Origin of the sequence: Advenella kashmirensis WT001, assembly GCF_000219915.2 — a bacterium.
Taxonomy (GTDB): domain Bacteria; phylum Pseudomonadota; class Gammaproteobacteria; order Burkholderiales; family Burkholderiaceae_B; genus Advenella; species Advenella kashmirensis.
Genome location: NC_017964.1, coordinates 2,248,020 through 2,302,730, shown reverse-complemented (window position 1 = coordinate 2,302,730; position 54,711 = coordinate 2,248,020). Strand labels below are relative to the sequence as shown.

Below are 54,711 nucleotides of genomic sequence, written 5' to 3'. Positions count from 1 at the left end.
TTTTCTTGATCTGTTCCTGTACCCAGGCTTCCACCTCGGACAGTAACCAGCGTTTGGAACGATCACCGATTGAAATGGGGCGGGGGAATCCCTCGCTTGCCATTTTGTTATAGATCGTTTGGGTAGACCGGTAGCCGGTCTGCTTCTTCACATCACCGATGTTGAGTAATATAGTTTGATTCATAATAAATCCCGTTAATAAGCGTTAGTGGAACTACGGGATTGATTATGTATTTGTGTAGATAAATCAGATAGATAGCTGAACCGGTACGGTGCGCACTATGCCGGTAGAATGCTCACTGTACCGGTAGGGTGATGGTTTCTTTTTCCCACTCGCGGCACCAGTCCTCGACTTTCTTGGTGCTAGTCAATTTCTCGACTTTATCCATCATGTCTCTTGCAAATGCCGCCTTGCTTTTGTACTGTGATTTATCGGCCTGCCAATTTTTCCAGCATTCTTTTATGAACTGTTTTTCTTGCTGTTTTGGGTCTTTGGCCAATTTTTTTGCTATTGCGCTTTTGCCGATTTTTGATAAATTTCGCGCAACGTTATTTTCAATATCGTCTTGTGAAGTAACCGAGTTCAGGCACAAAAATAATTGGGTTTGCATGCTCAGAGGATTATCTCGAAGAAATTCCAATAGCTCTTGTCGGGCAGCCGAACCTATTTGTGGGTCATAATTTTTCCCCCACACTTGTTTAGATACCTCCCTGTATCGAGCATATGCGGCCTTGTATTCTCGTATCTGATCGAAAGCCGTGTTAATTCGCTTATACATCAGATCTATTTCTTCGCCGTAGAGCTGAAACATTTTCTCTGGATTGTTCCGATATTTAAAGGCTTCTAAAGCTAAATCTCTCTCTTCTTCAGATCTAAAAAAAACAAATGAGGACCACGCATCACTATTGGCATCATCGCCAATAAGGCTCACAATTTCCAAGGTTTCAGAATCAGATAATTTCCGGTCGGCCTTACGAGTTGAATTTTTTTTCTTTTCCATTTTTCAGTCCTCTACAAAGTCCGTTCAATAGGTGCCAGCGCCAGGCCGGTGGACTATACCGGTTTTTCCTCCCGTCGGAGTAGGCGCTGGGCTTAGGGGATCAAGTGCGGCGGTAGACTTCCACGTCGCGAACATCCAGTGTTTCTACAGCATCAGGTTCACACTTTTCTAACTCTACGAGTTTTGCTATCGCCTCCCCACTGGTGTCACCCAGCACATAAGTTATGCGACCATTTACCTTCAAAGAATATTCTGTCATTTCTGTACTCCTTACGCCGTTTGCTCGTTGACTGATTCTTTTAGCTTATCCAGATACTTAGCCGTTGAGCTAATCGCTGAATATCCAGAGTCACCCTCTACTAAAAGCGTGGACAAGAAATACTCTGTTGTTGTGTCTTGCCCGTTTTCGAGCCGATCTCTTAACGCGATCGACAGCGCAACACTTCTTTCCGCTTCATATTTCGCGGTTTCTAAGCTCTCGCGCAGCACGTTCAGTTCTTCTACATCTATACTAATGGTAGCCATGGTTCTACTCCTTATAAGTAGGGTTGTGGTTAGGTCTGGTCGGTAGGCTAATACCGGTCAGGCCGCATTAAAATGAATCACATCGGCGCCTTTCTGCTCCAGAACGTTGTACAGCTTGAGCAGGGCAGATCGCTTTTCTGGTAAATAATCATAAGCATCATAGTGCTTGGCCTGTACCCCGGTTATGCCATGCGATTGCAAACGCCCCCGGATTTCTTTACTTACCCCCAGGCTTGCCAATAGCGTCTCTACGCCGCTTCTGATCTGTTTGGGCTGGAAGGTTGGCAGCACATCAGCAACAGCAGCTTGCGCCCAGCCGGACAGGGTGGCGTTACTGATATGGGTTCTCCCGTTCTCAGTGCTCAGGGCATACAGCCCCATAGGGCCGGCTTCATCAAGTGCTTTTCGGGCTGCGGGGATCAACGGCACGATATGCTGTCTCACTTCGCCCCCGGGCCTGCCTTTGCCGTCATACAAGGTAATGTGTTCTTTTGTAATGTCGGCAGTGAGCAGGGCCACCAGTTGCTGGATCCGCTGGCCACCAGTGAGCAGATGCAAACGGATCACGGCACCACGCAGGCCAGGAACGTCCTTTATGGTCTGCCAGTAGGTAATCAGATCGGCCTTGTGCAATGGGCGCTTGTCTGCTTGGTTCGATTTCTTATCAGGCTTGGTGTCAGATGCGGGATTGAAGTTGATCTTGTAATTCTTGAAGGCCACCGGTATTGAAGCGTCCAGCCGCGCATCTTTGGCAACCTGGAAAGCAGCCCTGATATAGGATCGGACCTTATTGGCTGTGCGTCCTTTGCCTGCCTCATGTACTTTGCGAATAATATTCACCACGTCATCGGGTGTCAGGGAAGTGGCGGGTAGGGCGGCCAGATCCGGCCAGGCATCGATTACATGGCGGGTTAACACGTTCCGGGCTTCACGGTGGGATATGCGCCCCAGCTTTTCGAGATAATCGCTGTACGCCAGACACAATTTCTTGACTGTCCATTCTTTGGCCTCGACCTTCGCCTGATACTGGCCGCGCTCCCGTTCTTTCTTTTCGTCTAGCAGGGCAGGGTAGCCACCGGCATCTTTGTTTTCCAGATGCGCATGTGCTATTTCTTCGGCTTTGCGAATGGCGGCAGGAATGCTGTACCCCAAAACCGTGGGTTTCAGCGACTTGGGCGGCGCACGGTCATCGAATAGGCCAATCGGGACACGAACTTGTTTGCCGTTCAATTTGCTGCGCCAATAGAATTGGATGGCTCCGGTAGATAGCAGGCGCGCTTCCAGGCTGCCGGCCACTTGTATGGCGCACAGCTTGCGGAATTTTCCCGGTTCTAAATCCTTTATTGCCTTGTACATTGCGCATTATCCAATCGGGTGAACTGTTACCCCCAATCCCCTTGCCAAGCTGGTTACCCTTTGGTTACCCTTTGGCGTTGGATGGGTTTAAGTCGCTAATTTATCAGATTGGAAATTAAAGTCAATGTTTATGCGGGTTTTGAGACTTCCATTAAAATCCAATGAAGCTCAGTTTGCCTTAGTATTTCAAGGACTCATAATCCTTTGGTCGCTGGTTCGAGTCCAGCCGGGGGGACCAAGAAAGTACTTTAGAATCAAGTAATTAGCCGCTCCGTCAAGCGGCTTTTTTCTTGTCTGAGTCCTTGGTGTGGCGTAAGTGTGGCGTAAATTCCGTCGCATTGACGTAATTTGCCAAATGGCCAGCATCCAAATGGGCATACTTCTGCACCATCTCGATAGTTTCCCATCCCCCCAATTCTTTGAGCACCATCAGCGGCGTGCCCGATTGGACATGCCAACTTGCCCAGGTATGACGCAAGTCATGGAACTTGAGCGGTTTGATGCCCGACAAAATGGCCGCGCGATCTAGCGTGCGTTTATCTACTTGGGTCACACGTTTGCCGCTTTCGCGTGTGAAACAATATCGGCGACCAGATCGACGCTATTTACAAAGGCTTCATGCACTTAAAGAAGCGCGGAACGAAGTTCCCACCCGAAACGATGGCCTGGTTGGATCAGGTCACCAAAGTCAAAGAAACTTTCAATACCGGCACGCCGAATGGTATGGATGACCGATTAGCGCGTCTGGCGCGGGCAAAGGAGGTTCTATGCTGAACTGGCAGATCGGATGGAAAGGCTATGCGATTGGCGCTGGCCTAGCTCTGGCGGCCGCGTGGGGCTATGGCCAGTGGCAATACCATGCCGGCCATGCCGCAGCCGAGCAGGAACGTGCGGTGACCGACCTGAAACAGTACAAACAGGCCGCCAATGATCTATTGACCGCCACTCAGGCCGCGCAGCCGGTTCTGGACGGGATGCAATCCAAATTCACCACATTCCAAGAGGCGTATAAAAATGAAATGCGTATCAACCCTATTGATTGCGTCGGTACTGATGGCCGGCTGCGCTCAATCCTCGATCTCTACCCGGCCACCACTACCAGGCGGAATGACTGAATGCGTCGAGCCAAAGCCGCCGAAGGATGCGCTTTACGATTCGATCGCTCTGGCGCTGGGAGATGCAATTACACGATTCTACGAGTGCAAGGTCAAGCATGACTTTGTTGTAAAGCAGTGGTGAGCATCCAAGCGGAGCTATCTACTATATTGTTCCCTCTGTTCCGATCCATATGTTTTCGTTGATGCTGAGAAACTCAGGGGTCATTACCGAGTTTAAATATCTATATTGGCATTCAGGTTTTCCAAACTCCACCGGTTCGCATACCAATTGCGCGCGGTATCCAAAACACGTTGCATACCCAAGTTGTAAACCACCACTAATTTCGGGAAAATCTTCTGAATCTATAGCCGCTTTAATTGCTCGCCTTGGCGCTCTTTCTGTTGGAGAGCCTGCCCGTGATTTGCTGATTTCATTCAATAATAGCTCATGCATCTCAGACTTTTTGCTTCCTAAATAGATATATGTTCCAGCTTTCAGATCGTTTAATACCTCAGTGTGAAATTGCATGCCGTCTGTCTCGGTAGATATGGTGGAAAATAGCGCAACAGAGAATTTTTTTTCCACATGACAATACCCAAATATCGCGATTTCGAATCCTTTACCCTGCACATAGCCATATTCATTCCACGTTTTTTTAACAAATGTCCCTATGTATGTCGCTATTTCACTTAAGGATGGTACGGTCTTATTCAAGCTGATCAAATTTGTGATTAACGGCATGACTTCGAGGTATACATTTTGTGCAATGAGTGTGCTTCCAGCAAACGCCAATGCGACCGTATGTTCGTAGTATGGGAACGTAAAAAAGCCGTCAGGACCTGGTGCACGGCATATAACCGGAAGTGTTAGTATCTTAACCCCTGAACCCATACTTAATGTGTTCCCCGTGGATATGCCGGAGTCTCCCGCCGCTTGCAATCTCACTATTTCAGATCCTTCAAACTCCGGCCAAATATATATTGCAGTCATTACCATTCACCTCTTTTGTAATTTAATTGCTCGCTCGCGTCATTGCCTGATGTCTGCTATTTCTGCATCATTTGAAAAATTTCGATGTTCTGTTGAGCTGCAGTCGAGTTTCGGTTGGCTACTTGAATGGAAGTATGATGACAGGTTATGATTCGCACCGACACTCTGGTCGATAAAAACAAATGAAGTCGTCGTGCCTGAGCTCCCACCAATACAATGCATTTCAAGGCGGGCATTCTATCGATTACTTCCATAAGATAATCTTGCGCCTCGATAATCTCAGAAGGTTTGGGCGATCGAATTTTGCTAAAGTCAACTTCTCCGAGATACCATGGCACCGTGTTCCAAATCGCAATTTCACTCCGGTTGACGCCGGCAGTCGCCAACTGTGCACTCAGATTTCGGGCAGTAGCGTCGTTATTGTCAAACGATATGTACCCTGACTTGACAGAACCTTGGCCAGGAGCCTCCAAAAGGAATAGATATTGTGCATTCTCGTTCCCATTATTTGGATCAAACCCAGGAACGTTCTTCGTACCTTTAATCAATCGAATCTTTTCAACCGTCTCGGTAAACATCATATTTGAAAACTCCTCAGCGGCATTGGAGAATACTATCCCCGTTTCTATGAGTGCAAGGGGAAGAATGATTTCGTGGTGAAACAGTGGTAAAGTTTATTGGTCCAATTAGGATTTGTTCGGGAATTTTTCGAGCAATTTCAATAGTAAATCCCTGAACCCAAAATCGTTATCAGAGTGCCCTGGCAGCTGTGCGTGTCGAGTGAAAAGTTTGGGTGCCATTTCTAGTAATATCTTCTCAGCATCATTTTCATTTACCCTGGCAAGGTAAGGTGGTAAGGCAGAGATGTCCAGTGCAGTTTGTCTGAAATGGTATTGGTAATTTCTATGTCTTCCCGCCTCTTTTGCTAGATAAGCCGGTATGGCAGATAGAATAATAAGAGTTAGAGCTTTAATGATGGCTTGTCCAAGTGAAATATTTTGTTCGAGCGTTGTATACAGTAAATATACTGCAAATACACCAATCGCAATCATTATCGTAATTGCTGCGATTTGGAATAGATCAGCGGTTTGCCCCTCCTCCTCGGCGCGCTTATTGAAGTCACTGGTAAGTCCGCGATCGGTCACGACTCCCATAAACTCTTCTATCTTACTAAGATGGTTATCTAATTTCGTTTTTGCGTTGCCAAATAACTCATCTGCTTTTTCTAATTCATCACTGTACTGACCGTTTAGATGATCAATTCTTCTTTCAGCCTCAGAGAGTTTGCGGTCTAGTTCAATTGATTTAGTAGTGAAATCCCCCTCCAAATTTCCGATAAGTGCTTCAAACCTGTCACGCTCCTTTTTAACAAAATTATTGATTCGAAAAGGCAGCCCTTCGATAGTATTTGACGATAGTCGATCAATTTTTGCTATTTCTTTATGTATATATTTACGTAGCCCATCCGAGAAATTAGTGTCTTGAGTAAGTGCCTCGTTTGCATCGTTAAATATGCGCCAAGCCGCAATGAGTGCATGGGCAGATTTAATAGTTTCATCTATGCTAGAAGAGCGGCCTAACTCAGTCGCATATTTTCGAATTTGATGAAATATATGGCTGCGTATAGTCATGGATCGCAATTTTTCATTTTCTAAATCGCCTCCATTTGTATAATCCAGCAATGCACTATCTAAGTGAATCCCAAGGTTTTTAAGTTCTTCGAATCTAGTTATTTTTTCAAGTTCTAGATCGTCGTTGTTTTGATTATTAAGTTCCACTGCTAAACCTTCCAGGGCTATGAAAAAATAGTTAAAACTTCAGGACTTATTTTCGGGGTGTTGCTGAAACAGCCGTTGGGCAAACAATTGCCTTAAAACCGGCAGTATATTACAGATTGTATCAAAGCGGTTCGTTTGAGTCTTTCCGTTGATACGTAGAATTCCCCATTCTCTTCGTCACCTCATACCACTCAAACGCCGATTCCGGCCGGGCCACAGACAATAATTCCTTAGCCTGGTCGACCGTGGTAGCAGGATCCATCCATTCTCGGGCGTGCTCGGCGGTCAAGATGATGGGCCGGCGGTCGTGCACATCAACCATGCCCTTCGCGGCGGCGTCAGTCACAATCGCAAAGCCGGTCGTCATTTCGGACTCTTTCCAGTTGAGATCGGGACGCCAGCCAGACACGGCGGCCATCCATAGCGGTTTCTGGTCATGCGGCCTGATGTACCAGGGCTGCTTATTGGGCTTTTCCCCGGTCCACTCGTACCAGCCGTCAGCCGGAACAATCATACGTCCGTGCTTCATTGGCCCGGACCACCAGTTGCCGCCCGACAGGATCTTCTTGATGGTGGCGTTTGGGCTGACAAATCTTCGCTCTGCCCAGGGCGGAAGATATTGCCAACGCCAGCGCCCGATAACAGGCTCACCCGTCAATTGGTGAATAACCAGCGGCTTGCTTCCCGGGGGAACGTTATGAGTCGCAGTGGGCCGCTCAAGTGTGAACAGCTCGTGCATATTCGTAAAAATATTGGCAAAGTACTCGTCCGGCTCACGGCTCTGGCTGATTCTTCCGCACATCAAACCCATCCCTGCGTTTTTCTATACGTTATTCAGCCCGGTGCAGCTTATCCGCAGCTGAGTTGCTAAGTGGAACATTAATCTTTGAAAGGCCCTATACGGGAAAACCCCCATTTTTTTAATCAGAGTAACAACGTTACTATTCACGATAACAATGTTACACCAACGGTTTTTTGGCGCCATCCGATCCCTTGTGTGATCCGATTCGCCCAAATGAAGATAATCGTGTCGGTGCCTCGAATAGGGCGCGAATCGGACATTATTAAGGAATGAATATGGCATTACCTCTATCGGTAGCTGATGAAAAAACTGGCGAGATACCGTTTGAAGTTGCAACGCGGCTCGACAGCGTTGTGCTTGAAATTTTTTCGAGCACTGACTTTCACTGCGTTGATATGCGTTCGATAGCTCGACAAGCGTCGATGAGCTTCGCAACGATATACAGGTATTTTCAGAATAAGGAAAAACTTCTCTTTTGGTTTATTGCCCGCTGGCTTGAACCTTTGAATCAAGCGGCTCAGGATGTTCTAGAGACTGACAAACCGTTGAAACAAAAACTCTATGATCGTTTGGCAGTCCATCTGGATTTCTATGAAAAAACCCCAATGTCGGACGAGTGATCTTTTTGACGGTTCCGCTTGAAACATGGATGAGAGACGAGACTTTTGCATATCGGGATCCGTCAAAGGCTCTATTGAAAGCCATTGCGAATGGTCAAAAATGCGGGAAGCTGCGCAGCGATATTCCCGCAATCAATCTACTTGATGCATATACAGCCATGTTCAACAGAACATTCCTAATGTGGGAGTATCGGCAAAGGCAATATACGCTTACTTCTCAGCTGGATCATGTATTCACCATACTTTGGGATGGCATTAAGGCAAACAAATAATCAACTTTGTCTCACATTTGGATAATTTTTAGGAGTGGATATGTCATATCAAGCGGCAGTGGTTGGGATCGGTATTACCCAGTTCGGTAAGTTCTTACAGAAATCGGTACGTAGTTTGACGGAGGAGGCGGTTAGCGGGGCACTTCAGGATGCGAATATTGATGCGGATTTGATCGATCAAGTTTATTTCAGTAACGCGGCTTCAGGTTTAATAACGGGCCAGGAAATGATCCGAGGTCAGGCCGCATTGAGAGCCACCGGTCTGTTGGGAAAACCAATTATCAATGTTGAAAATGCATGTGCATCAAGCAGTACCGCATTCTTCTTAGCGTATCAGGCAGTGTCAGTCGGCCAGGCCGATTTCGCTCTTGTGGTTGGCGCCGAAAAACTTACCCATGAGAATAAGCAGATTTCACTGGAAGTATTTTCCCGGGCGGTGGATTTGGAAGAAGAACAGCCAGCTTCCATTGGATCAGGTAGTGGCTCGATTTTCATGGATATATATGCGGAGAAAACTCGTCATTACATGGCGCAGACCGGGGCAACCAACGAAGACTTTGCTCGCGTAGTCGTTAAAAGTCGCAAAGCTGGGACGCTGAACAAGCATGCCCAATTTCGTGAACCAACTTCGATCCAGGATGTTCTGTCTGCTCGAACAATAAGCGCTCCCCTTACGTTGCCGATGTGTTCGGCAATCGGAGATGGTGCCGCCGCCATTGTTCTATGTTCCGCTGCTGGTCTAAAGAAGTTGACAGCGGCTCGTCCAATATGGATAGCCGGTTCCACTCTGACTTCAGGGCTAGGATCAGAGGATTCAAGTAATTGTGCCACCAGAATTAGCAGATCAGTATACGAGCGGGTGGGTATCGGAGCGGAGGATTTGCACGTAGTTGAACTGCACGACGCTTCTGCCCTGCAGAGCTGATTCATTACGAAAACCTCGGTTTGTGCGGCAAAGGAGAGGCGCCGCACTTGCTGCGTAGTGGCGCGACCGATATAAATGGGCGCGTTTCTGTTAACCCAAGCGGGGGACTCCTAAGCCGTGGGCATCCGATCGGTGCGACTGGTGCGGCGCAGATCGTCGAGATTGTCACTCAATTACGTGGTGATGCTGGCGAACGTCAGAGACAAGGAGCCAAAGTGGGCATGGCAGAAAATAATGGCGGCCAGATTGGCGGCGATGCGGCAGCTGCGGTTGCAACTGTCTTGATCAAATAGTCCTAATATTTACAAATAACAAAGGAGACAAACATGTTCAACAAAGCTCAGCTTACGTTGATGTTACCAATTTTTTTATTGAGCGCGAACGTCGCTCATGGCCAAACTGCTAGTCCGAACTGGCCGGAAAAGCCAATTACCTTCATTGTTCCTTCTTCGCCAGGTGGGTCAACTGACACAATGGCGCGAATTTTGGCCGAAGGTGTGAGCGAATTTTTAAAAAAGCCAGTCGTCGTTGAAAACCGAAGCGGGGCATCTGGTGTCATCGGCTTGCAGGCAGCCTTGCGAGCCCCGGCAGATGGGTATACCTACGTTTTCGGCTACACGACTAATTTGATCCTGTCAAAGTTCAATGTCAAGAATCTGTCTTTCGATGCAAGACGAGATTTCGAACCAGTTGCTGGTGTTTCGATCAATGAAATGGTAATCAGTGTCAATACTTCGGTTCCAGCAAAAAATCCGCGAGAGCTTATCGAATGGGCGAAAACTCGATCCGGCAATCTCACCTATGGCTCTTATGGTCCCGGTTCATACTCGCATATGCTGGGAAGCCATTTGGCGTCAGAGAACGATATTAAAGCCTTACATGTTCCATATAAGGCAGAACAGGAAATGCTGATGGGCTTAGCCATGGGAGAAATCTCCTATGCGGTTTCTGTCTTACCCGCAGCCAAAAAAATGCAAGACGGTGGAAAAACTAGAATGGTCGGCCTTATTTCTCCCAAAAGATCAAAAATTTATCCTGATCTGTCTACTTTCAAGGAAATGGGTATCAACGATCCAGCCTTTCAGTTGCTAGGTTGGAACGGACTTTTTGCACGCAAAGGAGTTCCTGACCCCATCGTGAAGAAAATGCAGGGGGCCGTGTTACATGTGTTAAATACACGCGAAATCCAGGACAGAATGGCTGTGACTTCGGCACTTGTCTGGGGCGGGACAGCTAAAGAACTCGATGATACGTGGTCTAAGGACATGAAAATATACAAGACTTTGGTCGAAGCGGCATCAGCCATCAAAAATTGAGTTTTCATCTGAACTTAATGGTCAACGGAGACATGGCTATACGCCTCTCCGTACGACCGTGCAATTAGGGTAGAAGGTTATGGCAGCAAATTTAGAGACGTTTTGTTTAGCATCTCTGGTCGAGCAGCGTTCCAACGAAACTGACGGTTCCGATCGGCTGTTAACATTCGTTGATGTTGACGAGAGGGCCAAGCAAAAAATAGAATTCCGAAGTTATCGTCAGTTATGGCAGCGTGGACAAGCCTTGGCTTATGCGCTGAAAGCAGAAGGTCTCAAAGAAGGCGACCGTTTGGCCTTAATGATGCAGAATCATGCGGAGTTCGTTGACGCAATGGTGGCCAGTGCGATCCTTGGCATCGTTTTTGTACCAATAGACCCACGAACAACAGGTAAAAAGCTTCACTATATGCTTGCCACAACCGAATGTTCTGGCATCATCGTAGGAGACTATTGTCAAGAACAGCTAGCCGAGATCGCTAATCAGCTCGACACCTTGAAGTTTTGCTGGTTAGTGGGACAGTCCAAGCGTGCAGTGGTTATGGCTCAGCGGGTCAGCTTGATGTCTGATCTTCCAGTAGCTCCGGCTCAAGACTTGGCTATCGTAGGCAATCGTGCTGATATGACAATGTGCCTGTTGTTTACATCAGGTAGTACTGGCGATCCCAAAGCTATCGTAATTACATATGGGAGATATGCAAAGTCCAGTGCAAACCGTGCGCAACATTTCGGTATTCGTTCTTCTGATCGGATGTATACGGGACTATCATTGACTCACGCCAACGCTCTGAATATCTCGCTGGGAGTTAGCTTGTATTCTCGTATTCCACTAGTAATTAGCCAAAAATTCACCAAGAGCAAATTATGGTCTCTGATACGTCAGTACGAATGCACCACATTGAATTTGCTTGGGGGCATGTTTACCACCCTCCATGCGGAACCACGGAAGCCGGACGATGCTGACAATCCATTGCGCCTAATTATTGGTGCCGGAATGCCGAAACAACTCTGGCGTGATTTTGAGAAACGCTTTTCTGTCCAGGTACTTGAGTTTTATGGTGCTGCCGAAGGCGGGCTAATGTTCAATCCGCCCGGACAAGGCCTATAGGAAGCATAGGGAAGCCTGCTGGGCAGTATTACGCCATAATTGTCGACGAGAAAGGAAATAAATGTCCCCCTAATGTGCCTGGCGAAATCGTTTTTGGCAATATCGACGGTACTCCGATTCACATTGAGTATTTTCGAAACCGTGAAGCGTCCGCTAAGAAGGGCGAAGGTGGGTTGCTGCGCATGGGCGACGTCGGATATCAAGACGAAGCTGGTTGGTTCTATTTTCTGTATCGCAAAGGCAGCAGCCTGCGCAAAAATGGAGATTTTATATCTGCCGCCTTGATAGAAAAAGAGCTGGGAGAGCATCCTTGGGTTTCGGACGCATTTGTCTATGGCGTTCCTTCGTCAAATGGTGTAGCGGGAGAGTCTGACACAGTGGCGGCCATCGTATTAGTTGACGACTCTAGCTTTGACTTGAATGAGTTTTGGAGCTATTGCAGTAAGAGACTCGAACGCAGCCACATACCATCGTATCTGCAGCTTGTACAAAGCATACCCAAAACCTCTTCGGAAAAACCATTACTACATTCCATTTCGCAAAGCTTCGACACCTCCGCATCTAACGTATTCATGTTTGAAGGTGGTTAGCTGTTCCGCATGACTATCTTGTGGCAGCGTTGCCGGAAATTAAGCATACATCAATTATTTAATAATTCACACAAGGAGAATCGCCCGTGAACGTATCATTTTATGAGCCTGATGCTGCAAGCCAACTTATGCCTGCCTCACTGGGCCAAGCGCCTAGTAGGTCCAGGCTTCAAGGACGTCGAATTCTAGTCGTTGGAGCCGGTCAGCGAATAGTAAACGATGACTCTCCGCCCATTGGCAATGGGCGAGCTATTTCTGTCTTATTTGCACGCGAAGGTGCGAATATCGCATGTGTGGACGTATGCAGCGAAGCGGTTGAGCAAACGGTTCGCCAGATTCAAGAGGAGGGAGGTTCTGCAATTGCCGAAGTTGCCGATGTTAGCCAAAGCGATACTATAGAACCTTTAGTGCGTAGATGCGCCGAGCGCTTAGGCGGAATCGATGGTTTAGTGTTGAATGTCGGTATTTCAAAGGGCTTAAAATTGTCTGATCAAGACGCAGAAAGTTGGGACTACGAATATGCAGTTAATGTACGAAGCCACATGTTGTTCAGCAAAGTTGCGTTGACTCTTATGCCTCCTGGATCAACTATCGTGCTGATGTCATCACTTGCAAGCCTGCGTGTACTTGGAAAAAATCCTGCTTATGAGTCCTCGAAGGCGGCGCAAGTCTCTTTAGCACGTAGTATTGCTGCTAGCGGCGAACCTAACGGCATACGCTGCAATAGCGTCCTGCCAGGATTGATGGATACTCCGATGGGGCGAGATGCAACGCGGCGCCGTCCAGACCGAGCCAATTCTGTGCCATTCGGGCGTCAAGGTACAGGGTGGGAGGTAGCATATGCCTGTCTATTCCTTACATCAGATGAATCAAGCTATGTCAATGGACATGCACTGCTGGTAGACGGTGGGCTTAGTTGCGGCATTAGTCGGCAATGAATCGCGGCGTTGAAATTATCGGATTGGATCAGTTTTAGAACCATGTTGGTAATTTTGGTGCGGTTGGTTTGCAAACAGGCGAATTACATCATGAGAAGGGGGAATTTGGGTTCTCTTTCCCCTCGATAAAATGCCACAGATTCGGTAACTATGCTGCGGATTTTAGAGCAATCTTCATTGTGGCGTAATTGTGGCGTAAACCTTGGAAAAAGCAGCTAAATCATTAATAACCTACTGTATAATTAATCAGTGCGTTGAATCGTAGGTCTTTGATTAATAAAAGGTTTTAATTTACAGTCGTTTGTGACTTGTGGGACTCATAATCCTTTGGTCGCTGGTTCGAGTCCAGCCGGGGGGACCAAAACTCTAGTAAAATCAATGCCTTATAAACTTATGTTTGTAGGGCATTTTTTTATTTCTGTCGCTGGTTACCCTTTGGTTACCCTTTCGCAATGGATGGGGATGGAAAAGTAGGGCGTTGTTTTTAGGATAATTCAGGCATTTGTTTTTGCCATTATCCTTTTTATGGGGTAACTGGTTACGCTGGAGGATATTGAACCTGCGTATAAATCATTGACTTGATAAAGTCTCGGCATGCTGAATAAATGTCTTGATTGAAATCTGATTCTAAAGATACTAGCTGTCTGTTTCCTTCGCTATTCAGGAAGTACATCTTGTCAAATGCGTTGGTGAAGTAGACTCCGAGAGTAGGTTTCCACATATCTTCGTCTTTCTCGTTCTGAACAAGCCGTTCAAAGATTAACTTACCTTCTGGCTCATTTTGACTTAGGTCAAATTTGAAAGCTAAGCGACCGGCCCCAAAATTAGATTTGAACATCCAGGTATCATCCTTTGTACCTGTTTCTAATCTTGCACCGAGCGCCTTTGCTGATTCGTGCTTATTGCAGACCTCTTCGAACAATTCAATAAATTGACTCAATTGGCGGCGTATGGTTTCTTCCGCGAATTTTAACTTGTGCAATTTGCCAAGTTCGCTTTCAGGGATATAACTATTCAATGGCATGGTGCTATTCTAGGTTGGATTTGGGATGCCTATTATGATTTTAATATGTAAATAAGGTTACTGCTGTTAACCCTTATCTCTGCACTACAAGATAACGTTCGAGTAGTTGTTTGTCTAAATCGCCCCCTTCGCTCCTGACTTTCGGGAACGCTCACATCCATCAGTCGATAAGGATCGAGCAGTCTCAGGTACATCAGGTTATCGATCAAGCGGCTTTCTGTCTTGCCCGTTTTTCGCTATAGATCTTTCAACGCTAGCAGAATCGAGCTGCTATCAATTTACTATGACTTCACAACGGGAAAGGCCTTCAGTAGTAACCCTGATTTTAATTAGTTAAATTTTTATACAAAATATGACAAAATCATCTATTTAATACTAATAAAGGATATTGGAATGGTTGCCAATAAGATGGAGGAGGTTGGGGAGAAACTGGAAGAAATAATAGCAGCTATAGAGACTGCTATTAGCTATGACGAACCGATCTCTGTAAAGAATAATAATAATTGGCAGATCCTTGGTGTTGATCGCGAGGATTTAGTAAGAATTCCCAGATCAATGCTCAATTTGGTGAAATTGCGATCAATAGAATTTAAAGAAAATAGAAGTGGCGAATTAGATTCATTGATTTCTAAATTGAATCACTTATTGGTTCACACACTTCCACAGTTACAAGGAAATCCTGTTAATGTGATTCCTGTAGTGCTCTTGACGCTAGACGCGGTTAACGGTCAATTGCTCGATCTGCTGCCGTTACCCGACCAGGTAGAACTTGCAAATACAATCACTAGTCAAAAACGGCAAGCTCGTGCCAATGAATCTAGACTAAATGAGTTAGGTTCTAGAATTGAAACAGTTTCCGATAAGCTCGAACTCATAGATAAAGCGTACGAAGCAGCAAACAATTTGCCGGTGGATTTGGATGATTTAAACTCGGCAAAGAATGACATTAATAGTCATAGAGATACTGCTGACAAGGCGATGACTCGGCTTGAAGAAATTATGTCGCAGATGGAGCAGCAAGAAGAAAAGATCAATCAGCAAGCTAATACAGCAGCAGATGTGCTAGAGAAATGTGACAAAGCTTTAGCATCATCGACTAGCGTGGGACTCGCTCGCGCTTTTGAGGATCGGTCAAATTCGTTAAACCGGTCAGTATATGTTTGGTCCGGTGGCCTGCTTGCAGCTTTGATATTTGGTTATACCGTTGGTTCTTCTCATTTAAAAGATCTTTCGAATTTGTTGGGTACTCCAAACTCGTCCCCTTTCCTCGTTTTTCTAAACTTAATGCTATCGACAGTCTCGATCGGCGCACCGGTATGGTTTGCTTGGATAGCTACAAAACAAATTGGGCATAGATTTAAATTATCGGAAGATTATGCATTCAAGGCTTCGATTTCTAAAGCATATGAGGGGTACCGACGGGAGGCCTCAAGGATCGATGCTCTTGTCGAGGAGAATGAGGCTGAGGCGCGTTTGAACATGGAGGCGCAGCTGCTGCAATCGGCGCTTACAAGATTCGATGAATTGCCATTGAGGTTGGTAGACACAAGTAACCATGGCAGTCCATGGGCAGAATTGCTTGCAACAGAATCAGTACGGGAAGCATTCAAAACAGTCCCAGAATTTACGGCAGCAGTAAAGCAACTTGCTTCGGAAAAACTGCTGGACCTAAAACAGCCAAAATTGGCGCAAAATACGCACAAAGCTGAACAAGAAGAAAATACTTTAGTTTAATAAGTAACGTCGTTCATACGAAGTAAGGCTAACCAGCAGATATACACGACGATCAAATGCTAGCATGCGTTTAAAACTATTAGAATATTTCATGAAAAATCTGAATTAAATTACTTTTTTTCTTGACGTTTATGAAATGAAACCTTCGGGGGCGGTTACCGTCCCTTCCGACCTTTTCTTCAGGAGGCCCCCCGGAGCCTATTTCCCCTGCCAAGCTAGGGTGATTCTGGACATTCCCGGGGGTGCGGAGCTGGCTGTAGAATGAGCCTGTGCGCAGCATTGATCAATTTGGGGTGTGCTTTACCTCTTGTCCTAGAACGGATAGGAGGGTGCCGGATCGAATGCGAGCAATGCTTTCTTCCGGGATTTTCTCGATTACGTCATCCAGTTGCGCCAGAGCAGCAGGCGGTAGACCGTCAGCCTTTGCAAGCATCATGGCCCGGCTGGCTTCTTCTGCGTGCTGTTTAAGAAAGTGTTGTTCGCTCTCTTTAGTTAACTGCAATAGATCAATCATTCGAACCCCCATTATTTCCTCCAGTGGCTTCTATTGCGGCCACACGCCGCTCCAGGTCGGCCACAGCATCAAGTAGTGCATCCAGTTTGTCATCGTTTGTCTTTGCCTGCTCTCGCAGCTTGTCACCAATAAACTTGCCGATGGTGGGCATCAGATCTGAGCGTGCTGCGGCCCGTTGTTTATGCGCTTCGGCTGAGGTTTGCGGTGATGTCATCAGGAAGCCTCTTTGCTCTTAGACAGGACGCCAGGCAAACGAAGCAGGCGGGGCGACTCTTGGCCTTCAACTGCTCCAGCTCCGATTCAAGTTGCGCAATCCGATCCTCCAGGGGTTTGACCTTTTGATCCAAGAGCCGCACCATTGCTGTTCCGAGTGTCGCATTCATTACGCCACCCATTGCGCTGAGTCAGTGAAGGAAACCGAGGTGCCGCGCAGATCCAGCCAGTTCAGGTAATGTACTACCTTGATCGCTGCAAGGTTGTTTTGCCACAAGGACAGGTAGTCTCCAGACGGATCGCCGTTGCTGTCGAATAGTTCCAGCGTGGTCTGATCGGAAGAATCCAGAATGACTCCATCATCAGATATGGCGATGCCGCTAGGGTCTAGCAGAATCACACGGTTGTCAGGCACTGCGCCGCTGTCTAAGGAAGGAGATAATCTGTAATCGGTCACCCTAACCGATAGTTCCGATTTGGTGAGCTTACTAAATCAAGCGGCCTCGGCGTTTAGCGGGGTTTTTTCGTTCCAGTGAATGCACTAGAGGCATTTATTTTTCGTGGTAACGACGGTCTTCTGAGCTTTACTGCGCGAATTGGGGCTGGATCCGCAAGGTGCGGTGAAATGAATGGCTAGTTCAGAGAGCTGCCGGCGGTTCTATCGAGGGAATGCCATGGTGACATCGTAGGGTGCCAACTTTTCACGCAGTCTTGTCATTGTGGCGCTGTGGACATCTACTATCCATTGAGGGTTGATTTCCGCGCGTAGAGCCATTGCCTTAACTTGCTCTGGCATGGCATGAGATTGTTTGACAGAATTACGGTACTCTTGGAGGTCAGCCTCGCTATCTACGGTGGCATCGAAGATACCTGCGGCGTTCAGGCAATCAAGCATTAACGGGCAAACGACAAATTCACACTTTGCAATGATGTCCAGTAGGTATTTATCAAAGGCGAGAAACGTCTTTGTTCCTTTCTTGTTTTGAACTTTCGGCTCCGCCAGAATCATCGGGAAGTTATCATCGAAGTGAGCCGCGGAAGTGATGTCCAGTCCGCGGTGAACGATCGCATTGCGTAGCTCGCGAATATAAGAGTAATTATTTACTCCGTCCTGAAATCCTTCAAACACAAGGCGAGTCTGCAACTGCTTTTCAAACTGTTCTGACTCCAGCATAGGCATATTAGGGACTATGTCGATCGCTGCCAGAAGATTCAAAAAATACCCTGAGTAGTGGACTCTCATGTCAGCTAGCTCAGTGACGGACAGCGGCGCTCTATACGAGAGTGCGGTGCGTAACGCCGTCTGTCTTGCGGACATGTACCAAGATAGCGAATACAGCATATCTCGGTCGGCGATGGTTAACGTTGTCATTCGAGCTCTTCTTCAAGTTACGAAAATTTGAAGTTGCAGCTGATTATAGCTGAGCACTAGTTTGTACGAAACGTGGCAAGTACGAGCCAGTGGGACTATGAAAAAATCCCAGATCTCTATGAAAGTCGATAGCTCTGAAACTTGGTGATGCGGTCACACGGTCTTATGAGTGCAACGGGAATCATGACTTTGTGGTCAAACAGTGGTGATCGACAATATTTATAATGGAAAGAAAAACGCGGGAAAAATGGTTAATCCTGAAAAAAACTTGCAGGAAAGAATTCTATCCGCTCCACCGTGTTTGATATAGTCTGGTTTGGATTGAGATCAAAGGTTAGACAATAATTCCTTCGCCTGCTCGACCGTGGTAGCCGGATCCAATCCCAGCGAAGAAATTGACATTTTTTCGTGTATAGTGTATAGTTTCGGTATACGTTAAATTCAAATGCCTATGATTAAATCGTTCAAACACAAAGGCTTGGAGCTATTTTTCAAGAAAGGCTCAACGGCAGGGATTCAGGCAGCCCATGCTGAAAAGCTGAAAACGCAATTGGCCGCACTGGATAACGCTGTTAAGCCGCAGGATATGGCGGCGCCATCGTGGAAGTTGCATCCTCTAAAAGGCGATATGAAAGGATATTGGTCAATTACAGTGAATGGCAATTGGCGCGTGACCTTCAAGTTTGAAGGAACAGATGCGCAAGTTGTCGATTATCAGGACTACCACTGATAAGGCTGTGTCGAGCAGAGATCAGAAAGGAATTTTTATGAGAATGCATAATCCACCCCATCCAGGGGTTGTCTTGAAAGAATATTTGGAAGGGGTTAGCGTAACCAGTGCAGCTAGTCATTTGGGTGTTACGCGTGCGACCCTGTCTCGTATTTTGAACGGATCAGCCGGGGTTTCACCAGAAATGGCCCTTCGGTTGGAGTCGCTATAGGAACCAGCGCCGATATGTGGGTCGGGATGCAGGCGAGCTACGATTTGTGGCAGGCCCAGCAGCATCGCCCGACAAATGTGTCACCCATCCTTGAGATGGCGTAAAAAGCCACCTCAATGTGTGACTGATACCGAGGCAAAAAAACCGATGGAGAGCGGGTTGATAGAGATTACGAAGCGTCTTTATCGGTCAGATTCCAGATAACTCACTGTATGCGATATTGGGTGCAAGACGCCCGAGTGCAAGACGAACAGGAGTAGGTGTTGACTGTGCGGGTTTGATTGTAGCCGTGAATCGTGCACACGGCGGAATGGCGCTATTCGGTCACTATCAATCGTTAACGTCTTGATATTATTAAGCTCTACGCGGGTTCGAATCTCCCGAGAAGTAGATGCATTCCGATTATGGGTCTTGGATGGCAGAATCACCGTGACTAAATCGTGACTTAAATCTCAAAAAATCAACGAAAATGGCAGTAAAAATACTATATGTATATATAGTTCATGAAATTGCAGGTGATTAATTTAATAGAGAAATTTATTTACTACCATTTACAGTTTCCGTCACTCATAATCCTTTGGTCACTGGTTCGAGTCCAGTCGGGGGGACCAGAGAAAGCTTTTAGAATCAATAAATTAGCCGCTTACTTAAGCGGCTTTTTTGTTTTCTTGGCCTTGGGTGTGGCATGAGTGTGTCATTAATTCGGTCACACCAACGTAATTTGCCAGATGGCCCGCATCCAAATGGGCGTACTTTTGCACCATTTCGATTGTTTCCCAGTCTCCCAATTCTTTCAAAACCATCAAGGGAGTTCCGGACTGTACATGCCAGCTTGCCCAGGTGTGTCGTAGGTCATGAAACTTGAGCGGCTTAATACCCGCAAGTTGGACAGCTCTGTCTAAAGTACGTTTATCTACCTGAGTGATTTTTTTCCACTTGCTCTGGTAAAGCAGTAATCGCTTCTGGCAGATTTAGGTTCTTAGAGCAGTGCAATGGCCTCGCGATTAAGCGGCATAGGTCGCGCCTTTCCATTTTTCGCAAGATCATTCGTGACCCAGGCCAGTGAGCGATCGATATCTACCTTATCCCAAGTCAAAGATAAAATCTCGTTGGCCCTTGCGCCTGTTGCGAGCGCAAACCGGCAAACCTGGTGCATCCATTCAAGATGAATATTCGAGAGCAAGGCGCGCGCGCCTCGTCTTTAGTCAGCCACCGTATATTTATCTTTTTTTCTTTGAACGCTGGCAATTTAGGAGCCTTTACAACCCAACCACTTGCCTCGGCTATCCGGCAGCTTAATGCGTTGCAAGATTGGGTGGAAATTTCCATCAGCAGATAGGTCTCTTTGTAGACCGTAAAATATTACATATTTGGATGTTTTTTTTACATAATGAACCAAATATTTAATTTACACTTCACCAATATTTGGAGTGCTGCTACTTGTTAAACCGCGATATCGACGGATAGGGAGATAGAATGGCTGAGCCAATGATTTGCGCTCCGGGGGTTGATAATTATCCGGAGTGGACTACATTTAGTGTCGCACGCTGGTATTTCTTCCCGAAGATCTTTGGCGGTGGAGCCACATACTTACATGAGTATAAGGATGCGTGGATTGTTTATAACAAGAACAGAATAAGAGCAATAGCAGGTAATTACGGAATTCCCCCTATATTGCTGGCGGGAATCGCTTGGGAAGAACTCGGCGGTAAGGCAGTGTCGTGGAAACGCCCGGTATACATAGCTCGTCGATTCGATTGGAGCGGGCCAGCTTGGATGGATGAAAATCTAACTATTACAGGGAAGCCGCCCGAACAGACTTCATTTGGTCCCATTAGTATACAGCTGCGTGTTGTAATAAAAGAACTTGGTCTTAATGCAAATACCTTGAGTACGGCTGAAGCGCATCAACTTATCACCTGTTTAGAAACGGATGTTTATAATTTGCAGTTAGTTGCTAAGCATTTGCAAAGCTTGATTCGTTATGACTACCCCTCATCGAATTCGGCGAACCTGACGGATGAACAGTATATTGTTGTTGGTTCTAGATACAATCGCGGAATAGAACGAAAATTATCCGATATAACAGATTCAATTAAATCATCGCCGGGTGCTCCTAACAGAAAGTACTCTGAATACGGTCGTGTAATGCTACGTAGAAGAGAACATATCATTGGGTTGATGAAGTAACAAATTCATATGAAAAAATATTTTTTATTTGTTATTGACCTTGTTATTGCTCTGTATTCCATATTGAGCGCATTGGTGATCGTATCCATGCCGATAAACAAGTTTGAGTGGATGCTTGAGGATCCACTTTTGGCTGATGAGAAGCTCACATTCTGTACGCTGCCTGTGGACGATGGTGGCACTCCATTCATTTCTATTTTGTACATATTGCCGTTACTCGTGGCAGGGCTCATTATTTTTGCAAAAAAGCGTCAAATTCATCCCACCTTATGGATTGCGTTTGGCTTGTCCATAATTTGGTTTCTTCGCTTTGTTTTGTTGTACCCCTCATGCCCTTGAGCTAGGTTGGCATTAACTACACCGTATTGGGCCAGAGTCAATCAATAATAATCGTCGTGCAGCGCATGAACTTCATGTGCATCATGTCGTATGATTATATAGGTCTCTATAATAAACGCAATGGGCTGACAAGCAGCCCATGCGGACCCGGGACAAGCCTGGGGTTATCCGGGTATGAATAATCCCGCACTCGTTCAAATCATCCGTAAAGAATAGTTTCATAAACCATCAAAAGAAACCCGTCCGCCAAACAGACGGGTTTTTGCGTTTGCGGCATGGGCATTACGCTCATGCCTCACTTTTTCAAGTTCTTCATTTCCTGTCTGACAAGTTTAAGGTGATTAATGAGCTCGTCAATTTGTTCCGGTGTGGCCGCAAGCGGAACTTTACCAATTTCCGATAAAAGCACACCTCTGGAATTCAATCTCAGTAAGTACTCGGAAATGTAACCTGCATATTGCTCGATAGATAAATCGGACAGGCTACGCCCATCCATGACCTCGTTTTTCTGATCAATAACTGGCTTAACAAAAGACATATCGCACTCCTTTCAATGATGATAGGGTGAATATTTATTCTAACATTTTAGGAAAAAGAACGATCGCCAGTACAGAGGGAAGGCCTGTCGCCCGACTAAATTATTCGTTGTGCCAGCGGAGGCCGCCTGGCAGAACTGCGGCGGATCGGTAATGCGTTCAAAGGCCACCAGACTTTTACTGAGCATTGATACTACACAGCCATTGAAGTATCGCCTAGCTATACGTTTTTTGAATCGCGCGCAAACCCCTCAGCACATGAACGCGCCAGCCTAGAACGTGCATTCGCTGCAGGCAGCGTTAAAAGGTCACTGGAGCGTTAAAGTGAATGGGAACTGTCGAATAACTTTTAAATTTGAAAGCCAGGATGCAGAAGTCGTCGACTATCAGGTGCGTCACCCGCGCCGCGCTTTCCCGTATCTTGAATGAGGGCAGCGATTTCGGCTGATATGGCTGTGCGCCTTTCTATTCTGCTTGGCACCAGCAGTGGGTTATGGGCAGGTATGCAATCTGATTGCGATCTTTGGCGAGCAGAGCAGAGCAAGCATGATTTTGTTGTGCCCTTAACTAAAGCAATGGCATGAAAATCAATGCAATTTCCTGGCACGGGTAGATAGTTGCAGGTTTATAGAAACGCGCCGGTTTTTGGTCGCGTTTCCCAGCCCCCGTCATAAGGTACCCAGCCCATCACCGGTTCATTGGTTTTCTTATTGATTCGAGGCCTGCCGTGTTTGTCGGTCACTTGGCCACGAAACATAATTTTAAGGCCGCGTGTCCGCATATGCTTTTTGGCAAGATCGATCCAGTCCTGGCAAAACTGCGGGGCATCGAAGGTGAGCGATACCTGCCGATGCGCGCCGGTCTTGTATATGTGCTCTCCATAGTCGGCGTAGAAAGCCTCTGTAGAGGCATTCCATTCGGGAGGTGGGGCTTTCTTGCTTGCCGATTGTCTGGCAATGACATCTGTCATGCCAAATACACAAAATGCACTCATCGCTTTTACATCTGGTGGGGAAGGGTAAAGATGCGAGATTTTATATGCGACCCGCCGTTAAAGCAAACGGTAAAGCCCCACCTACTTAATACCAAGTCTCGCGTGTGATCAGATATGAACGCTTCGCCATGTTAATGAACCTGGGTTATGACGGCTGCTCCAGTGGCCACACCTCAACGACGCCGTGTGCGACAGCACAGGGCGTGCGCGACACCATCTCTATGGCCTCGGCCATGTCTTTGGCCTCTATGATGGCGAACCCGGCCACAGGCATAGAAGATTTCATGAATGGCCCGTTCGTCGTTGTAACCTGAGCCGCGTCCGCATTGCGAACCTGCACCGGGTGGCCTGCGATCCCCATCAATACACCGGCTTGCTGCAATTTTGCGTCATGCGCATGGGCTGCGTTTCGGATGTCGATTGCGATACGATCGTATCCTTCCCGCTCCCCATATCCAATTGTTACAAATTTAGGCATAGGTCGTCTCCTATCGTTTGCTGAGGTAATGGCTTGTCCATTGGCAGATCACTATAAATCATACATCAACATCGGCAGCGACCGCCAACCCACAGGCGCACCCAGCGGTACATGTCAGGGCGGATCGAGACTGATTCAAATCCGCCTGCTACTATTGAATAATTGACAGGAGAGCCAAATGACCAAACTTCAAGGAAGCTGCCTCTGTGGCGGTGTTCGCTATCAAATAAACGGACCATTAACAGGGGCACTCAATTGCCATTGTGCTATGTGTCGTAAGGCACATGGGGCGGCTTTTCGAAGTCGGGCGAGGGTGCTGGCGCGGGATTTTGGATTTTTGCAAGGCGAGGCATTGGTCAAATTCTACGAATCATCTCCTGGAACGCATCGCGGGTTTTGTGGTGTCTGCGGCTCTCCCATATTCAGCAAATTCGATGATGATAAGTCTGGTTATGGATTGCCGCTAGGGGGCTTAGATTCTGATCCAGGGGTCAAACCTGAGTTGCACGTGTATGTCAGTAGCAAAGCACCATGGCACGATATTGCAGACCGTCTACCGAAATATGACGAAGATGCGTAATTGCAATAATACTTTATTAGCACCAGGCGTCCTCTGCCGCCCAACGTGCATTTAGGCACCCTCAACCGACTAATTTGACCGATGCGGGGTCAATGCCTGCGTCTTTCAATATTGCATCAAGCTGTTGCTCTAACGTCAGGTTGTTTTCTTTCGTGTTCGCCATAGGGAGTCTCAATGCGAACACGAGTTCTTTTTTTTAAAGTGATGGGTTCAGCGTCGTCCAAGTCTTCATCGGCATTAATTATTTCGGGTGCACCGCCGAACTTTGAGTAGGTGATATCCATAAAGAATCCTCCTGGTTGGCTTGATGGTTCATTGTACTTCGGCCTGAACAATAGCGGTCAAAGAAAAGATACCGTGGCTGCCGTCGGCGCCCGTGTCTTCAGAGGCAACCAGGCAAGAGAGGCTTTACAACTGCAATATATCGATGCTTTTGCTGGCGCTCAGAAACAATAATATCCAAAAATTTCTGTACAAACTATCCTGATGCAAGAAGAGTCTTCTGTTCTAACGAATATTGAGGGTGATAGCATCCCCCGAAGGGACGGTGTGCATTGATGAGGTGATTCATTCGTGACAATGTTTATAGTCCCTAGTGGAACTTTATCCTTTGCGCGTGTCCAGCCCAGGGCAACTGACATATTGGTGTTGTAGCAAAAAGAGTTATATTTGCAATGTATCAAGGTTGTCATAAGCCTATTTTTCCTGTCTTGTTGTCTTTCAAGCTATTTTATTGATACGCTATTTTGTAGTTGCCCATTTTGAGTTGATTTTATATTTGGATAATTTACCATGAAGCTTAAATTACACGCCTCGCCAGGCGCTTGTTCGCTTGCCAGCCATATTATTCTGGAATGGATTGGTGCTCCCTATGACATTGCTTATTACACGGGTGCCGAACGCAAAGAACCGCCATTCATAAAACTTAATCCCGTCGGAGCGGTACCTGTACTCGAAATTGATGACTGGGTGCTGACGCAGAACGTGGCAATTCTCAATTTCCTTGCTGACAGCTTTCCAGCGTCCAAGCTCAGCGGCGACGGCAGTATCCGGAGTCGCGCGCAGATCAACCGTATTTTGGGCATTGCGACATCGGATATCCATCCCGCTTTCAAGCCATTATTTGGAACGACCTCTTATCTGGGTGACGAGGTCGCGATTGACATGACCAAGGCCCATGCGCGCACCAAAGTTCATGCGCTATTGGAAATGATGGATGCGCAGTTGACGGACCAGGACTGGCTCGCTGGCACCCGTTCTGTTGCTGATCCTCTTCTGTATGTCATGACGCGCTGGACCAAGAACGTGGGTGTAAAAATTGATGATCTGCCCGATCTGACCCGCTTTATGGCACACATGGAGCAGGATGCAGGCGTGCAGAAAGCACTGCAGGACGAGGGGCTGCAGAAGTTTTGCTAGCAATACAGTCCAAGGGCAGGGCAGTGGACTGCATTGCGCAACGATAAGGGGACGCCGCCGTGCCTTACTGTTGTTGTGAAAGCGCTGTACGAGTCAGGTCGTGCAGCGAGGCAACGGTTGCGATGCACGCCTGTGCAGCTTCCTTACCTTTGATCTGGAAATGCTCGAAGAAAAAGCGGTGCTGATCTTCACCTTCAAATAGTTCACGCGGAGTGAGTACGCAAGACAATACCGGCACGCGCGTTTCCAGCTGCACCTGCATCAATCCTGAAATAACCGCCTGGGCGACAAACTCATGGCGATAGATACCGCCGTTCACCACCAGCCCGGCTGCGACTACAGCAGCATAGCGGCCACTTTCGGCCAGCAGCCTGGCGTGCAAGGGAATCTCAAAGGCGCCCGGAACACTGATGATATCAACGCAGGAAGCGTCCTGGCCGAGACCGGATACTTCTTCCAGAAATGATAGCCTTGCCTGCTCTACGATATCGCCATGCCAACCGGCTTCAATGAAGGCGATGCGACGGGATGCGAGCCCCGGCAGAGATTGATCGATTACTTTGTTTAACATGGAAAACTCCTGTTTTTGAACATATAAAAACAGGGCATGGATAGCTAGGGAGATGCATGGCGCGTGCATTGCAAGATGCCGGGCTTATATGCCAAGTCATAGTTCGGCACAACATGGCAAACCGGCAGCAACAAATGCATAGCCAGGCACACTGGCATGGCCAGCGGTGTCCCGCTCTCTCTTTATCCGGACTATGACCGTCGGCCCTGGAATCACACCAGGTCTGCTGACCTTGCTCATGCGTGAGGAACTGCTGCACAGGCAAGCGCTCGCGGGCTTAGCGTCTTGTACGCCATTACCGCCGGTGGGGAATTACACCCCGCCCTGAGAACGTGCGGCACCTCATCGGGTGTGCCGAGAAGCTCCGCGCACGAATTGTAGCACCGGATTTGCGTGTATGGAGGGCTACGCTAAAAACTTGCATCATCAAATCCGGCCCAGTATTTTCATAACATGCAATATTTACATTCGCGCTGCAACAGTATTCCGATCTGGCGCCGGATTCACCAGATGAGAGCAATAGCAACGATCTGTCCCTCCTCGGCAATGTGTCGACAATTCCCCTCCACACAGATGCTTGTTGTTTTCCGCTATCATCGCAACAGCGGATAAATCATCAATCGGCTCTAAAATCGAGTCTAATTCACATGTGATTTTTGAAAAGGATAGATGATGAAAGACTATTACGGAGCGCGCGCTAACGAATACGACAGAATCTATTTAAAACCTGAACGACAGGCAGATCTTCAAAAATTGCAGATGTGGTTGCCTCCCATGTTTGCCGGCCGATCAGTGCTGGAGATCGCTTGTGGCACCGGCTACTGGACCCAATTTTATGCACCATTGGCCAAGCGGGTTGTGGCGCTGGACGCCGCACAGGAAACTCTGGACATTGCAGCTGGGCGTATCACCGCGAACAACGTTCAATTGCTCCGGGGGGATGCGTACGAACTCCCGGTTTTCGATGCGTCCTTTGATGTCGCTTTTGCCGGATTTTGGTGGTCACATATTCCGCAGGAACAAATCCAGGAATTTCTTACCGGGCTTCATCGGGTACTTGAACCTGGCGCCAGGGTTGTCTTTCTTGATAATCGCTTTGTGTCCAGCAGCAGCACGCCGATAGCGGAGCGTGACAGTGCAGGCAACACCTATCAAATTCGTACGCTAGACGATGGATCAACGCATCGGGTGCTCAAAAACTTCCCGACACGGGAACAACTGCTTGCTGCGGTGTCGTGGTATTCGGCGTCTTGTAATTATCTGGAGTGGGAATATTTCTGGGCGCTTGAGTACACCTTGCATCTGCCTTGAACAGCTCGGGAATACTGGCGGATTGAAAAAAGGCTGGGCTCATTGCCCGGCGATTGTAAACATAGCCGGGTAGTATATTTTGACAAAGTGACAGGCCCAATTAGTGTATAAATGTAGGGGTCTATTCAAAGGAGCTTTTATGAAACAACTCATCGCCGCGATCCCGTTGGTCGTGCTCGCTGCCTGCCAGGCGCCGACCCCTGGGCGAGCTCAGAACCCGAGCCAGACCCAGACAGAAGATCAATGTGGTGCCAAGAGTCATCAGAGCCTGGTGGGCACTAAGGACAAGGCGCTGGACAAATCTACGTTACCCAAGTCCGCTCGAGTTATTTATCCTGATTCAGTTGTCACTATGGATTTTTCGGCAGAGCGCTTGAATATCCACGTGGGCAAGGACGGGAAGATTAGCCGCGTAACTTGTGGCTAGCTGCAAGGGCGTAATTAGTTGCGTTGCGTTAAGCACGCTTTTTTTCGGGCAGGCCATGAGTGAGTGGCCGCTTTGCAGCCAAGGGTTATTTTCTTAGATAACTCTTGCGTCCTGAGTCGCTGTAGCAAAACTTCCCGCCTCTGGGGCCGGTGCAATAATTGCCGCTACGACAACCGCACCCGGCGTCTTTTTTGACAGACGGCGCCATGTTGCGATTATTGGAAAACAGTCGCGCTGCCGCTGTGTTGCCACTCCCATGCGTCGCCGAGCAATGTTTTTTTGATCCGCTTACGGACCCGTCATTGCATATAAATGTTTCTCCCTGGCAATGGGAAATGCCGCCTTTGGCGCCCGAGCATGGATAGTTTCGAGCCATCGCCGGCGGCATGGCTAAACAGGGCAGCATCACAAGTGTGAATGTTAGCACTGCATTCCTGGTTAGCGAACTATGAAAAATCCTGCTTCGTTTGCGCCTAGCAACGTTCAAACGTACTTCCTGCCCCGCGCTGCATGATCTTCGCGCTGGCGCTCCAGATACCATTTGCGTGATGCCAGATCGGTGACGTTGGTGTCCAGCCACCGGCGCAGCTCCGCTTCTTCGCGTTGAAAGTCGCTTTCTAAGGTTTTTAGATAATGTATATTTTGTTGACTCAAATCGTCCATCCTGGCCTCCTTGTGGGCGGTTCGCGGTAAAGCATCAGGACGCAAGAACCCTTGCGTGATTTTCCTTTTGTGAATATAACATTTATCTAACAAAATACATATTCCGTTACCTGTGGTCGTGATTTTTCAGATATTTGAACCAGACTAGGCTGACCACTTAAATACAAATGAAATGTAGGTTGACCATGCACCAGATCAGAGCAAATAATACCGAACAGAAGATACAATTATTTACAATATTTCCTTTCAGCAAATGCGCTACCGCAGCCATTTCTTCTAAAACGACATCTTGCAGGGCAAATACGGTTATTCTGGTTGCCAATAACGAGGAGCATCCATGAAGACCATATTTTATATCGCGACCGTGGCCGCATTGGCAGGATGTGCAAGCTCGAATCCGTCGCTGCAGACTCAATCGAATGTAGATTTGAACAAATACGCCGGTACCTGGTACGAACAGGCACGGTTACCCAATAGCTTTCAGCGAGATTGCGCAAGCGATGTGCGAGCCGATTACTCGGTGCAGCCGGGTAATACGATCAAGGTAGTTAACCAGTGCAAACAGAAAGATGGTAGCGAGAAAACAGCCCAGGCAGAAGGGCGGCTTGCTGCCAATGACACTGCCCCTGATTTTTCAAAACTGCAGGTACGATTTGCCCCCAAGTGGATGTCGTGGCTTCCAATGGTGTGGGGCGACTACTGAATAATAAAGATTCATGGGGATTATAAATATTCATTGGTGGGGACCCCAAATCGCCAGTTTTTGTGGGTTCTCTCGCGGGAAAAGCAAGCTGATCAACGCGTTGTCAATGAGCTACTTGCCTATGCTGCAAATCATGGCTTTGCAGTTCAGGAAGTGACCCGAACACCCCAGTAAGCGATCCGAGTGATCTGTAGATATACTGCCGCCGGGTTGCCAGAAACCGACGTGGTGTTGCTCAGTTCCAGCGTGTTGGTTTTCGGAGCTAAATTGCGGTCATCATAAAGGAAATAGCACATGGCAACGTTTTCCATAAACGCAACTGGTCTTTGCGTTTGGTTTTTTCATAGTTTCGTGCACCCGATCCACGCGAGCCTGCTATAAAATGGGATTTTTTGATCCAGCAGGAGCGCACACAATGCCTATCAACCGTCTTTGTCGACTTAGCCTGATGCTGTGCCTGGCGGTGTTTGTCGCCGGATGCTCCGGCGGCGGTGGTATCGGTTCTTCTCTAGTCGGCGAGTGTGCCTGGTATCGTGGCGGTTGCTCCTATGAAGGGCCCTACGACGATGACGAGAAAGACTACGCCGAAGAGGAAGCGGCCAGGCTAAACAGAGCCCAGTCTGCACGACTGGGCGGCGGCTGGTTCTGGTAAGTACACCAGCTTGAACAATGTCATTAACATGGCCTCCGCGAGGCGGCGTCGGCAAAACAGCCGATAGCCGCAGGCGCAGATGTTGCGCGGATCTTAATAACAAATGTAATGTCTTGCTGAAGGTAGTCGTTTATATTATGTGAACATCGACCAGTGAACATCGACAAGCCTGTGGCCATTACTTTATGATGGTCGATTCAATAGCTTTTTTGTTATTAACAACCAATTGCAAAGTGCGTACCAAGTGTGTTGCAACCTTGGGAAACGTTGGATTCAGGCGCACAGAATCATCTGTGCGTTCTTCTGAAAGCGATTAATTAGATTCCGGCCGGCCTGGCTTGTCACGGCACATCTATAGCTATCGGAAATAAGGAGTCTCAAATGAAAGTTCCTGTTCTGGGTTGCGTGATGGTGTTGGCATCATTGTTCTCGTATGAAACCGGCGCGCAAAATATAGCCCTGGAGTCCAGGGAGTATAAGCTCGGAATCGCCGTAGACCGAGTGCCGCGCGAGGCGGTTGCCGTGGCTGAGGCAATAAGAAAGCGCCTGAATTTGATAAAGAAGATAGAGCTGCGTGGCAAGAGGCAATCGCAGGTGCAATTTCTTGATACCGATTCCTGTGCTTTGGCAAAAAACGCCATGCTTTTACGGGCACGGACCAAGCTAGGCGGCAAGCCCCGGCTCACTTTAAAGATTCGCAATCCGGACATTCTGGCCGTGGACACCATGCCTATTGCATTGGCCAGCAAAAAAAGCGTCGGCATTGAAGATGATTACAGTATTGGAAATGACGGCAAACCGGCCAGCAATTTTTCCAAGTCATTTTCATTTGACGGTACGATCCCCAACCAAATGGCAGACATTAGCAGCCAGATCGTCAATCTGGAACACATCGGCGTAGATCTCTCCCAACAGCCTTTACGAAGCGGGCCGCTGGTTGCCGAGACTGTGTTTGTGTCCAGGCCGGTAGTAATTACAGATCAATTGGCAGCCGAAGTTGAAATTTCGCTTTGGTACGAACAGGCTGGTGGGGCATTGCTGGCCGCTGATGTATCCTTTACGATTGAGGCGCCATTTGACTATCTGCAAGTGCAGGCAGCGGATAAATTGCTGCTGGACTTTTCCGAGGCTTTAGGCCAATTCAGAGGTGCGAGCGCGGAGAAGGCGCTGGCGGTCATTCCGGCACGCTGTCGATAGCCACTTTTCCTGGCGTAAAGATCGAATGCCATTTTGGTTCCAGTCCCAGGCTACGCAAAAGGTGAAGGTTGGAGTGGTCGCGGATGCACATTCGGGCAGACGCTGTGGCACGAGCGCCATAAGCGATAAGACTCTCTCCTTAGCGAGGTCTTATCGCTATAGCCTGGCGTTTCTGGATTGCTCGGATCGCCTTGGCTAGTATTTGTTATTCGTCCTTGGATAGCAGGCAGCGATAGATCAGGCCGCCGGCAATAGCTCCAACAATTGGCACAATCCAGAAAATCCATAGTTGTGATAACGCCCAATCTCCCTGGAAGACGGCTACGCCTGTGCTTCGAGCCGGATTGACCGACGTATTGGTTACCGGGATGCTGATCAGGTGAATCAATGTAAGCGCCAGGCCGATGGCAAGCGGAGCAAATCCTGCTGGTGCGCGCTTATCGGTGGCACCATGAATAATAATCAGAAAGAAAGCAGTTAGTACAAATTCGGCAATAATTGCAGCCGTTAGAGAATAGCCGCCCGGCGAGTGCTCGCCGTAGCCATTGGACGCAAATCCACTGGCAGAGACGTCAAATCCTGCTTTGCCGCTGGCTATCAGATACAGCACACCGCCGGCAATAATGCCGCCGATCACTTGAGAAATAATATACGGCACCACAGTGGAGAAGGGGATGCGTCCGCCGGCAAAAAGACCTAGCGTTACCGCCGGGTTAAAGTGACCGCCAGAAATATGGCCTACTGCGTAGGCCATGGTGAGTACCGTCAAACCGAAAGCCAGCGCTACACCGGCAAATCCTATTCCCAATTCCGGAAAGCCTGCGGCAAGCACCGCACTGCCACAACCACCGAAGACCAGCCAGAATGTTCCAAATGCCTCTGCACTACATTGCTTAATCATTTCTCTTTCCTTTGTTGTGTAGGTTGTGGGCAAATTATGCGATCAATTGCTAGTGCAGACAATCAAATAAAGGTCAATTGGATCCGCAAAGATTAACAAAATGTATCCGTCGGTATTGCTATGAAATGACTTTCATATCCCAGACAAAGCGCTCGTGGCGAGGTGGGATAGAAGTTCGGTTTGAACCTGGCTGGTTTTTCGTTAATTACTTCGGTATTGGAAAGGACGATTTGCGTATAGGTGAACAAAACATTAGATTTAGCAGCCCAAACGGGATCGGAATATGACGTTGTCAAGGCGTGGGCGCATACAAAAAATACGGTTTCGTCTGTTAAAAATTTTTATATTGATGCTTTACCTTTTGATCCTGTTTTAAATAGCAGAAAGTGGACTTGCGGTCCGTTCAGATCGCCCTGCAGGCATGACCAATACTGGGTTTGCTGTTTATCCGACATAAAGCGTAAATATTGGTGAATTAATCCAATAAATTGATTTCGATTAATTTTTCTTTTCAGAGAAAAATACACAATTCCGGGCGAACAAAATTGACTCCATTAAGTGTCGGATCGTGATTCGCAGCGCCCGATTCGTTTCTTGTGCTGTTCGGTGGCACTATAGAAAACGGATTTCCTAAGCATGCACGCGATGACCAGGCTGAAAAGTCCTGCTTGAAGCCGGATTGAAATATTCGAACGCGCCTGTCGAAAATTTGAACTGGATCATACGCCAAAGGCTACGCTAGACTTCAATCCACATTTGACTCTGTGAAGATTGAGAATTTTTATGCTGGCTGGCGCATTAAAAGGTATTCGGGTTGTCGACTTGTCCCGGATATTGGCAGGACCCTGGTGTACTCAGAATCTGGCTGATTTGGGGGCCGAAGTTATTAAAGTAGAGCGACCAGTAGCGGGTGATGATACCCGTCAGTGGGGGCCTCCGTATCTTGAAACCGAATCCGGCGAGTCAATGTCAGCCTATTTTATGTGCTGCAATCGGAATAAAAAATCAATATGCCTGGATTTCAAACACGCGCCTGACCGGGAACGGTTGCTGGAGCTCATTCGCGGTGCCGATGTGCTGGTTGAGAACTATCGGGTAGGTACGCTGAAGCAATATGGCCTGGATTATGAAAGCGTCAGGCATATCAATCCGCGCCTGGTGTATGCGTCAATCACCGGTTATGGTCAGACGGGTCCGAAATCTGCCAGACCGGGCTACGACTATATATTTCAGGGCCTGGGCGGGCTGATGAGTTATACCGGCCACGCCGATGGTGAGCCAGGGGCAGGCCCCTTGCGCACCGGTGTTGCTGTGGTCGACATTACAACTGGCATGTATGCCACGTCCGCCATACTGGCTGCGTTGTTCCAACGCCATGGTACAGGGCAGGGTACATGGCTGGATCTGGCCTTGTTTGATGTCGCAGTGGCCATGAATGCAAACCAGGCAGCCAACTATCTGATTTCTGGAGAAAACCCCGCCCGTAGCGGAAACGCGCACCCGAATCTGGCGCCTTATGAAGTATTCAGGGCAAGTGATGGTTATCTGATTCTTGCCATTGGTAATGATACCCAGTTTGCACGCTTTTGCGCATTCTGCGATCGCAGCGAGCTGGCAGACGATCCGCGATTTTCGACCAACAGCGAACGCATACGCAATCTACCTTCGCTCAGAGCGGTACTGGCAGACATTCTCATTACCGAACCCAGAAATCACTGGACTGCGGCACTGGATAACCTGGGCATTTCCTGGGGAGCCGTTAATACGCTTGAAGACGTTTTTGCCGATGAGCAGGTTCGCCATCGCCAAATGCTGCAAACCGTTGTTCATCCCACCCTGGGGCAAATCCCATTGATCAGAAATCCGATGCTTGCCCCCGGATCTACACCGTGTCCTGTCCCACCGCCATTGTTGGGCGAGCACACCAAAGCAGTGCTTGACTAAACCGATACGGATAACAGTAAAGGAGACATGCAGTGAAAATATCCATTTTTAAATACAGTCTATGCGCGGGTCTGGTGACGGCAGCATTGCCGGCCATGGCCGCTTTTCCTGACAAGCCGCTCAAGCTCATCGTACCCTATGCGCCTGGCGGCACCACCGACCTGATAGCACGAATCGTTGCCTCTGGGCTTGGTGATGTTCTGGGGCAGCCTGTGGTCATTCTAAACAAGCCGGGTGCGGGCGGGGCGATCGGCAGTGCGGCGGCAAGCCGTGAAACGCCAGATGGCTATACACTGGTGATGGCGGTGGAAAGTTCCCATAGCGTCAATCCCAGTGTCCAAAAGCATCAGATGTATGATCCGATCAGGGACTTTGCGCCGATCAGCAATCTGGCCAATGTGCCCGGCGTACTGGATATCCAGGCGTCCGCTGATATAAAGACATTTGATCAATTGGTGAAGCAACTGAAAGCGAATCCGGAGAAATTCTCATTTGGTTCATCAGGCAATGGCGGATATAGCCATTTGTTCGGTGAACGGTTTCTGAAAGCGACCAATACCAAAATGCTGCACGTCCCATACAAGGGGCTGGGGCCGGCGCTGACCGATTTACTGGCAGGCCAGCTCAATGTGGTATTTGATAACTATCCATCTTCCGCAGGTCAGTTAGAAGCCGGAAAAATCCGTGCGCTGGCGGTGGCTTCGCCCACCCGGTTAAAACAGTTGCCGGATACACCTACCTATGCAGAGGCAGGGTATCCGCAGTTGAATACACCATCATGGTTTGGTCTGGCAGCTCCGGCCGGTGTTCCTGACGCGAAACTGGATACATTGAACAGTGCTGTGAAGAAAACGCTGTCCGATCCGCAAGTCATTGCTGCGCTGCAGAAACAAGGCGCAATCCCGGCTTATACGACCCGTCAGGATTTTGCAGACATCATTCGCGATTCAAATGAACAGTGGCGGGCCATAGTAAATGACATTAAATTTGAAAAACTGTGAGAAAGAAATGACAACAGCAACCGAATACGCACATGCCTCTTTTGCGATTGACGAGCAGGGAATCGGCACGCTTTGCATCAAAAACGCCGGCACGCTGAATATTTTGGGAACTCCGGTTGTGACCTCTTTGCTGGATGCGTTTTCTGATCTGAAAAACAATCAAAATCTTCGCGTTTTGATTCTGCGTGGCGACGCAGACAAAGCGTTCATCGCCGGTGCAGATATCAAGGAAATGGCAACGTTCGACAAAGGGCAGGCGATCACATTCATTGATCTGTTGCGGCAACTATGTGAGGCGGTACGCCTGCTTCCTGTGCCGGTTATTGCACGGATTCCAGGCTGGACGCTGGGAGGTGGCCTGGAATTGGCACTGGCGTGTGACCTGCGTATATGCGCGGACAACGCCAATCTGGGGATGCCGGAAGTAAAAGTAGGTATCCCGTCCATTATCCATGCGGCACTGCTGCCACGCCTGATCGGCGGCGCACGGGCGTCCTGGTTACTGTTGACAGGTGAAGTGGTCAACGGGCGGCAGGCACTGGACATGGGCCTGGTTGATGCAGCGGTTCCGCTTGCAGACCTGGACACGCACATAATGCAGGTAGCTGCTGGCCTGGCTCAATGCGGGCCGCAAGTGCTTGCGCAGCAAAAGCGCTTGCTGCGCGAATGGCAAAACGAACCGTTGCAGACGTCAATACAAAATAGCGTTCGTGAGTTCGGAGATGCATTTGAGACCGGCGAACCACAAAAATACATGGGCCAGTTTGTAAAAGACAAGCAGAAAAGCAAGTCTGCGTAACTGATGTCGCGGTCCGACATCGGGCCGCTGCTTATCGTGTTTCTCTTTGGGGTTTGAAGTAAGCCAGTACAATATGTTAACTGGCATATTTCAAATGAAAAGGAGCGCTCGTGCGCTACGAATTAAAAGATCTCCGTCTTTTTCTGGCTATCGTGCAAGCGCAGAACCTGTCTACCGGCGCGGAACGCATGCATATGACTGCATCGTCAGCCAGTTATCGGCTCAAAAATCTGGAATATACCGTGGGCAGCGCACTGTTTTTGCGTACATCCAAGGGCATGATCCCCACCTCGGCTGGTGAGGTATTGACCAAGCATGCAAAGAAGTTGCTGGCAGAAGTGGAAACGATGCATGCGGAGTTAAGTCATTATGCGAGTAATTTGCGCGGCAGTATCCGACTTCTGGCAAATAGCAGCGCGCTCAATAGTTTCATCATCCCCAGTGTGACACGATTTCTAACGTCAAACGCCGGCATTGATATTGATCTGAAAGAGAAAGAAAGCCTGACGATAAGCCATGCCATCGTAGAAGGCGAGGCCGACATAGGCGTGGGCGCTGATCTGGAACAGTTGCCCGGGCTGAAGCGCGAACTCTATGCGATGGACCGGCTTGTATGTGCAGTTTCTCCTGATCATCCACTGGCTGGCGTGAACATTGTTTCTTTTGAGGATGTGTTGGCCTACGATCTGGTTAGTATGGACCGTAGCAGCAGCAACTTTCACTTTCTGGCCAATCAGGCAAGGCTGACGGGCAAACCCATGAAAACCGGGTGCATGTACATAACTTTAGCTCAACGATCTATATGGTTGAGTCAGGCGTGGGCGCCGCCATTGTGCCAGCCAGCGTCGTGTCCGAAAGTGAACGCATCGGGCGTGTAGTGCCATTGGCCATCAGCGACTCCTGGGCAGTGCGTCATCTCTATCTGGTCAGAACAGCGGATTCTGAAAAAAATGAATTGGTAAGAGAGTTTGCCCAGATCTTGTTAAATGATCCCCAGATCGTGGCTGCGCGTATTCAAAAGGAATAGGTGTACATTATTGCACTATTGATGCAGCACTGCCTGTGCCCGGCTGACGGACCATAGGCAGCACTGCGGTTGCGGACAGGTGATTGTCCGGGTTTTTGATGACGTGCCAGACCCGCATGTTACCAGCGGTGATGGCCTCGTCCACGATAGCCACGGTCTCGATGCCATCGGTCTCGGTAATCATAGTGGGAATGACGGTCTGAAAAGCCGTCGCGGTCATACCACCGTCCGCCTCGACCGTGATCGTGGACGATACAGCCCGATAGCAAAATGAGTGATAAAAAGATTGCGGTTGTGCTAAGCAGTTTCATTTTTGTACCCCCGAACACAGGTTATTACCGCTTTGATAATAAGTCCAAGTTGCGGGCGAGGGCATGTCTGAACCGTTAACGGCATTTCAGTGTGTTACCTGCTGAAGCGACCGAGCGTTTGGGGGCTTCTGTGGGCCAACATTCGATGCCATTGCGGCTATCAGCGGGCGATCAGTCATGGCATTGATCATTTCAGGATGTGCCGTGAAGATCGCGGGATTTAATGCTCTGGCTCTACGGCCACGTCTCTGACATCACATGACCTTTTACCGACGATCCGTTGCTTAGCTGTACCGCTCAGGATTTATCGCTCAGGATCTATTACGGTTATTCCATGCGCCGCTATTTCGGTCGCGATTGTGCCAGTCGCGAGTCGCTTTGTCGCTGCTATTCCAGTTGCCGTCGTGGCGGCTATCTGTACCCGGTCCATAATTACCGTCAGTTCTGTCGTACCGCGAATCAACCTGCCCGGATGTAGAGCGATCATGATGACGATATCGGTCATCTGAACCATGCATGGCGCACCCGGTGATGGCGGCCAGAGAAAGAACTACAGCACCGGTTGTGATGGCTTTCATTGACTTTCCTTGTTGATGGTGATGGAGTTTTTAGTTAAACACAGGATAGGGAACCGCCGCAGTTCGGATGGGTTACGCCCGGTATCGGGATGTTACCCGGAGCGCAGGCAGTGCCGGCGTTGTTCCGATGTTGCCGATAAGCGATATGAAATCGGTAAAATAGGCTGTCCGGGACCGATGGGATCTGCAAGCCGTGGCGCAAAACCCGGTAAGGCCGATCCAGTATTTTGCCCAGATCAGGTCCCTTGGCGCGATCCGTATCTGCGGTTTCGGCTGTAGATCCTGGTCGTGCCCACTCATTCACAGGCAATAGAAACACAATGACCTTGCTTCATACCTATCAACCTATTATGACACTGCCATCTGCGTCCCTGGATATTATTGGCGACATTCACGGTGAGTATGAAGCGCTCAGGCAGCTGTTGGGCCACCTCGGTTATGACAGCCTTGGCTGCCACGCAGACCGGCGTAAACTGGTCTTTATTGGTGATTTGTGTGATCGCGGACCCGACAGCCTGCCGTGGTTCGGCTGGTGCGGGGTATGTCAATGCAGGGAATGCCATTTGTGTTTTGGGCAATCACGAACTAAATATCCTGCGAGGGCTGCGCAAGGATGGCAATAGCTGGTTCTGGAATGAAACGGTTGAGGGTGACGAGAAATTCGGCCAAATGTGCGCTCTTCCCAAGGCCGAGCGGCAATCCGTACTGGATTTTTTCTCCAGTCTGCCTATTGTTGCCTGCAACAGCCAGTTGCGGGTGGTGCATGCGGCCTGGCACACGCCGTCTTTTAATCAGATCAGCTCCCAGACAATGACATCCATTGTTGAATATTTTGATGAACGGGAACGGCAGACCAACGATGTTATCCGCGGCGATAGCCGGTTTCAATATTATGTCGCAGAGCAAAAGCAATGGCGGGCGCATATTCCAGACCAGGCGCAAGCGGTTCCTTTTCTGGGTGCAACGGCCTATATGCGCGAGCTCAGACAAATGGCCAATCCGGTTCGGGTGTTGACGTCAGGTGTGGAAACGGCCGATAGCGAGACTTTCTTTAGCGGAGGAGAGTGGCGCTTTGTGCAACGTGCGCGCTGGTGGGACACCTATACCGAAGCGGTGCCGGTCCTAATTGGCCACTACTGGCGCAACCCCCAGGACCAGCCGGTTAGCGCGCTATCTCGCGGTCGCGACCTGTTTGCTGGTGTGGCGCCGTACGACTGGCACGGTGCTCGCGCCAATGTGTTTTGTGTGGATTATTGCGCCGGCGCCCGGTTTCTGGAACGTTCTGGTCTGCTGGCACAGGGGCAGACCAGGCTTGCCGCCATGCGCTGGCCCGAGCGTACCCTTACGTTTGATTCGGGGGAACAGATTGCCACCGGCAATTTCGGCAGACAGGCAGCTGCTAAACCGCAACAGGTTTTTATCTGCCTGGAGCAATTCGGGCATACCCCTGTTGAAAATTCATCGAAATAAATGCAATATCTGTGCTATAAGAGATGTGATCACACAACAGACAAGCGGGCCAATCCCACCGACTGAGCAAGCGAGATCATTCACGGGTGAGCCTTGCCAGATCGAAAGATCAGGCAATTTAAGATAACAAGAATTTAGAGACGACAAGAATTTAGAGATAAGAAGCAATTTGAGACAACAAGCATATTGAGTCCTGGAGGAGGGAATAATGGCTGGTGTAAAACGTAGAAGTTTTCTGAAATCGATATCCGCTGTCACAGCGGCATCGGCTTTCGGGTTGAGCTATTCAGATGTGATTCTGGCGCGCCGGGCCGATTTTCGGCTCAAGTTTGCCAATAACCTGCCGGTGTCTCATCCGATGAATATCCGCGCCAAGGAAATGGTCGATGCCATCAAGAAAGAAACGGACGGCGCTGTCGATATTCGTGTGTATCCGAGCAGCCAGCTGGGTAATGACACCGATACGCTCTCTCAGATCCGTGCCGGCGCGGTAGACTTTTTTACGCTCTCGCCCATTATCATGGGTACGCTTATTTCCAAGACGCAGATTTCCGGTATTGGTTTTGGCTTCAAGGACTACGACCAGGTCTGGAAGGCCATGGACGGTGAGCTGGGCGCGGCCGTGCGCGAGGAAATCGAGAAGGGCTCAAACCTGACTGCTTTCGATAAAATCTGGGATAACGGTTTCAGGATCATTACCACCAGTTCCAAACCGGTCAAGACGCCTGACGACCTGACCAGTGTCAAACTGCGTGTGCCGCCAAGTCCGCTGTGGACATCCATGTTCAAAAGCCTGGGTGCGTCGCCAACTACCATCAATTTTGCCGAAACGTATTCGGCCTTGCAGACGCATATCGCCGATGGCCAGGAAAATCCGATCACGCTGATAGAGACAGCCAAGCTGTACGAGGTACAGAAATATGCCTCGCTTACCAATCACATGTGGGATGGTTTCTGGTTCCTGGCCAATCGGGACAATCTGGCCAAGGTGCCCAAGGATATCCAGGAAGTGATTCGCAAGCATGTAATGGACGCCAGCCTTAAAGAGCGGGAGGATCTGGCCAAATTGAGCCTGACCGTCAAACAGACGCTTGAAGGCAAGGGTATGGCCTTTAATGAAGTAGACACCAATGCTTTCCGTGGCAAACTGAAAGATGCCGGTTTTTATGAAGAATGGAAAAAATCCTTCGGTGATCCGCTATGGTCAAAACTGGAGCAATTTACCGGAGCGCTGTCTTGAATGTAAGTATTGCCAGTCATTCGGCTGGCGTCAATACCCATATGCTTTCCAGAAGTGTCGTCGCCGTCAAGACCGCTGTGATGCGGCTGGTCGGTTTGCTGGCCGTCGCGATGCTGGTGTTCGAGTCGGCATTACTATTTACCGGCGTGGTGTTTCGCTATTTTCTGCATAAACCCATTATCTGGTCAGACGAACTGGCACAGTCTGTTTTTATCTGGTTGTGCATGTTTGGCGCCGCGCTGGCGCTGGACCGGCACGAGCATATGCGGTTGACTGCAGTGGTGGCGCGTTTCTCCAGGCGGGCTCAGAACTGGTTTGAAACACTGGGGCTGGTGATTATTCTGTTATTTGCCGCGTATCTGATCGGACCCGGCTTTCATCATGCCGGCGGCCAGATGGTGGTTACCTCGCCGGCGCTCAATATTCCCGATGGCTATCGGGCACTGGCCATTCCGGTGGGCATGTGCCTGTTTGCCTTTATTGCCCTGAGTCATTTGCTGGCGCATTCGCGCTGGCAGGACATTATTTCTGCGGCAGCCGTGGTCGCGGTGGTGGGCTATGCACTCTGGTACTTTGCCGATTTTCTGTACGACATCGGTAATCTTAACCTGATCGTTTTCTTTGTGCTGGTGCTGGGCGCTTGTGTGATGAGCGGCGTGCCTATTGCCTTTTGTTTCGGTATCGCCACGCTTGCCTATATTGTCAATATTGCGGAAGTGCCAGCATCCATTGTCGTGACCCGCATTGATGAAGGCGCCTCGCATCTTGTGTTGCTGGCCGTGCCACTGTTCGTGGTATTGGGCGTCTTGCTGCAGATCAGTGGCATGGCGCGCAAGCTGATTGATTTTATGTCATCTATACTGGGCCATATTCGGGGCGGACTCAATTATGTCCTGCTGGGCGCCATGTTCCTGGTCTCCGGTATTTCCGGCTCCAAGGTGGCAGATATGGCGGCGGTGGCCCCGGCACTGTTTCCGGAGATGAAACGCAAGGGCGCCGACGAGAACGACCTGGCAGCGCTGCTATCGGCTACCGGTGCGATGACCGAAACCATTCCGCCCAGCCTGGTGCTGATTACGATTGGCGCCGTATGTGGCGTATCAATCAGTGCGCTTTTTATTGGCGGGCTGGTGCCGGCCCTGGTGTGCACCCTGGCCATTGCCTTTGTGTGCTATCTGAAGTCCCGCAAGAACGCACAGGATACACGTGAACGCGCCAAGCAGCCGAAATTGGCCGCACTTTTGTTTGGGCGCTGCCGGTGCTGATCCTGCCGATCATTATTCGGGTGTGCGTGGTCGAAGGCGTTGCCACGGCGACAGAGGTGGCCTCCATTGGTATTGTGTATGTCATTATTTATGCAATCATCGTGCAACTGGCTACCGGCGGCGTGGAAAAATCACGAATTTATCCCATGCTGATCGAGGCAACCTCGCTCTCGGGCGCGATTCTGCTGATTATTGGCGTTGCCACTGCAATGGCCTGGGCGTTGACTCAATCAGGATTTTCCACCACGCTGGTTGAGTTCATGACGCATATTCCTGGCGGAGTGTTCGGCTTCATGACGGTGAGTATTGTGCTTTTCGTTTTGCTGGGCAGCATCCTGGAAGGGATTCCCGCCATTGTGCTGTTCGGTCCGTTGATTTTTCCGGCGGCACAAGCCATGCATATTCATGAGGTGCATTACGCGATTGTGATCATCCTTGCGATGGGCATCGGGCTGTTTGCTCCGCCATTGGGTGTGGGCTTTTATTCGGCCAGTGCGATCAGCAAGGTCAATCCGGACAAGGTTATTCCGAAGATGTGGCTTTATTTGGCCGTGCTGCTGGTAACGACCTTTGTGATTGCGTTCGTGCCGTGGTTTTCTATCGGGTTCCTTTGATATATACGTTCTGATGTTTTACTCCGTATAGGTGGTGCAGTATGAGCGAAAGTTCTGCAAGTGATGTGCGCGTGGCGGTAATTACCGGTGGCGGCAATGGTATCGGCCGGGCAATTGTGGAGGCTTTTGCGCATGCCGGCTACCAGACCATGATCGCCGACGTCAACGAGGCGGACTCACAGGCGTTGGAAGCCTCGCTTAACGGGCGATCACTGCGTGCTCGCTATCACAGGCTGGATGTGGCGGACGCCGACAGCATTGCGCAGTTTTTCGCCACTGTCGAACGTGATTATGGTCGCTGCGATGTTCTGGTGAATAATGCCGGCATTGCCAAAACCGTAGCCTATCTGGATTATCCGAAGGACCATTGGGATAAAGTCATGCAGGTGAATGTAACCGGGCCGTTTCTCATGTCACAGCATGCAGGGCGTCTGATGCAAAAAAGACAATCCGGGCGTATCGTTAATATTGCATCTGTGAGCGGCGAACGGGCAAGCTGGGGCAGGGCGGCCTATGGCACATCGAAGGCTGCTGTTTTTGGGCTGACGCGGCAGATGGCCCTGGAGCTGGCCGAATTCGGCATCACGACCAACGGGATTGCGCCCGGACCGGTAGATACACCGCTTACCCAGCAGTTGCATACGCAGGCTACCCGGGACGAGTTCATTGGCTCAATACCCATGGGACGTTACGGTACACCGCAGGAAATTGCCCAGGTCTGCCTGTTTCTTGCTTCCGAGGCCGCCTCTTATATTAACGGTCATGTAATCCCGGTGGATGGCGGTTTTCTGGCGGCAGGTATTACTGGACATTGACTGCTTGTGTCCATTTTCATGGTTTCAACTTAAGGGAGTCGATCGCAATGCATGTGTCAATGACGGGCTGGGCCCATTCGAAATTCGGGAAAATGGATGGCGTCGATCCTGAACAGATGATAGGCGACGTGGCACTGCAGGCGATTGCCCATGCTGGTCTGGAGCATAGTGATATAGATTCGCTGCACGTTGGCCACTACAACGGTGGATTTCTATATCAGGATTTTCCGTCCTCGCTGCTGTTCAACGCTATTCCGGCACTGCGATTCATTCCGGCAGTACGGCTGGAAAATGCCTGCGCCACGGGATCGGCGGCGCTGCATTCCGCGCTCAACGCCGTTGCCAGTGGACGCAGCCGCTATGCGTTGGTGCTTGGCTTTGAGAAAATGTCGGAGCTATCAACACCGCAAATCGGTGAGGTTCTTCTCAAATGTTCTTATGCCCGGGAAGAGGCGGCGGTCGCCGGTGGCTTTGCCGGGCTGTTTGGCAACGTCATTGCCAAAACCTATTTCGATCGCTATGGAGATCAGTCTGACGCGCTGGCGATGATCGCTGCCAAGAACCACCATAACGGTCTGTCCAATCCGTACGCGCATATGCAAAAAGATTTCGGCTTCGAATTCTGCCGCACCGAGTCTGAAAAAAATCCCTTCGTGGCCGGCCCCCTTAAGCGCACCGATTGTTCGCTGGTATCGGATGGCGCGGCGGCCATTATTATCTGCCGGGATGAGGATGTTCGTAATGGCAACAATCACGTCCGCTTTCTTGCAACGTCGCAGGTCAATGATTATCTGCCCATGAGCCGCCGTGACCCTATTGCTTTCGAAGGCGCAACGCGTGCCTGGCAACAGGCGCTGGCCGACAGTAGTCTGAGCCTGAATGAACTGTCATTTGTGGAAACCCATGACTGTTTTACTATTGCCGAACTGATTGAGTATGAGGCCATGGGGCTGGCGCGCCCGGGCGATGGCGCCCGTGTCATTCTGGACGGCATTAGCGCCCGCGATGGGCGCTTGCCCGTGAACCCGTCAGGGGGGCTCAAGTCCAAAGGGCATCCCATCGGCGCGACGGGCGTATCCATGCACGTTATGGCTGCCATGCAACTGAGCGGGCAGGCCGGCGATATGCAACTGCCTGTAGCCGATCGAGCCGGTGTCTTTAATATGGGCGGTTCTGCAGTAGCCAATTATGTAAGTATTCTTGAGCGCGCCTGATGCGCGCGTGATATGCCTGCAATCGCGCAATGGGCGCAGGTATCGGATCAATCTGGAATGGTGTCATGCTCAAGCCGGTAAAAAATATTGGTAACTTTCTGACAGACGTTAGCTTGCGTTTCGCGGATCTGCCCGGTCTTATTCACGGTGATCGCATCTATAGCTGGCGTGAACTGAATGCCCGGGTCGACTCGCTGGCGCATGCCTTAAGACAGCTTGGCATAAGCAAGGGTGACCGCATTCTGATCCATTCGTCCAATAATGTGCAGTTGTTCGAAAGCTGCTGGGCAACCTTCAAACTGGGCGCTATCTGGGTTCCCACCAACGTGCGCATCACAGAATCGGAGATCGCTTATCTTGCTTCTGCGAGCAGGGCGTCGGTCGTTATATATGACGATGGGTATGCAGATCACGCCAACAGCTGCTGTCATGCTGCTGACTCTGTCAGACACGTGATCGCCATAGGCGAACCGCAACAGGATGAGCACAGTTACGATGGGTTGGTGGCACAGCACAGAGGCGAAGGTCGCTTCGATGCGGTCGATGTGGATTATGAAGATCCCCTCTGGTTTTTCTTTACCTCCGGCACCACCGGATTTCCCAAAGCAGGCGTGCTCTCGCACGGACAAATGGCGTTTGTGATTACCAATCATCTGGCTGATCTGCTGCCCGGCATTGACCAGTATTCGCGCTCGCTCGTGGTTGCACCGCTGTCGCACGGTGCCGGAATTCATGCTATTGCCAATACAGCCCGTGGGGCTGCCAGTATATTGCCGTGTTCGGCACGGCTCGATTGCGTAGAGGCATGGCAGTTGGTTCAGCAGTATCGCGTAGATAACATGTTTACGGTGCCAACGATTGTCAAGCGCCTGACGGAAGACCCTGCAGTGGACCAGTTTGATCATTCGTCATTGAAATACGTGATTTATGCCGGAGCGCCCATGTACCGCGAAGACCAGAAATACGCATTGCGCAAATTGGGCAAGGTGCTGGTGCAATATTACGGGCTGGGCGAAGTGACCGGCAATATCACGGTGCTGCCGGCGCACATGCACCAGCCGGATGATAGCGCCGCTGACGCCAGGATCGGTACCTGCGGTTATGCCAGAACGGGCATGGAGATAGCTATCCTGGATGAGGACGGCAGGCGCTGCAACATCGGCATCACAGGTGAAATTTGTGTGCGCGGCCCCGCGGTATGTATGGGTTATGACAATAACGCTGCAGCCAATGAAAAAGCATTTCGTTATGGGTGGTTTCATACCGGTGATCTGGGCCATCTGGATGAGCAGGGCTTTCTGTACATTACCGGGCGTCAGTCCGATATGTATATTTCCGGTGGTTCCAATGTGTATCCGAGAGAAATTGAAGAGGCGTTGCTAACGCATAGCGCCGTTTCCGAGGTGGCCGTGTTTGGTGTGCCTGATCAAAAATGGGGTGAGGCCGGCGTTGCTGTGGTGGTGTGCAAGAGCGGCTGCAGAACGGACGAGGTAGCGTTGAACCGCCATCTGAATGGCAAAGTGGCACGATACAAGTATCCGGCCAGATATTACTTCTGGGATTCCATGCCGAAATCGGGCTATGGGAAAATCGTCAAAAAAGACTTGCGACGGATGGTGCAGGATGATGCAACGGCTTAGCTCAAGAGTGCTGTCGCTGGCCGGACAGGGCCAAAGCAACTGGGTGCTTGATGTACCCGAAGACGTATCGATCTGGGAATGGGTGTCAAGCGCCTTTGTCCAGCACGACATTCAAAGCGCGCACCTGGATGTAATGGGTGGGCATCTTCGTTCGGCCGTTTTTTATACCGGTTATCCTGATCCGGCCGGCAAGCGCATTGCTCAATATGGCGCGCCTAACCACACCGGCAATGCGACGCTGATCTCGGCAATGGGAATATATGGAAAGGATAGGGACGGCAAGCCCCTGTTGCACTGCCACGGTTGCCTGGTGACCGGCAATGGCCAGACGCAGGGCGGCCATCTGGATACACAGCAATGCATCGTGGGGCAGACAGGGATACGCATATACGTGACGACGACAAGCGAGGTCGAATTTGCCGCCAGACTGGATTCTACCTCTGGTATGTATGTATTTCATCCGCAACTGGCAGAGCAAAATGATGGTACTGCCGATCGCGCCGCAGTCTCCGCTGCGCACGAACGTTGAAGTTTAGCCTTGAACAGCAAAGGAACAGAGGTATGGAATCCAGTATCAGGCATTGCCGGGTGGGCCGTGTAGTTAATGCCCGGTTTTTCTGCAATGATGATCTTATCACCGGCATGGAAGATATCTGCTGCGAGCATGAAATTGCTCAGGGCGTCATCAAAGGCGGACTTGGCAGTCTGTTCAAATCCAGCCTGGAGATCATGACTGATGAAGGTGTTCCGCGCACTATCAATGTTGAGGGGTTCGCGGTGGAAATCCTTAGCATGAACGGACACGTGCGCCGTGATCGCTTAGGGAAAACCGAAGTGGAGCTCTATGGCATTGTGGCCAATAATGCGGGTGAAGTGTTTGCTGGCAGATTCATCAAAGGAGGCTCGCCCGTGTGTATCACGATAGAAGTCATGGTGCAGGAATGGCTGGATTAAATCGGGTGGCTTGATGGGGTCGTCCTGCAGCGTTTAAGATTGCATGACTGCAGGCGCCTTGGACTGCCGGTTTTTGAAAAAAAGTCCTGCTTGTTGCGCTACCATCTGCCAATAATGCCCTTGCAATGGCATATACGGCGGTCATGTCCAGCGATTGCGGGAAAAATTGACGGCAGGGACTGAATCTGCCGCCATTTTCAGGCTGTTCGTATTTCTTTATTGCCGAGGTCGATATTACGGAGATCTTTATGGCTTGGCCTACATTGTTACACCCAACGGCCAAGGCGCAAACTCGTTCTGTCCATACCCATGCAGTTCGCTCTTGGTTTTTTTGCCTGAGGCCGCATCCAGCATCATGCGATAGATTTTTTCCCCCAGGCTGTCTACCGTTTCTTCACCGCTGATGATCGTGCCACAGTTGATATCGATATCTTCTTCCTGGCGCTGCCACAAGGCGTTGTTAGTACTCAGCTTGAGCGAAGGTGAGGGGGTACAGCCGTAAGCCGAGCCGCGACCGGTTGTAAAACAGATCAAATTGGCGCCCGAAGCGACCTGGCCGGTAGCCGATACCGGATCAAAACCTGGTGAGTCCATGAATACCATGCCTTTTGCCGTGACTGGCTGCGCATATTCGTAAACGTCATTAAGGTTGGTCGTGCCGGCTTTGGCCACCGCGCCCAGCGATTTTTCCAGAATGGTCGTCAGCCCACCAGCCTTGTTGCCGGCTGACGGATTGTTATTCATTTCGGCAAAATTGCGTTCGCAATAATCTTCCCACCACTTGATGCGAGCAACCAGCTTTTCTCCCACTTCGCGGCTGACGGCGCGCTGGGTCAGCAAATGCTCTGCGCCATAAATTTCGGGCGTTTCCGAAAGAATGGCAGTGCCACCGGCGCGTACCAGGCGATCAACTGCTGCACCCAGCGCCGGATTTGCGGTAATGCCGGAATAACCGTCAGAACCGCCGCATTGCAGGCCCACCGTAAGATGCGATGCAGATACCGGCTCACGCTGGACTTGGTTGGCGGCAGGCAGCATGGACTTGACCACCGCGATGCCTTTGGCCACGGTTTTCGCGGTGCCGCCAGTATCCTGAATGGTAAAGGTTTGCAGGTTAACGCTTTCTTTCATGTTGCCGGACGCAAGAATGGCCGAGATCTGATTGGACTCACAGCCCAGGCCAACCATCAGCACCGAATGAAAATTGGGATGTTTTGCGTAGCCGACCAGGGTGCGCCTGAGCGTTTCCACAAACAGGCCCTCGGCTGCGTGTCCACAGCCGGTGGCATGGGGCAGGGCAACTACGCCGTCCACGTTGGGAAAGTCTGCCAGCGCTGCAGGATTGATATCGCGACGAAAATGATCGGCAATCGCTTTGGCAGCCGTCGCCGAACAGTTGACGGAGGTGAGAATGCCGATGAAGTTGCGAGTTGCAACCCGTCCGTCTGGCCTGATATAACCCATGAACTGGTCAGTATTTTCGTTGACTGGCACATCCTTTGTATGGGAGCCGAAGTCATAATCACGTTCGAAATCCATCATGGTCATATTGTGCGTATGAATATGCTGGCCGGCGCGAATGTCGCGGGTCGCCTTGCCGATAATTTGATTGTAGCGACGCACCGGGCTGTCTTTTGCGATATCCACGGTGGCGATCTTATGCCCGGCAGGAACCAGCCCAAGGACGGCGATCCCATCCTCGGTATTGCCCTGCATCAGCTGTTCAGTTGCAATAATGACATTATCATTGGCATGCAGTCGTATCGTCTTCTTCATTGGGTTCCTCTGGATCTCACTTTGAAATAATGGGTGGTGTATTAGCCGATGATGGCCATCAGGCGTTGATGGGCGCGGGTCAAATGGCGTTGCATGGCGGCTTGTGCCTGCAACGGATCGCGATCTTCAATGGCCTGGCAGATCTGCTCATGTTCCTGCATGGCCGCCAGCCAGGCCTGCTGATCGTCAAAATGCCGGTGCATAGTGCGGGCAATTGGTCGATAACGCTGATCGAACAGGCCGGTAATGGTCTGCATGACAAGTTGATTGTCTGTGCTTTGTGCCAGTGTCAAATGAAAAAGTCTGTCTGCATCGGCCATACGGGCATTGGTGGATACATCGTTTTGCGCCATGGCCTTCTGCATATCGGTCAGGCTTTGCCTGAGTTTTTTGCGCAGGCCGGGCGCCATGAAGCGAGCCGCTTCGGCAGCCACGGCAGACTCCAGGAAATAGCGCATCTGGTTGACTTCTTTCGGGCTGTCTTCGGCGATGCTGTGCAGATTCAGCGCGGCGTGGGCAGCAGGTGCACCATCAGAATCGTCGTCCGGCATACCTTCTGCCAGGGCTTGTTGCCCATTGTCAACTTTGTCTGCTGTTGCCTGAACCCCAGGCCGAAGCTCGATACGAGGTGCCTTGTTGGCGCCCGCATGATCGACCTGTCCTACTGATTCTGTTCGCACGGCGCGGTTTTTTACATAAATGCCGGAGCCAATGCGGATTTCGACTTCATCCTGCAGTTCCAGAACGATTAGTGCTTCGCGTAGCGTTGGCCGCGACACGCCCAACTGCTGGGCGAGCTCTCTTTCGGATGGCAGGCGAGCTCCCGCAGTGATATGCAGATTCGCAATAAGCGTGCGCAATTGCGCAGCCGTTTGCAAATAGGCTCTTGAGGCTACTTTGCGCGATGAAGAGGGGGTGTCGGAAGTCATTTTTTCAATTGAAACCAGATTAAATCCAATATAGGGGATTCACCCCGAGTGGTCAAACCAATTATGGTGCAAATATGCATTTTATAGGGTTTTCTATAAGTGGTTTTACCAATTAGTGCGTGTAGGATGTCTTACTTTTATCACAGTCAAAAGCGGGTCAGACATGACTTATGAGTTCGATTTCAACTCTGTCTTTGCCTACTGGCAGTTTTTCCTGGAAGGGGCGCGCACGACAGTTGTCATGTCGTTCTGGTCCACGCTGGCCGGGTTTATTCTTGGCGTCATGTGCGCGATCGCTCGCAGTTCTTCCATTACATGGCTTAGCAAAACGGTTGGTGCCTATGTCGAGATTATTCGCAATACACCGCTGATTATTCAAAGCTACTTTCTGATTTTCGGCATGTCCAGCGTCGGGCTGACTATGCCGATTCTAGTCGGCGCCATTCTTGCACTTGTCATCAATATTACAGCCTATACCTGTGAGATTGTGCGGGCCGGGATCGAATCGGTGCCGCGCAGCCAGCGGGAAGCAGGCGAGTGCCTGGGGTTATCTCCCTTGCAGGTGTACTGGCATATTATTCTGGTTCCGGCTCTGGAGCGTGTATATCCGGCGCTGACCAGTCAGTTCATTTTGCTCATGCTGGTTACCAGTGTGCTTTCAGCGGTGGGGACCGAAGATTTGTTCGGCGTTTCGGGTCAGGTGCAATCGATGACGTTTCGCAATTTCGAAGTCTTTATCATTCTCTGGGGGATCTATCTGGCCATGTCCCTAATGGTCCGGGCTATTTTCTGGATGCTGGCCAAGTTACTTTTTGTACGCAGGCGTCGCCTGGGCACGTTGCTTTGAACCGGAGCGCAGAAATATGAATCAGGAACAGTTGGTTTTCCTCTTGCAGGGCGCCTGGGGTACTTTTGTGCTGTCTGCCCTTACGTTTTTGTTTGCCAGCGTAGTGGGGCTGATGATCGCACTGATGCGCGTGTCTGCCAATCCTCTTGTCCGTGGCGCAGCCTTTACCTATATTCAGGCTATTCAGGGTACGCCGCTGCTGGTGTTGATGGGCGTCTGTTTTTACGGTCCGACCATTTTGGGCTTTACGTCGGTACCGGCACTGACGGCAGCCGTACTGGCGCTAACCATTCAGTCTTCGGCCTTTCTGGGTGAGATCTGGCGCGGTTGTATTGAATCGGTGCCGAAAAATCAGTGGGAAGCAGCCGAGTGCCTGGGTTTGAGCCGTATTCAGCGTATGTTCCAGGTTATTTTGCCGCAGGCATTGCGCATCGCTGTGCCGCCCACCGTGGGATTTATGGTGCAGATTGTCAAGAATACCTCGATCGCCTCTTTGGTGATCGGTTTCGCCGAGCTGTCCTATAACGCGAAAATACTCAATAACGCGACTTTCCAGCCATTTCTTTATTTTGGGCTTGCCGCGGTCTTGTATTTCATCATTTGTTATCCGTTGTCGCGACTCAGTCTTAAGCTTGAGCGCAAGCTGAACGTATCCCGCGGCTGAAATGCAAAATTACACAAAGGAGCCAATATGAATTCAGTGCCTTCGCAGCAACCGGTAGCCGAGCTGCCTGTCGGCGCGCCCGTCCCCCCAGACAACGCGCAAGCCGGCACACATGCCGTGCCGCGCGACGGTAAGGCGATCACAGGGGATATCGTGCGTCTGGACAATGTACATAAGTGGTTCGGTGACAACCATGTACTCAAGGGAATCGATCTGAGCGTCAAGCCCGGCGAAATTATTGCCATTATCGGCCAGAGCGGATCGGGCAAGAGTACGGCGCTGCGCTGCATGGATCATCTGGAGCAGATCGATAAGGGGTCGGTGACGGTATGCGGGCATACCTTTGGTGCGGATATCCCCAAGTCTGACCTGAAGATGCTGCGCCAGGATGTCGGCATTGTTTTCCAGAGCTACAACCTGTTCCCGCATTTGACCGTCGAGCGCAATATCACACTTGCGCTAACGTCGGTCAAGAAGATGGGCAAGAGCCAGGCCAAGGAAATCGCGCAAACCGTATTGGCGCAGGTTGGCCTGTCGGAGAAAAGTCAGATGTACCCGGAGCAGCTCTCGGGCGGACAGCAGCAACGCGTTGCGATTGCCCGTTCCCTTGCGATGGGCCCCAAACTCATGCTGTTTGATGAGGTGACCTCTGCACTGGATCCACAGCTAACCGGCGAGGTACTGCGTGTCATTGAAAAACTGGCGCGTGAAGGTATGACGATGGTACTGGTGACGCACGAAATGGCATTTGCCATGAAGGTCGCACATCGCATTGTTTATATGTATCAGGGCAAAATCCATGAACAGGGTGGGCCGGATATGCTGCGCAATCCGCAGACCCCTGAATTGAAGCACTTCCTGGATAACGGTCTGTAATCCGGCTTGCGGCAAAAGAAGCTGAACGTATCCTTTATTAAACGTACTTTTTATTAAAACGCATCCTTTATTTTTGTTGATTCGTTAGAAAACAATATTCCACACAGGAGACAATCATGACTTATTCGCTCAAACCCGCGCTTGCGGCAATTACCGTAGCCACGGCACTGCTGGGCACAGCGGCCCCCGCCTGTGCCAATACCCTGGAACAGATCATGCAGCAAAAAGTGCTGCGGGTTGCCATCGATCTGAGTGCGCCCCCTTATGGCATGAAAAGCGAAACCATGAAGGAAGTGGGCTCGGACGTTGAAACGGCCAATCTGTTGGCAAAGGACCTGGGCGTGACGCTGCAAATTGTCCCAACTACCCAGGCGAACCGCATTCCATTTCTGCTCACCAACAAGGCCGACATTGTGATTTCGAGTTTGTCGATCACGCCAGAGCGCGCAAAGGTAATTGATTTCTCAATACCTTACGCAGTGATCCAGTCTGTGATAGGAGCGCCCAAGGATGCACCCATCAAGGAAATGAAGGATCTGGCAGGAAAAACCGTGGTCACAGCTAGGGGCACCACCAATGATCAGAATGTCACCAAACTGGCGCCACCGGGAACCAATATTGTGCGTTTTGAAAACGATGCGACCGCCATTACCGCGATAACCAGCGGACAGGCGAATATTTTTTCAACCGCGCTTCCATTATTGCTGCGCTCAATAAGAAGGACCCGGCCAAGGCCCTGGATATCAAGGTTGTGATGTCGACCTCGAAAATGGGTATCGGCATCGCCCGCAACAATCCTGAATTGAAAGAAAAAATCAATGAACTGATCCGCCACAATCTGAAAAATGGCCAGTTAAATACCATCTTCAAAAAATATCACGCGACCGATTTGCCACAGGACGTATTGGCTGAAGGTAAATAACAAACGGGCGCATTGTGTGTGCCCGCTCCTTTAGAGTGTCGCCGCCGAGGGCGGGCTGTGTATTGCATCCCAGTAGCCCTCTGAAGCGTAGTGTTGCTTGAGCATATCGATAAAGCTGCGCGTGCGCTGGGGCAGGTGCTTGCGGTTTGGCAATACGGCATAGATCCCGTTGGGCGAGGTAGCATAATCGTCCAGAACCGTGACCAGGCGACCGGCATTCAGGTCGGCCTGCACTTCCCACAAGGACCGCCACGACAGGCCAAAGCCATGTAATGCCCATTCGTGCAGGACACTGCCATCGGAGCATGCCAGCCGGCCGGCAGGTTTGAAGGCGCGCGTGCTGCCTTTTTCGCGAAACAGCCACCCCTTGCTTTGACTGCCTTGCGGGCCGAACGACAGACATTCGTGTTTGACCAGATCCGCCGGTGTCTTAGGTGTGCCGTGTCGTTTCAAATAGGCAGGCGAGGCGACCACCACCCGTCGGTTTTCGGCCAGTTTTAATGCGATCAGTTGTGAGTCTGGCAGATCACCGATGCGGATGGCGCAGTCATATTGCTCTTCGAACATATCGATGATTCTGTCGGTCAGATCCAGTGTGACGCGGATGTCGGGATGAAGTCGACAAAAATCCGGAATGTGCGGCGCCACGTGCTGTCGCCCGAAGCCGGCAGGCGCGGTCAGCCGCAAGGGGCCCGCAATTTTTACCTTGCCCTGGGTAATCTGGCTCTCGGTTTCCGCCAGATCCTTGAGGATGCGCTGGGCTTCCTCAACAAAGGCGTGGCCTTCAGGCGTAAGGGTAAGCTTGCGGGTAGAACGAATCAGCAATTTCACCCCAAGGCGCTCTTCCAGCGCATCAATGCGTCGCCCCATCATGGCTGGGGCAATGCCATGCTGCTTGGCGGCAGCCGACAGGGTACCGAGCGTGGCAACCGCGACAAAACTTTCCAGTTGGGTAAAACGATCCATGGCTTGTGCGTCTTGAGTCTGGGTAAATGAACAATCTGCTCATTGTACCTTCGAATGGTCACGCACTGCGCAATCAGTAGCGGTAGGGATTGTGCATGGAGAAGGTCCAGTCTCGACGTCCTGTTTCGCTGGCATCCGGTGCGTAGGTCAGTTCACTGAAAGTAGCCTCGCCAGCGCGATCGACTGCAATAATGGAGGAGCAGCGAGTGCCGTAATTTTCGCTGATGATAAAGGGGCTGCTCAGCAGCCGCTCGCGCTCCAGCGGAATGCCAGTGTCGGGCAGAGTGTCGTCCGGCGCAGGGGTTGTGTCTTTAAGCAGTGCAAATACCTGTTGCAGGGCATCGGGACAGCAGTCGGGCGTGAGCGCGTCCAGGCCGCGACGCAGGCGTTCGGCCTTGGGCCAGGGCGTGTCCAGTAAATGGTTGGATAGAATATAGCTGCCATGCGTCAGCTTTTGTGGTGGTGCATCCTGCCGGTTACCGGTGTAGAAAACCTCGTTGACATCACCCACGATCAGATTGAAGCCATTGTACTGATCACCGGTTTTCCATACCTGTGTCGCGTAATCGCCGGCGGTCATAATCCCATCTACAAAATTGCTTACCAGCAGGCCGCGTGTGGGGGCTTGCGGGATAAAGCCCGAAGGATCGCGAAAATTGGTCAGCATGGCAAAACGGCCGTTTCTGTTGATTGCCAGCCACGTGCCCCCGCCACTCAGATCCAGTCCCGAGAAAATATCAGGATTGGCATCCCACGGCGCGGCGGGCTGCGCCGGTCTGGCGTG

64 protein-coding genes, 1 tRNA gene, 5 pseudogenes and 1 riboswitch (2 of these 71 running past the window's edge) are annotated in these 54,711 nt (G+C 50.1%); of the genes and pseudogenes, 40 read left to right on the top strand and 30 right to left on the bottom strand.

Features of this window, described 5'->3' with window-relative positions:
* The 5 genes from TKWG_RS10780 to TKWG_RS10765 form a co-directional block, all read right to left on the bottom strand.
* A protein-coding gene (locus tag TKWG_RS10780; RefSeq protein WP_014750870.1) for a helix-turn-helix transcriptional regulator crosses the window boundary here: on the bottom strand, positions 1-184 show its 5' portion. It extends 17 nt beyond the left edge of the window; only the first 184 of its 201 coding nucleotides appear in the window; the start codon lies at positions 182-184; the stop codon falls past the left edge of the window.
* Between the two features lie 112 nt (positions 185-296).
* The gene (locus TKWG_RS10775) at positions 297-1,001 is read right to left on the bottom strand and encodes a hypothetical protein (RefSeq protein ID WP_014750869.1); all 705 of its coding nucleotides are present in this window, start codon (positions 999-1,001) and stop codon (positions 297-299) included.
* 100 nt (positions 1,002-1,101) lie between these two features.
* Positions 1,102-1,260 (bottom strand): hypothetical protein, encoded by a 159-nt coding sequence (locus tag TKWG_RS23645; protein ID WP_171815157.1) that lies wholly within the window; start codon positions 1,258-1,260, stop codon positions 1,102-1,104.
* 11 nt (positions 1,261-1,271) lie between these two features.
* Positions 1,272-1,526 (bottom strand): hypothetical protein, encoded by a 255-nt coding sequence (locus tag TKWG_RS10770; protein ID WP_014750868.1) that lies wholly within the window; start codon positions 1,524-1,526, stop codon positions 1,272-1,274.
* 57 nt (positions 1,527-1,583) lie between these two features.
* A complete protein-coding gene (locus TKWG_RS10765) occupies positions 1,584-2,882 on the bottom strand; it encodes a tyrosine-type recombinase/integrase (protein ID WP_014750867.1) in 1,299 nt (432 codons plus the stop codon).
* Between the two features lie 165 nt (positions 2,883-3,047).
* On the opposite strand from TKWG_RS10765, the gene TKWG_RS10760 reads away from it, so the two are divergent.
* A tRNA-Met gene (locus tag TKWG_RS10760) sits at positions 3,048-3,120 on the top strand.
* Positions 3,121-3,156: 36 nt separating this feature from the next.
* Here the strand turns inward: TKWG_RS10760 and TKWG_RS10755 are convergent.
* Positions 3,157-3,480 (bottom strand): annotated as a pseudogene (locus TKWG_RS10755) (tyrosine-type recombinase/integrase); the annotation flags it as partial.
* Between the two features lie 169 nt (positions 3,481-3,649).
* Here TKWG_RS10755 and TKWG_RS10750 point away from each other — a divergent pair.
* Positions 3,650-3,997 (top strand): hypothetical protein, encoded by a 348-nt coding sequence (locus TKWG_RS10750; protein WP_014750865.1) that lies wholly within the window; start codon positions 3,650-3,652, stop codon positions 3,995-3,997.
* Positions 3,998-4,142: 145 nt separating this feature from the next.
* Here TKWG_RS10750 and TKWG_RS10745 read toward each other — a convergent pair whose 3' ends face one another.
* The 4 genes from TKWG_RS10745 to TKWG_RS10730 form a co-directional block, all read right to left on the bottom strand.
* The gene (locus TKWG_RS10745; RefSeq protein WP_014750864.1) at positions 4,143-4,970 is read right to left on the bottom strand and encodes a hypothetical protein; all 828 of its coding nucleotides are present in this window, start codon (positions 4,968-4,970) and stop codon (positions 4,143-4,145) included.
* Between the two features lie 56 nt (positions 4,971-5,026).
* On the bottom strand, positions 5,027-5,551 hold the full coding sequence (locus TKWG_RS21510) for a uracil-DNA glycosylase (RefSeq protein ID WP_014750863.1): 525 nt from the start codon (positions 5,549-5,551) through the stop codon (positions 5,027-5,029).
* Between the two features lie 105 nt (positions 5,552-5,656).
* On the bottom strand, positions 5,657-6,748 hold the full coding sequence (locus TKWG_RS10735) for a hypothetical protein (protein ID WP_014750862.1): 1,092 nt from the start codon (positions 6,746-6,748) through the stop codon (positions 5,657-5,659).
* Between the two features lie 121 nt (positions 6,749-6,869).
* The gene (locus TKWG_RS10730) at positions 6,870-7,550 is read right to left on the bottom strand and encodes an SOS response-associated peptidase (RefSeq protein WP_014750861.1); all 681 of its coding nucleotides are present in this window, start codon (positions 7,548-7,550) and stop codon (positions 6,870-6,872) included.
* Between the two features lie 275 nt (positions 7,551-7,825).
* On the opposite strand from TKWG_RS10730, the gene TKWG_RS10725 reads away from it, so the two are divergent.
* From TKWG_RS10725 to TKWG_RS22515, 6 genes and pseudogenes are all read left to right on the top strand, one after another.
* The gene (locus TKWG_RS10725) at positions 7,826-8,170 is read left to right on the top strand and encodes a TetR/AcrR family transcriptional regulator (RefSeq protein ID WP_014750860.1); all 345 of its coding nucleotides are present in this window, start codon (positions 7,826-7,828) and stop codon (positions 8,168-8,170) included.
* Between the two features lie 312 nt (positions 8,171-8,482).
* Positions 8,483-9,660: pseudogene (locus tag TKWG_RS10715) on the top strand (thiolase family protein).
* A 33-nt stretch (positions 9,661-9,693) separates the two neighbouring features.
* Complete coding sequence (locus tag TKWG_RS10710; protein WP_014750857.1) at positions 9,694-10,683, top strand: Bug family tripartite tricarboxylate transporter substrate binding protein; 990 nt, start codon at positions 9,694-9,696, stop codon at positions 10,681-10,683.
* 79 nt (positions 10,684-10,762) lie between these two features.
* Positions 10,763-11,788: an AMP-binding protein gene (locus TKWG_RS22520; protein ID WP_050981592.1), complete on the top strand. Its 1,026-nt coding sequence runs from the start codon at positions 10,763-10,765 to the stop codon at positions 11,786-11,788.
* A 74-nt stretch (positions 11,789-11,862) separates the two neighbouring features.
* Complete coding sequence (locus tag TKWG_RS24870) at positions 11,863-12,378, top strand: AMP-binding enzyme (protein WP_050981591.1); 516 nt, start codon at positions 11,863-11,865, stop codon at positions 12,376-12,378.
* An 86-nt stretch (positions 12,379-12,464) separates the two neighbouring features.
* Positions 12,465-13,316: an SDR family NAD(P)-dependent oxidoreductase gene (locus TKWG_RS22515; protein WP_014750856.1), complete on the top strand. Its 852-nt coding sequence runs from the start codon at positions 12,465-12,467 to the stop codon at positions 13,314-13,316.
* A gap of 538 nt (positions 13,317-13,854) precedes the next feature.
* On the opposite strand, the gene TKWG_RS10695 is transcribed toward TKWG_RS22515, so the two are convergent.
* Complete coding sequence (locus TKWG_RS10695; RefSeq protein ID WP_014750855.1) at positions 13,855-14,340, bottom strand: hypothetical protein; 486 nt, start codon at positions 14,338-14,340, stop codon at positions 13,855-13,857.
* 393 nt (positions 14,341-14,733) lie between these two features.
* Here TKWG_RS10695 and TKWG_RS21495 point away from each other — a divergent pair, with 393 nt between their 5' ends.
* A complete protein-coding gene (locus TKWG_RS21495) occupies positions 14,734-16,074 on the top strand; it encodes a coiled-coil domain-containing protein (RefSeq protein WP_014750854.1) in 1,341 nt (446 codons plus the stop codon).
* A 283-nt stretch (positions 16,075-16,357) separates the two neighbouring features.
* Here the strand turns inward: TKWG_RS21495 and TKWG_RS10685 are convergent, their stop codons facing one another.
* The 4 genes from TKWG_RS10685 to TKWG_RS10670 all read right to left on the bottom strand — a co-directional run bounded on the left by TKWG_RS10685 (position 16,358) and on the right by TKWG_RS10670 (position 18,173).
* Positions 16,358-16,588 (bottom strand): hypothetical protein, encoded by a 231-nt coding sequence (locus TKWG_RS10685; protein WP_148274526.1) that lies wholly within the window; start codon positions 16,586-16,588, stop codon positions 16,358-16,360.
* Complete coding sequence (locus TKWG_RS10680; protein WP_014750852.1) at positions 16,581-16,802, bottom strand: hypothetical protein; 222 nt, start codon at positions 16,800-16,802, stop codon at positions 16,581-16,583. Before TKWG_RS10680 ends, TKWG_RS10685 begins: the two co-directional genes overlap by 8 nt.
* Before the next feature lie 168 nt (positions 16,803-16,970).
* On the bottom strand, positions 16,971-17,201 hold the full coding sequence (locus tag TKWG_RS10675; RefSeq protein WP_041709362.1) for a hypothetical protein: 231 nt from the start codon (positions 17,199-17,201) through the stop codon (positions 16,971-16,973).
* Between the two features lie 258 nt (positions 17,202-17,459).
* Complete coding sequence (locus TKWG_RS10670; RefSeq protein ID WP_014750850.1) at positions 17,460-18,173, bottom strand: hypothetical protein; 714 nt, start codon at positions 18,171-18,173, stop codon at positions 17,460-17,462.
* A 451-nt stretch (positions 18,174-18,624) separates the two neighbouring features.
* On the opposite strand from TKWG_RS10670, the gene TKWG_RS10665 reads away from it, so the two are divergent.
* Both TKWG_RS10665 and TKWG_RS22510 read left to right on the top strand, forming a co-directional pair.
* Positions 18,625-18,903: a type II toxin-antitoxin system RelE/ParE family toxin gene (locus TKWG_RS10665; protein ID WP_014750849.1), complete on the top strand. Its 279-nt coding sequence runs from the start codon at positions 18,625-18,627 to the stop codon at positions 18,901-18,903.
* Between the two features lie 37 nt (positions 18,904-18,940).
* Positions 18,941-19,218: pseudogene (locus TKWG_RS22510) on the top strand (HigA family addiction module antitoxin).
* 543 nt (positions 19,219-19,761) lie between these two features.
* On the opposite strand, the gene TKWG_RS25980 reads toward TKWG_RS22510, so the two are convergent.
* The gene (locus TKWG_RS25980) at positions 19,762-20,040 is read right to left on the bottom strand and encodes a tyrosine-type recombinase/integrase (RefSeq protein WP_407636922.1); all 279 of its coding nucleotides are present in this window, start codon (positions 20,038-20,040) and stop codon (positions 19,762-19,764) included.
* A gap of 53 nt (positions 20,041-20,093) precedes the next feature.
* Complete coding sequence (locus tag TKWG_RS27100) at positions 20,094-20,270, bottom strand: tyrosine-type recombinase/integrase (protein ID WP_014750846.1); 177 nt, start codon at positions 20,268-20,270, stop codon at positions 20,094-20,096.
* 320 nt (positions 20,271-20,590) lie between these two features.
* On the opposite strand from TKWG_RS27100, the gene TKWG_RS10655 reads away from it, so the two are divergent.
* Positions 20,591-21,304, top strand: a complete 714-nt coding sequence (locus TKWG_RS10655; protein WP_014750845.1) for a hypothetical protein — start codon at positions 20,591-20,593, stop codon at positions 21,302-21,304.
* 9 nt (positions 21,305-21,313) lie between these two features.
* Positions 21,314-21,643: a hypothetical protein gene (locus TKWG_RS10650; protein WP_014750844.1), complete on the top strand. Its 330-nt coding sequence runs from the start codon at positions 21,314-21,316 to the stop codon at positions 21,641-21,643.
* 295 nt (positions 21,644-21,938) lie between these two features.
* Here TKWG_RS10650 and TKWG_RS10645 read toward each other — a convergent pair whose 3' ends face one another.
* Positions 21,939-22,181, bottom strand: coding sequence for a hypothetical protein (locus TKWG_RS10645; protein WP_014750843.1), 243 nt, complete (start codon positions 22,179-22,181; stop codon positions 21,939-21,941).
* A 277-nt stretch (positions 22,182-22,458) separates the two neighbouring features.
* On the opposite strand from TKWG_RS10645, the gene TKWG_RS23010 reads away from it, so the two are divergent.
* Entirely contained in the window at positions 22,459-22,608 is a 150-nt protein-coding gene (locus TKWG_RS23010) for a type II toxin-antitoxin system RelE/ParE family toxin (RefSeq protein WP_085946366.1), read from the top strand.
* A gap of 196 nt (positions 22,609-22,804) precedes the next feature.
* Here TKWG_RS23010 and TKWG_RS10640 read toward each other — a convergent pair whose 3' ends face one another.
* Positions 22,805-23,173, bottom strand: a complete 369-nt coding sequence (locus TKWG_RS10640; protein ID WP_014750842.1) for a hypothetical protein — start codon at positions 23,171-23,173, stop codon at positions 22,805-22,807.
* Between the two features lie 145 nt (positions 23,174-23,318).
* On the bottom strand, positions 23,319-23,651 hold the full coding sequence (locus TKWG_RS10635; protein WP_014750841.1) for a YciI family protein: 333 nt from the start codon (positions 23,649-23,651) through the stop codon (positions 23,319-23,321).
* Positions 23,652-23,829: 178 nt separating this feature from the next.
* On the opposite strand from TKWG_RS10635, the gene TKWG_RS10630 reads away from it, so the two are divergent.
* Positions 23,830-24,231 (top strand): GFA family protein, encoded by a 402-nt coding sequence (locus TKWG_RS10630; protein WP_041709358.1) that lies wholly within the window; start codon positions 23,830-23,832, stop codon positions 24,229-24,231.
* 116 nt (positions 24,232-24,347) lie between these two features.
* Here the strand turns inward: TKWG_RS10630 and TKWG_RS23640 are convergent, their stop codons facing one another.
* Complete coding sequence (locus tag TKWG_RS23640; RefSeq protein ID WP_171815156.1) at positions 24,348-24,515, bottom strand: hypothetical protein; 168 nt, start codon at positions 24,513-24,515, stop codon at positions 24,348-24,350.
* 508 nt (positions 24,516-25,023) lie between these two features.
* Between TKWG_RS23640 and TKWG_RS10625 the strand changes: the two genes are divergently transcribed.
* The gene (locus TKWG_RS10625; RefSeq protein ID WP_014750839.1) at positions 25,024-25,650 is read left to right on the top strand and encodes a glutathione S-transferase family protein; all 627 of its coding nucleotides are present in this window, start codon (positions 25,024-25,026) and stop codon (positions 25,648-25,650) included.
* 64 nt (positions 25,651-25,714) lie between these two features.
* Here the strand turns inward: TKWG_RS10625 and TKWG_RS10620 are convergent, their stop codons facing one another.
* Positions 25,715-26,221, bottom strand: a complete 507-nt coding sequence (locus tag TKWG_RS10620; RefSeq protein ID WP_014750838.1) for a 6,7-dimethyl-8-ribityllumazine synthase — start codon at positions 26,219-26,221, stop codon at positions 25,715-25,717.
* A gap of 169 nt (positions 26,222-26,390) precedes the next feature.
* A riboswitch (FMN riboswitch) is annotated at positions 26,391-26,557 on the bottom strand.
* A 333-nt stretch (positions 26,558-26,890) separates the two neighbouring features.
* Here TKWG_RS10620 and TKWG_RS10615 point away from each other — a divergent pair.
* Both TKWG_RS10615 and TKWG_RS10610 read left to right on the top strand, forming a co-directional pair.
* Entirely contained in the window at positions 26,891-27,532 is a 642-nt protein-coding gene (locus TKWG_RS10615; protein WP_041709354.1) for a class I SAM-dependent methyltransferase, read from the top strand.
* Positions 27,533-27,671: 139 nt separating this feature from the next.
* Positions 27,672-27,959 carry an I78 family peptidase inhibitor gene (locus TKWG_RS10610; protein ID WP_014750836.1) on the top strand — a complete coding sequence of 96 codons (288 nt, stop codon included), beginning with the start codon at positions 27,672-27,674 and terminating at the stop codon, positions 27,957-27,959.
* Positions 27,960-28,442: 483 nt separating this feature from the next.
* Here the strand turns inward: TKWG_RS10610 and TKWG_RS10605 are convergent, their stop codons facing one another.
* On the bottom strand, positions 28,443-28,622 hold the full coding sequence (locus TKWG_RS10605; RefSeq protein WP_041709350.1) for a hypothetical protein: 180 nt from the start codon (positions 28,620-28,622) through the stop codon (positions 28,443-28,445).
* A 337-nt stretch (positions 28,623-28,959) separates the two neighbouring features.
* Between TKWG_RS10605 and TKWG_RS10600 the strand changes: the two are divergent.
* The 3 genes and pseudogenes from TKWG_RS10600 to TKWG_RS10590 all read left to right on the top strand — a co-directional run bounded on the left by TKWG_RS10600 (position 28,960) and on the right by TKWG_RS10590 (position 31,174).
* A pseudogene (locus TKWG_RS10600) lies at positions 28,960-29,499 on the top strand (lipocalin family protein).
* Between the two features lie 241 nt (positions 29,500-29,740).
* Complete coding sequence (locus TKWG_RS10595) at positions 29,741-29,977, top strand: hypothetical protein (protein ID WP_014750833.1); 237 nt, start codon at positions 29,741-29,743, stop codon at positions 29,975-29,977.
* Positions 29,978-30,358: 381 nt separating this feature from the next.
* A complete protein-coding gene (locus TKWG_RS10590; protein ID WP_014750832.1) occupies positions 30,359-31,174 on the top strand; it encodes a hypothetical protein in 816 nt (271 codons plus the stop codon).
* Between the two features lie 205 nt (positions 31,175-31,379).
* On the opposite strand, the gene aqpZ is transcribed toward TKWG_RS10590, so the two are convergent.
* Positions 31,380-32,075 (bottom strand): aquaporin Z, encoded by a 696-nt coding sequence (gene aqpZ / locus TKWG_RS10585; protein WP_014750831.1) that lies wholly within the window; start codon positions 32,073-32,075, stop codon positions 31,380-31,382.
* A gap of 783 nt (positions 32,076-32,858) precedes the next feature.
* Here aqpZ and TKWG_RS10580 point away from each other — a divergent pair.
* The 5 genes from TKWG_RS10580 (at position 32,859) to TKWG_RS27095 (ending at position 36,846) form a co-directional block, all read left to right on the top strand.
* Positions 32,859-34,019 carry a CaiB/BaiF CoA transferase family protein gene (locus tag TKWG_RS10580; protein ID WP_014750830.1) on the top strand — a complete coding sequence of 387 codons (1,161 nt, stop codon included), beginning with the start codon at positions 32,859-32,861 and terminating at the stop codon, positions 34,017-34,019.
* A gap of 32 nt (positions 34,020-34,051) precedes the next feature.
* Positions 34,052-35,020 (top strand): Bug family tripartite tricarboxylate transporter substrate binding protein, encoded by a 969-nt coding sequence (locus TKWG_RS10575; RefSeq protein WP_014750829.1) that lies wholly within the window; start codon positions 34,052-34,054, stop codon positions 35,018-35,020.
* 7 nt (positions 35,021-35,027) lie between these two features.
* A complete protein-coding gene (locus TKWG_RS10570; RefSeq protein ID WP_041710113.1) occupies positions 35,028-35,819 on the top strand; it encodes an enoyl-CoA hydratase in 792 nt (263 codons plus the stop codon).
* A gap of 110 nt (positions 35,820-35,929) precedes the next feature.
* Positions 35,930-36,697, top strand: a complete 768-nt coding sequence (locus tag TKWG_RS10565) for a LysR family transcriptional regulator (RefSeq protein WP_050981590.1) — start codon at positions 35,930-35,932, stop codon at positions 36,695-36,697.
* Positions 36,622-36,846, top strand: a complete 225-nt coding sequence (locus tag TKWG_RS27095) for a LysR substrate-binding domain-containing protein (RefSeq protein ID WP_407636841.1) — start codon at positions 36,622-36,624, stop codon at positions 36,844-36,846. Before TKWG_RS10565 ends, TKWG_RS27095 begins: the two co-directional genes overlap by 76 nt.
* Positions 36,847-36,853: 7 nt before the next feature.
* On the opposite strand, the gene TKWG_RS23635 is transcribed toward TKWG_RS27095, so the two are convergent.
* Positions 36,854-37,066 carry a hypothetical protein gene (locus TKWG_RS23635; RefSeq protein WP_014750827.1) on the bottom strand — a complete coding sequence of 71 codons (213 nt, stop codon included), beginning with the start codon at positions 37,064-37,066 and terminating at the stop codon, positions 36,854-36,856.
* Positions 37,067-37,468: 402 nt separating this feature from the next.
* Positions 37,469-37,735: a hypothetical protein gene (locus tag TKWG_RS10555; protein WP_148274524.1), complete on the bottom strand. Its 267-nt coding sequence runs from the start codon at positions 37,733-37,735 to the stop codon at positions 37,469-37,471.
* A 320-nt stretch (positions 37,736-38,055) separates the two neighbouring features.
* Here TKWG_RS10555 and TKWG_RS27090 point away from each other — a divergent pair, with 320 nt between their 5' ends.
* From TKWG_RS27090 to TKWG_RS10515, 9 genes and pseudogenes are all read left to right on the top strand, one after another.
* Positions 38,056-38,358 (top strand): metallophosphoesterase, encoded by a 303-nt coding sequence (locus TKWG_RS27090; protein WP_148274523.1) that lies wholly within the window; start codon positions 38,056-38,058, stop codon positions 38,356-38,358.
* A complete protein-coding gene (locus TKWG_RS10550; RefSeq protein ID WP_179944028.1) occupies positions 38,306-39,205 on the top strand; it encodes a metallophosphoesterase family protein in 900 nt (299 codons plus the stop codon). Before TKWG_RS27090 ends, TKWG_RS10550 begins: the two co-directional genes overlap by 53 nt.
* A 208-nt stretch (positions 39,206-39,413) precedes the next feature.
* On the top strand, positions 39,414-40,445 hold the full coding sequence (locus tag TKWG_RS10545; protein WP_014750824.1) for a TRAP transporter substrate-binding protein: 1,032 nt from the start codon (positions 39,414-39,416) through the stop codon (positions 40,443-40,445).
* 41 nt (positions 40,446-40,486) lie between these two features.
* Positions 40,487-42,324 (top strand): annotated as a pseudogene (locus tag TKWG_RS27085) (TRAP transporter large permease).
* Between the two features lie 41 nt (positions 42,325-42,365).
* On the top strand, positions 42,366-43,139 hold the full coding sequence (locus TKWG_RS10535; RefSeq protein WP_014750823.1) for an SDR family NAD(P)-dependent oxidoreductase: 774 nt from the start codon (positions 42,366-42,368) through the stop codon (positions 43,137-43,139).
* A 47-nt stretch (positions 43,140-43,186) separates the two neighbouring features.
* Complete coding sequence (locus TKWG_RS10530; RefSeq protein ID WP_014750822.1) at positions 43,187-44,353, top strand: acetyl-CoA acetyltransferase; 1,167 nt, start codon at positions 43,187-43,189, stop codon at positions 44,351-44,353.
* Positions 44,354-44,382: 29 nt separating this feature from the next.
* Entirely contained in the window at positions 44,383-45,993 is a 1,611-nt protein-coding gene (locus TKWG_RS10525) for an acyl-CoA synthetase (protein WP_014750821.1), read from the top strand.
* Positions 45,977-46,522, top strand: coding sequence for a PPC domain-containing DNA-binding protein (locus TKWG_RS10520; RefSeq protein WP_171815155.1), 546 nt, complete (start codon positions 45,977-45,979; stop codon positions 46,520-46,522). Before TKWG_RS10525 ends, TKWG_RS10520 begins: the two co-directional genes overlap by 17 nt.
* A 32-nt stretch (positions 46,523-46,554) precedes the next feature.
* Complete coding sequence (locus tag TKWG_RS10515; protein WP_014750819.1) at positions 46,555-46,947, top strand: PPC domain-containing DNA-binding protein; 393 nt, start codon at positions 46,555-46,557, stop codon at positions 46,945-46,947.
* A gap of 258 nt (positions 46,948-47,205) precedes the next feature.
* Here the strand turns inward: TKWG_RS10515 and TKWG_RS10510 are convergent, their stop codons facing one another.
* Entirely contained in the window at positions 47,206-48,723 is a 1,518-nt protein-coding gene (locus tag TKWG_RS10510) for a UxaA family hydrolase (RefSeq protein ID WP_014750818.1), read from the bottom strand.
* Between the two features lie 41 nt (positions 48,724-48,764).
* The gene (locus TKWG_RS21485; RefSeq protein WP_050981588.1) at positions 48,765-49,652 is read right to left on the bottom strand and encodes a FadR/GntR family transcriptional regulator; all 888 of its coding nucleotides are present in this window, start codon (positions 49,650-49,652) and stop codon (positions 48,765-48,767) included.
* A gap of 163 nt (positions 49,653-49,815) precedes the next feature.
* Between TKWG_RS21485 and TKWG_RS10500 the strand changes: the two genes are divergently transcribed.
* The 5 genes from TKWG_RS10500 to TKWG_RS24850 all read left to right on the top strand — a co-directional run bounded on the left by TKWG_RS10500 (position 49,816) and on the right by TKWG_RS24850 (position 52,961).
* Entirely contained in the window at positions 49,816-50,499 is a 684-nt protein-coding gene (locus TKWG_RS10500; RefSeq protein ID WP_014750816.1) for an amino acid ABC transporter permease, read from the top strand.
* 16 nt (positions 50,500-50,515) lie between these two features.
* Positions 50,516-51,163 (top strand): amino acid ABC transporter permease, encoded by a 648-nt coding sequence (locus tag TKWG_RS10495; protein ID WP_014750815.1) that lies wholly within the window; start codon positions 50,516-50,518, stop codon positions 51,161-51,163.
* A gap of 27 nt (positions 51,164-51,190) precedes the next feature.
* Positions 51,191-52,039, top strand: a complete 849-nt coding sequence (locus tag TKWG_RS10490; RefSeq protein ID WP_014750814.1) for an amino acid ABC transporter ATP-binding protein — start codon at positions 51,191-51,193, stop codon at positions 52,037-52,039.
* A gap of 116 nt (positions 52,040-52,155) precedes the next feature.
* Positions 52,156-52,794, top strand: a complete 639-nt coding sequence (locus TKWG_RS10485; RefSeq protein WP_014750813.1) for a transporter substrate-binding domain-containing protein — start codon at positions 52,156-52,158, stop codon at positions 52,792-52,794.
* Positions 52,791-52,961: a type 2 periplasmic-binding domain-containing protein gene (locus TKWG_RS24850; protein WP_407636840.1), complete on the top strand. Its 171-nt coding sequence runs from the start codon at positions 52,791-52,793 to the stop codon at positions 52,959-52,961. Before TKWG_RS10485 ends, TKWG_RS24850 begins: the two co-directional genes overlap by 4 nt.
* Before the next feature lie 30 nt (positions 52,962-52,991).
* Here the strand turns inward: TKWG_RS24850 and TKWG_RS10480 are convergent, their stop codons facing one another.
* Both TKWG_RS10480 and TKWG_RS10475 read right to left on the bottom strand, forming a co-directional pair.
* Positions 52,992-53,927: a LysR family transcriptional regulator gene (locus TKWG_RS10480; protein ID WP_014750811.1), complete on the bottom strand. Its 936-nt coding sequence runs from the start codon at positions 53,925-53,927 to the stop codon at positions 52,992-52,994.
* Positions 53,928-54,000: 73 nt separating this feature from the next.
* Positions 54,001-54,711, bottom strand: partial view of an NRDE family protein gene (locus TKWG_RS10475; protein WP_014750810.1) — the 3' portion only. The gene runs 75 nt beyond the window's last position; 711 of the gene's 786 nt are visible here — the last part of the coding sequence; its start codon lies off the right edge, out of view; it ends in the stop codon at positions 54,001-54,003.

Coding starts and splice junctions, on each gene's coding strand:
- TKWG_RS10770 (WP_014750868.1), bottom strand. CDS start 1,526: ATGGCTACCATTAGTATAGATGTAGAAGAACTGAACGTGCTGCGCGAG.
- TKWG_RS27090 (WP_148274523.1), top strand. CDS start 38,056: ATGACCTTGCTTCATACCTATCAACCTATTATGACACTGCCATCTGCG.
- TKWG_RS10485 (WP_014750813.1), top strand. CDS start 52,156: ATGACTTATTCGCTCAAACCCGCGCTTGCGGCAATTACCGTAGCCACG.
- TKWG_RS21485 (WP_050981588.1), bottom strand. CDS start 49,652: ATGACTTCCGACACCCCCTCTTCATCGCGCAAAGTAGCCTCAAGAGCC.
- TKWG_RS10480 (WP_014750811.1), bottom strand. CDS start 53,927: ATGGATCGTTTTACCCAACTGGAAAGTTTTGTCGCGGTTGCCACGCTC.
- TKWG_RS10510 (WP_014750818.1), bottom strand. CDS start 48,723: ATGAAGAAGACGATACGACTGCATGCCAATGATAATGTCATTATTGCA.
- TKWG_RS10615 (WP_041709354.1), top strand. CDS start 26,891: ATGATGAAAGACTATTACGGAGCGCGCGCTAACGAATACGACAGAATC.
- aqpZ (WP_014750831.1), bottom strand. CDS start 32,075: ATGATTAAGCAATGTAGTGCAGAGGCATTTGGAACATTCTGGCTGGTC.
- TKWG_RS10515 (WP_014750819.1), top strand. CDS start 46,555: ATGGAATCCAGTATCAGGCATTGCCGGGTGGGCCGTGTAGTTAATGCC.
- TKWG_RS10745 (WP_014750864.1), bottom strand. CDS start 4,970: ATGACTGCAATATATATTTGGCCGGAGTTTGAAGGATCTGAAATAGTG.
- TKWG_RS10520 (WP_171815155.1), top strand. CDS start 45,977: ATGATGCAACGGCTTAGCTCAAGAGTGCTGTCGCTGGCCGGACAGGGC.
- TKWG_RS10635 (WP_014750841.1), bottom strand. CDS start 23,651: ATGCCTAAATTTGTAACAATTGGATATGGGGAGCGGGAAGGATACGAT.
- TKWG_RS10645 (WP_014750843.1), bottom strand. CDS start 22,181: ATGTCTTTTGTTAAGCCAGTTATTGATCAGAAAAACGAGGTCATGGAT.
- TKWG_RS10625 (WP_014750839.1), top strand. CDS start 25,024: ATGAAGCTTAAATTACACGCCTCGCCAGGCGCTTGTTCGCTTGCCAGC.
- TKWG_RS10710 (WP_014750857.1), top strand. CDS start 9,694: ATGTTCAACAAAGCTCAGCTTACGTTGATGTTACCAATTTTTTTATTG.
- TKWG_RS10545 (WP_014750824.1), top strand. CDS start 39,414: ATGGCTGGTGTAAAACGTAGAAGTTTTCTGAAATCGATATCCGCTGTC.
- TKWG_RS22520 (WP_050981592.1), top strand. CDS start 10,763: ATGGCAGCAAATTTAGAGACGTTTTGTTTAGCATCTCTGGTCGAGCAG.
- TKWG_RS23635 (WP_014750827.1), bottom strand. CDS start 37,066: ATGACCGCGACGGCTTTTCAGACCGTCATTCCCACTATGATTACCGAG.
- TKWG_RS10670 (WP_014750850.1), bottom strand. CDS start 18,173: ATGACAACGTTAACCATCGCCGACCGAGATATGCTGTATTCGCTATCT.
- TKWG_RS10765 (WP_014750867.1), bottom strand. CDS start 2,882: ATGTACAAGGCAATAAAGGATTTAGAACCGGGAAAATTCCGCAAGCTG.
- TKWG_RS10525 (WP_014750821.1), top strand. CDS start 44,383: ATGGGCGCAGGTATCGGATCAATCTGGAATGGTGTCATGCTCAAGCCG.
- TKWG_RS21495 (WP_014750854.1), top strand. CDS start 14,734: ATGGTTGCCAATAAGATGGAGGAGGTTGGGGAGAAACTGGAAGAAATA.
- TKWG_RS10750 (WP_014750865.1), top strand. CDS start 3,650: ATGCTGAACTGGCAGATCGGATGGAAAGGCTATGCGATTGGCGCTGGC.
- TKWG_RS10640 (WP_014750842.1), bottom strand. CDS start 23,173: ATGAGTGCATTTTGTGTATTTGGCATGACAGATGTCATTGCCAGACAA.
- TKWG_RS10590 (WP_014750832.1), top strand. CDS start 30,359: ATGAAAGTTCCTGTTCTGGGTTGCGTGATGGTGTTGGCATCATTGTTC.
- TKWG_RS10610 (WP_014750836.1), top strand. CDS start 27,672: ATGAAACAACTCATCGCCGCGATCCCGTTGGTCGTGCTCGCTGCCTGC.
- TKWG_RS10605 (WP_041709350.1), bottom strand. CDS start 28,622: ATGGACGATTTGAGTCAACAAAATATACATTATCTAAAAACCTTAGAA.
- TKWG_RS10695 (WP_014750855.1), bottom strand. CDS start 14,340: ATGCCATTGAATAGTTATATCCCTGAAAGCGAACTTGGCAAATTGCAC.
- TKWG_RS10580 (WP_014750830.1), top strand. CDS start 32,859: ATGCTGGCTGGCGCATTAAAAGGTATTCGGGTTGTCGACTTGTCCCGG.
- TKWG_RS10530 (WP_014750822.1), top strand. CDS start 43,187: ATGCATGTGTCAATGACGGGCTGGGCCCATTCGAAATTCGGGAAAATG.
- TKWG_RS27095 (WP_407636841.1), top strand. CDS start 36,622: ATGGTTGAGTCAGGCGTGGGCGCCGCCATTGTGCCAGCCAGCGTCGTG.
- TKWG_RS27100 (WP_014750846.1), bottom strand. CDS start 20,270: ATGCACCAGGTTTGCCGGTTTGCGCTCGCAACAGGCGCAAGGGCCAAC.
- TKWG_RS10595 (WP_014750833.1), top strand. CDS start 29,741: ATGCCTATCAACCGTCTTTGTCGACTTAGCCTGATGCTGTGCCTGGCG.
- TKWG_RS10490 (WP_014750814.1), top strand. CDS start 51,191: ATGAATTCAGTGCCTTCGCAGCAACCGGTAGCCGAGCTGCCTGTCGGC.
- TKWG_RS10665 (WP_014750849.1), top strand. CDS start 18,625: ATGATTAAATCGTTCAAACACAAAGGCTTGGAGCTATTTTTCAAGAAA.
- TKWG_RS23640 (WP_171815156.1), bottom strand. CDS start 24,515: ATGGATATCACCTACTCAAAGTTCGGCGGTGCACCCGAAATAATTAAT.
- TKWG_RS21510 (WP_014750863.1), bottom strand. CDS start 5,551: ATGATGTTTACCGAGACGGTTGAAAAGATTCGATTGATTAAAGGTACG.
- TKWG_RS10685 (WP_148274526.1), bottom strand. CDS start 16,588: ATGATTGATCTATTGCAGTTAACTAAAGAGAGCGAACAACACTTTCTT.
- TKWG_RS23645 (WP_171815157.1), bottom strand. CDS start 1,260: ATGACAGAATATTCTTTGAAGGTAAATGGTCGCATAACTTATGTGCTG.
- TKWG_RS10680 (WP_014750852.1), bottom strand. CDS start 16,802: ATGACATCACCGCAAACCTCAGCCGAAGCGCATAAACAACGGGCCGCA.
- TKWG_RS10655 (WP_014750845.1), top strand. CDS start 20,591: ATGGCTGAGCCAATGATTTGCGCTCCGGGGGTTGATAATTATCCGGAG.
- TKWG_RS10620 (WP_014750838.1), bottom strand. CDS start 26,221: ATGTTAAACAAAGTAATCGATCAATCTCTGCCGGGGCTCGCATCCCGT.
- TKWG_RS10500 (WP_014750816.1), top strand. CDS start 49,816: ATGACTTATGAGTTCGATTTCAACTCTGTCTTTGCCTACTGGCAGTTT.
- TKWG_RS10650 (WP_014750844.1), top strand. CDS start 21,314: ATGAAAAAATATTTTTTATTTGTTATTGACCTTGTTATTGCTCTGTAT.
- TKWG_RS10570 (WP_041710113.1), top strand. CDS start 35,028: ATGACAACAGCAACCGAATACGCACATGCCTCTTTTGCGATTGACGAG.
- TKWG_RS10730 (WP_014750861.1), bottom strand. CDS start 7,550: ATGTGCGGAAGAATCAGCCAGAGCCGTGAGCCGGACGAGTACTTTGCC.
- TKWG_RS10630 (WP_041709358.1), top strand. CDS start 23,830: ATGACCAAACTTCAAGGAAGCTGCCTCTGTGGCGGTGTTCGCTATCAA.
- TKWG_RS10725 (WP_014750860.1), top strand. CDS start 7,826: ATGGCATTACCTCTATCGGTAGCTGATGAAAAAACTGGCGAGATACCG.
- TKWG_RS10535 (WP_014750823.1), top strand. CDS start 42,366: ATGAGCGAAAGTTCTGCAAGTGATGTGCGCGTGGCGGTAATTACCGGT.
- TKWG_RS10775 (WP_014750869.1), bottom strand. CDS start 1,001: ATGGAAAAGAAAAAAAATTCAACTCGTAAGGCCGACCGGAAATTATCT.
- TKWG_RS10555 (WP_148274524.1), bottom strand. CDS start 37,735: ATGAAAGCCATCACAACCGGTGCTGTAGTTCTTTCTCTGGCCGCCATC.
- TKWG_RS10495 (WP_014750815.1), top strand. CDS start 50,516: ATGAATCAGGAACAGTTGGTTTTCCTCTTGCAGGGCGCCTGGGGTACT.